The organism is Plantactinospora sp. ZYX-F-223 (assembly GCF_039649625.1).
Lineage (GTDB): Bacteria > Actinomycetota > Actinomycetes > Mycobacteriales > Micromonosporaceae > Plantactinospora.
The window spans coordinates 1-57,671 of sequence record NZ_JBDJAV010000041.1 but is presented as its reverse complement, the minus strand read 5'-3'; the positions used below and the strand labels follow the sequence as shown (position 1 = coordinate 57,671).

Below are 57,671 nucleotides of genomic sequence, written 5' to 3'. Positions count from 1 at the left end.
GTGCCCGCCACCGCAACCACCCCCGCGTCGCGCGGCTCACCGTCGTCGCGAGCCTCACCCACGTCGCAAGGCTCACCCGCGCCACCTGGGCGAGGTCCACCCCGATCTGCACCGCTGAGTTCCCACCCCCGACCGGCACCACTCAGGTCCCACGCGACGGCGACGGCTCCCGACGAACCGTCCCCTCGCCCATGCCGTTTCGGTGGGCGGCGCCAGGTCTGCCTCCGCTGCTTCCGGGCGGTCGGGCGGCCCGGGCGGCCCGGGCGGCCCGGGCGGCCCGGGCGGACAGCTTGCGCGGCCACGCTGACCGTCCTGTGCGGACTCTGGCTATGCTTGCCGCGATCCGACAGCGTCGTTTCCCGCTTGATCGAAGGATGCGCACGTGACAGAGAGTTCGGCCCCCGCCGACAACCAGCAGGAGATCGTCAAGCTGGACACGGCCGTGCCGCAGACGGCTCGGATCTGGAACTACCTGTTGGGTGGCAAGGACAACTTCGCGGCCGACCGTGCGGTGGGCGACCAGATCATCCAGACCCTCCCGCAACTCGCCGAGAACGCGCGACTCTCCCGGGCCTATCTGACCCGGGCGGCGCGCTACCTCGCCGGCGAGGCCGGCGTCCGTCAGTTCCTCGACATCGGCACCGGCCTGCCCACCGCCAACAACACGCACCAGGTCGCCCAGTCGGTAGCACCGGACGCCCGCGTCGTCTACGTCGACAACGACGCCCTCGTGCTGGCGCACGCGCGGGCGCTGCTGACCAGCAGCCCCGAGGGTGCCACCGACTACATCGACGCCGACCTGCGGGACACCGACACCATCGTGCGCGAGGCGGCCAAGACGCTCGACCTGACCAAGCCGGTGGCGCTGTTCCTGATGGGCATCCTCGGTCACATCGAGGGCGACGACGAAGCAAAGTCGATCATCAAGCGAATCATGGACGCCCTGCCGTCCGGTAGCTACCTTGCGATGTACGACGGCAGCGACACCAGCGAGGCGGTCATCGAAGCCGTGCGGATCTGGAACGCCTCGGCAAACCCGAAGTACCACCTGCGCAGCCCCGACCGGATCGCCGGGCTGTTCGACGGCTTGGATCTGGTCGAACCCGGCGTGGTGTCGGTCAACGAGTGGAAGCCCGACCCGTCCACCCCGCCCGACGTCATCGACCAGTACTGCGCTGTCGGCCGCAAGCCGTAGTCGGCTGCAAGGTTGTCCAACCGAGCGTGGCTCGCTGGGTGTCGCCTGCCGGTTGCCGCGTGGTGGTGTGCTGGTCGCTGGCGTGCTCGCGGGTGGTGAGCCGGGCGGCGGAAGGATCCTGCCCAGGCAGGACCTCGCCGGCGACCGTACGCCGCGTCCGGCGGACGGGCCCGGGAGGGACCTGAGCACTCCAGACACCACCCCGGGCCCGGCCGCCTCCGGCCCCGTTCGGAACAGATCCGCACAGATCCGAACGGCCGATCAGGGCTACCGACGTGCCTCGGATGACAACGTGAACGTGGCGGTGACACGACGACGTAGTCCGGGAGGTGAATGCAATGGCGAAGCTCGCTCTGATGGGTCTTGCCCGCCTGGTGCGGCTCGACCGTGGCCGGATGGGCGGACGCTACCCGTGGGTCCCCTGACCCGAGGATGACGGTGGCCGGCCGGTCCGGCGGCCACCGTCGCGGGTACCCGCGCGGCGCACGCCGCACCGCCGCGGCCGGACCGCCGCGGGTCCAGACGACTCATACCAGTCCAGGTGCGAGGGATCACGAACATGTCCACAGTCGAGTACCCAGCGGGGCCGCGCGGGCGGCGCCTGGTCGGCAACCGGTACGACTACGAGCAGGACCGGATCGCGTTCCTCCAGCGGTGCCAGTACGACTACGGCGACGTGTTCGCGTTCAGCCCTCGGACGAGTGTGGTGGCCGACCCCGTCCTCGTCCACGAGATCCTGGTACGCACGAACACCGACTTCGGTATCGAGGTCGCCCTGTTCGACGATGCCCCGCCCGAGGCGACCGCGCGGCAGACCCCGACGGCGATGGCCGGACGTAGGAAGAGCTGGCCAGGGGTCAACCGGGCGGCGGTGGACGCTCACAGCCACCGCCTGGTGGACATCTTCCACGCCCGCCTGGGTCCCATGCTCGGCCGTGAGGTCGACGTGGCGGCGGTGATGAAGTCCTTCGTCATCCACGCGACTACGGACTACTGCCTCGGTGGCAGCGCCGAGAGGGCCGCCGCCGACGAGACCGCCGACGTCGAGGAGGTTGCCGAGGCGGTCGCCGAGGCGGCGGAGCGCTCGACCGCCCTGATGTCGAGCTCGCTGTCCCTGCCGAGCTGGCTGCCGGTACCTGCGGTCCGCTCGGCGAAGGCAGCCAATCGGAGGCTCGCCGACCTGCTCTACAAACGCATCCGGCAGCGGCGTGCCGAACGCTGGGACACGGTCGGCGATCTGCTCGACACCATGCTCGGCGGCGACGCCGAGCCGCTCGACGACGAGGCCGTCTACCGGACGCTGTCGGTGATGCTGCGGGCCTCGCACGGCGTACCGGGCACGACACTCGCCTGGGCGGTGCTGGTCCTCGCGCGGGAACCCGGGATCGCCGCCCGGATCCGGGTTGAGGCGGAGGTGCTGGCACAGCGGGCGCACCGGGCGGTCACCGTCGATGACCTGCCCTACACCGAGGCGGTGGTGAAGGAACTGCTGCGGGCGTACATCCCGACCTGGCTCATGGGCCGCGAGGTGCGTACCCATACGACGCTCGGCCGGTGGAGCTTCCGGCCCGGCCAACAGGTCATGATGCCTGTCTATCTGATGCACCGCGACCCGAGGTGGTGGGACAGGCCGGAAGAGTTCCTGCCCGACCGCTGGCTCGGAACGCGGCAGCCGCACGCCCGGTTCGCGTATCTGCCGTTCGGGGCCGGACCGCGGATCTGCCTGGGCAACCAACTCGGTTTGCTGCAACTGGTGCTCGCCGTCGCCGCGCTGGTACGCGACTACGACGTCACGGTGGTCGACCCGGACACGGTTGTCATGCGGCCGGAGGCGCTGTTGGTCCCGGCCGGGTTGCGCGCCCGGTTCGTCCGCAGGTAGCGCCGTCGTCGGCTCCGGTGTCGTCGCCGGCCGCGGGCGACCGGCCGGCAACCGGATCGATGACCGCGTGTGCCGCGACGCCGCGCTGATCGCCATGCCGGCGGCATCTCGTTTCGTCCGGACGATGTCGTCGGGCTACGCCTTCGCACGGGAGTGGGTCGGTGACCGACATCCACGCCGTCGGCCTGGTCGAGCTTCATTCGCGCCCCCACTGTCACCGGCCCGGTCAACGCCGCCGCGAACGCCGCGCCGAGATCGCCGGTACGCATCGACGGGACGAGCCGCCGCAGCGCGTCGACGGTCATCGGCGTCGGGTTGTTCGCCCGCGGGTACTCCGCCGCGCAGCGCTGGGCGATCCGGTCGTCGGCGTCCTCGCCGATGCTGGAGCTGCTAGCCGCGGGCTTGACGGCGGAGGACAGGGATGCCGGCGCCCAGCAGGGCAACGGCCCCGATGACGAACGCCCAGAACCATCGACTCCGGAGAATGTCGGGCTGACCCCAGGCGCCGTCGGCATAGCGCGACAGCGTGGCGATGATGACCACCTGGGCTATCCGGTCGTTGCGCCCGGCACAGGAAGCGACGGGCCGCGGCCGCTCGACGCCGGCCCTGGTCGTCGTCTCGACGAGGCCGGCAACTCCGCGACCCGCCACTGCCCGTTCCGGCCGCTCATGGCCCTCCTTGAGCGGCCGACGGTCCAGGGTGACAAAGTTCGTGGATTCGTTGGGTCACAGCGAACCCGCGAAACGCGACGATCAGCGTACTTCAGCAAACGGAGCTGGATATCAGCGGTTTGTCCGAGAGGACGCAGTAGATGCGACGAGTCCTGACCCTGCTGGCCTCGCTGGCGGTTATCGCCGGCCTGACGGTGGTCGTGCCAGCTCCCGCCCAGGCAGCCCCCGGCCGTGGCGACACCAAGGACAATCCGATAATTTTCGTTCACGGTTTCGCAGCCTCCGGCGGCCACGACTGCAGCAGTACCTGGTTGAATGCGCGCACGCACCTCCGGAACGAGGGCTGGACCGGGCCGCTGTCGACATTCGGCTACTACGGTGGCAGCACGAACTGCACCTTCCAGCACGACGGCAACCGCGACACGTCGATCCACACCGTCGCACACAGGCTCGCTGACGTCATCTACAACGAGTACTCCAGCAACGGCCTCAAGGTCGACGTGGTGGCGCACTCCATGGGTGGCCTGGTGATCCGCTCGGCGCTGCTGAACGTGCAGCGCAACACTCCGGGCTGGCCGCCCTACCTCTACGTCGAGGACGTGATCACTCTCGCCACCCCACACGAGGGGGCCCAGGATGCCAATTTCTGCGCCTTCTGGCTGCAGTGCCGGCAGATGATACCGGGCAGCGTCTTCTTTGATGAACTCGAGGTTCTTGGTACCGGGACCGGCGGACGCCCGAGATTGCCCGTGTCGGCCATGGGCACAGACTGGACGGTGATGTCGTCGTTCGAGGACGACATCACCCTGGAAAGTTCGGGCGTCAACGTGGATGCGAGCCACCGGCTGCAGTACAACGCCGCGCAGTGCACGGGCGACGAGCCAGGCGTCGAACACGGGGACTTCCCGAGAAGGGTTGCGGGGTCCTTCTGCGTCCGGATCTACACCCGCGTCGAGGGTTGGACTGGCTGGATTCTGCAAACATCCCCGGTCGATCGGGCGTACCGGGGCGCCTACTACAACTCCAGCATGTAACGCAGGACGCCCTTGGCCCGCACGGCTGCCGGCCTCGGTGCGTTACGGCCCGGCCGGCAGCCTGCTCCGCAGGTACCGCGCCAGTGGCGGCCGTTGCACATGTGCGGAACCGGGTGCAGGGTCGCACCCGGTTCCCTGGATCAGCTCTGCTTGGTCTCCCAAAAGATCTTCGAGATCTCCCCGATCTTCGTGAGGAGTTGCTCCGCTACGGCCGGGTCCGCGGAGCCCTTCGCACCGCCGGCGCCGGCCAGCTTGGTGGCCTCGTTGAAGAGCGTGTGCAGCTCCGGGTACTTCTCGAAGTGCGGCGCCTTGAAGTAGTCGGTCCAGAGCACCCAGAGGTGGTGCTTGACCAGCTCGGACCGCTGTTCCTTGATGATCAGCGAGCGGGTCCGGAACTCCGGATCGTCGCTGGCCTGATACTTCTCGCAGATGGCCTTGATCGACTCAGCCTCGATGCGGGCCTGGGCCGGGTCGTAGACGCCGCAGGGGAGGTCGCAGTGAGCGCGCGCGACGAGGCGGGGACGGAGAAGGCGGGGCAGTGGCATCAGATTCCTTCCGGCAAGGGTGCTGAGGTGACGAACGTCCTGTTGTGATCGATCAGCCGCCCGTCGACCCAAGACCTTGAGCACGGCAGCGCCGACGGGCGTCGGGTCGCCGGCCGCTACGGGTTGCGTCGGCCTGACCCGAAGCGCAGCGAGGACGCCGGGCCTTGACCTACGCCGAGACCCTAAAACCTCAACCGCGCTTCATGTCAAACGTCGGCTGACTACAGGTACGCCGTCGAGGGCTGCCTCGTCCCTGAGGCACGGTTCCGGTTCGCGGTGGCGGGGCCCTCTGGTCCCCGGCCCGGCCACTCGATGCCGTAGGCCTGGTAGTCGCAGACGTCCTGCGGCTCGGCGCGGTCCGCTGCCTGCCCTGGTCGCCGATACGTCCGGTGCCAGTGGCCGGCGGCAGACGGGCCACGCCGAGCTCGGCGGGTTCGGCGTGGCCCTCAGCCGTCGATTGCCTGGTAGACCGTGGTCCAGAAGTCGTGGATGAGGTGCGCCGAGTTCGGGACCGACAGCCCGACCTGGGTGAGCAGGATTCCGGTGAGCTGGTTGTCCGGGTCGGCGTAGGTCGAGGTGCCACTTCCGCCGTCCCAGCCGAACTGGCCGATGGACGCGTAGTCGGCACGGTAGGTGCGCACCGCCATCCCGAAGCCCCAGCCGCCGTGCTGCCCTTGACCGAACGACACATGGACGTTGTTGCGGGCCATGGCGTCTCGGGCGGCCTGTTGCTCGGACGTGAGGCGGTTGGTGGTCATCAACTCGACGGCGGACCGGGACAGGATCCGTTCGCCCCCGTGCGTCCCGCCATTGAGCAGCATCCGGAAGTAGGCGTGGTAGTCGTCGGCGGTGGAGACCAGCCCGCCGCCGCCACCCTGGAACGCCGGAGGCTGACTCCAGCGTCCCCCTTCGGGGTCGTCCCACACGGTGAACTCGCCGGTCTGAGGGTTGGGGGCGTAGAGGGTCGGCAGCCGGTCGAGCTTGTCGGCGGGCACGTGGAAACCGGTGTCCTTCATGCCCAGGGGGTCGAAGATGCGCTCGCGCAGGAACGTCTCGAACGACTGGCCCGTGACCCTGGCGACGAGCACGCCAAGGAGATCGTGGCTGATGTGGTACTGCCAGCGCTCTCCCGGCTGGTGCATCAGCGGAAGCGTGCCAAGGCGCCGCATCCACTCGTCCGGCTCGGGCATCGGTTCCGGCAGATCGGGCGTGAGCCCCTGCTCGAAGATGGCGCCCATGATGGGAGTGCCCAGCGACGTCAGGTCCATGCCGAGCCCGAACGTTGAGGTCAGCAGGTCCCGTACGGTGATCGGCCGCCGCGCCGGCACGGTGTCGTCCAGCGGGCCGTCGATCCGCGTCAGCACCCGCCGGTCGGCCAGTTCCGGCAGCCACTGCTCCACCGGCTCGTCCAACCGCAGCCTGCACTCGTCGAGCAGCACCATCGCCGCCGCCATCGCGACCGGCTTCGACGTCGAGGCCATCCGGAAGATCGTGTCTCGGCCCATCGGCGCGCCACCGTCATGGCGCATCGTCCCGATCGCTTTGACGTGCGTCTCACCGCCCCGGCTGACCAGGGCGACAAGCCCGGGAATCCTCCCGGAATCGACGTGCCGTGCCAGCACGTCGCGCATTCTGCGCAGCCCTGTTTCCGCGAAGCCGCTGCGCTGGTCCGTGCGGGTGATGGACATGGTTGTGTGCTCCTTTGGTTGACGGACAGCCGGGTGGAATGCCGTCCTGTTCGCACCCGGGTAACTGGATTGCCCAGGTCAGATCGCCCGAGGGAATCTCCCGCTCGGTGGACCCCGACCTTGCTGGGAGAGCGGATTGTCAGCAGCCGAGCCGATCGGCAATCACACCCAGCACCTGCCGCAGATCGCGTGACATGCGGGCACGCAGGCCGATCTCAGCGATCCCGGCCGCGAACCCCGGATGGTCGGGGTGGACCCGGTGGACACGATGGGTCACCCGGGTACCTGCGGGGCAGGCGGTGGCGGCGTGCACCCCGGCGTACCAGCTCTGCACCGCCACCCTGGACCGGGCCTGGTCCACCTGGATCTCCACCGGCTCCACCAGCCCGGCGAGTTCGGCGCGGTAGACGCCGGCGCCGGCCCCGGCCACGACGGTCATCGCCCCCTGTCGAGCCGCCGAAGCCCTGGCCAGCACCAGCAGGTTGTCATCGCCAACCCGCCCCTCCGCGACGGTGAGCAGGACCGCGGCGACCGCGGCGACGGGCGCGGCGAGCGTCCCCTGCACTTCCCACCGGGTGGGCAGCGCGTCCAGTTCGGCGAGTAGGGAAGGCGTCGTGTGCATGGCGAAGAGCGTCGACGCGGCGGCCTGCCCGGGACAACCCATGCCGCGCCTTGCGGGACGCGGGACATCCCACTGATAGCCGGCTGACCTGCTCTTTCGCTCCAGCGGACGGCTGTTGCCCGGGTGTCCCGGGACGGGACGGGACACCCCGGGCCACCCCTGGGACAGGCTCAGGACAGCCGGGCCAGGCCCGCACGCGCCGCGGGCAGCACGTAGTCGATGTCGTGCGCGGTGGCGATCTCCAGCACCGCCTGGAAGTGCCGCGCCGCAGCGTCCCGATCGCCCGTGGCCAGGCATGCCTCGGCATACGGGACGAGACTGCGCACCACCCGGTGCGGCTCGCCGGCCCGCTCGAGAATCCGCACGGCCTCGGCGTGCTTGGCCACTGCCTCCTCGGCGCGACCGAGGTGGCGCAGGGCGATGGCGGTGTCCGTGAGGCTGGCCGCCTCGAAGATCGGATGGCGCGTCGCCCGGTTGAGCGCGACGGACTGCTCCGCGAAATCGAGGGCGGTCCGGGCGTCACCCAGGCCGAGTGCCGCCCGGCCGAGCACTTCCAGGCACATGCGCTCCGCTTGCCGGTCCAGCCCGCGCGCGATCTCGATCACCTCCGAGACGGCCTCACGGGCCTCGCCGTACTTGCCCAGCTGCACCAGAGCCTGGCCGAGACCGGTGCACACCCGCACGCGGACGGCCGCCTCGCCGGGTGGCACCAGTACGGTCGCCTGGCGCAGGAGTCCGACGGCGCCTTCGGCGTCGGCGGCGTACATCCGGATCTCCGCCAGCTGCAGCAGGGTGATGGCCTCGCTGACGACGTCGCCCTCCGCGGCCATCAGAACGCGGGCCGCCTCAAGCTCCGGCACCGCCTCCTCGAGCCGGCCGACGCGCATCAGCGCGGCGCCCAGCAGGTACCGGTGCGAGGCGAGCACGCGGCGCTCGCCGAGCCTTTCGGCGGCGGGCATGCTGACCTCAAGCCCGCGGCGCAGCTGCGCCATGCCGCCGCGTCGCGCGTGGGCGATCAGGGCAAGCTGTCCGAGCCCGACCGCCGGCGCGTCGATGCGGAGTTCCACGGCGAGCGAGAACGTCGCGGTGAGGTTGGCCCACTCGGTGTCCATCCAGTTCACGGCCGTGTCGTAGCCGGAGAGATCGGGAAGCGCCGGAGGCGGCTGGGACACGGTGACCGGTAGCGGGATGACGATCTCGACCAGCTCTTTCACGGCCAGCATGCCGCTCAGGTAGTAGTCGCCCAGCCGGGCGATCGCCGGTACGGGGTCGACCGCGGCGTCGTCGGCGCGGGCGGCCTGCCGCAGCAGGTCGTGCATCCGGAAGCGACCCGCCGCCGGCTCCTGGACCAGATGGACGTCGACCAGGTCCTCCAGCAGGGAACGGGCGTTGGCCAGTGGGATCCCGGCCAGGGCGGCCGCGCCGTACGCGTCGATGTCCTCGCCCGGCACCAGCCCCAGCAGCCCGAACATCCGCCGCTGGGCCGGATCGAGCTGCCGCAGCGACATCTCGAACACGTCCGACACCGCCAGCTCGCCCTCGCGCAGCCGCTCCACCAGGGTGTCGAGCGTCCACGCGGGCCGATGCCGCAGCCGCGCGGCGGCCACCCGGATGGCCAGCGGCAGGTTTCCGCATCGGCGCAGCACCTCGCCGACGTCACCGGGCCGAGCCCCACCCGCGGATTCGACGAACAGCTCCGCCGCCTCCTGGGTCGGCAGGACGTCCAGCGAGATCGGCTGGACACCGTCCAGCTCCACCATCCGCCGGCGGCTGGTGATCACGACGAAGCTCTGACCGGCGCCGGGCAGCAGCTCGCGCACGTGATCGGCATCGGCGGCGTTGTCCAGCAGCACGATCGCGCGCCGCGTCGCCAGCTCCGACCGCCACAGTGCGGCCCGCTCGGCGACCGCGTCGGGAATCCTGCCGGGTGGCAACCCGAGCGCGGCCAACAGCACACGCAGCGCCTCCGAGGGCTCGACCCGCTCCCGGCCCGGAGTGAACCCGTGCAGGTCCAGGTAGAGCTGGCCACCGGGGAAGTCGGCGGTCAGCAGATGCGCGGCGTGTACGGCCAACGCGGACTTGCCCACCCCGCCCATGCCGTCGATCGCCACCACCGACGTGGTCCGCGCGGCGCCGAGGAGGGCGTCCAACTCCGCCCGGCGCCCGGTGAAGGCGGTGATGTCGTGTGGCAGGTCATTGCGCACCGGCGGAGTGGCGGCCATGCTCGTCTGAGGCCCATCCTTGGCCCGCTCCCACACCTCACGCAGCGGCCTGGGGTCACGACCGGCTGCCTTGCAGAGCGCCACCACCGTCGGCCAGGGTGGAACGGCCTGGCCGGCGAAGTACCGCGACAGCGAGGAGCTGCTGACGTGGACGTCGCGGGCGAGCTCGCGCAGGCTCCGTCCGGTCAGGTCACGCAGCTGCCGTAGCCACCCCGCCAACTCCTCGCGCACTCTTGCCAGCCTTTCTCAGCTTCACCCGCTGATCCTAGGAGCGGGCTGGGCTGAGGCTGGTACCGGGCCATCCCCGCGCAGATCGCGGACACGGACTTTCCCCGGCCCCGTCAGCCGCGAGGCGACCGCCGGCCGCGTGGACACCGACCTCGACTACCCGGCCTGGGACGAGCGTCACCCGCCGCCCCAACCGATCGTCACTCCTCGTTGCCGCCCGGGGCGACGGCCTCGGACCGCATCAAGCTGCCGACGAGGGTGGTGAACTCCTCATCCGGCGCTTCTCCCCGGCGTTCGATCTCTCCGTACCGTCCGAGGGCTTCCATGATGGCCTCCGCGGCCACCAGCCAGTCCCGATCGGCGGCGATACGCACGAGGCCGTACCGGCACAGCGCCAGGCCGAGCCCCGAGTCGTACTCCGTACCGCCGCGTGGCAGCAGCTCCCGGTAGAGTTCAACGCTGCGGGCGGTGTGCGTCAGCGCCAGGTCATGCTGACCGAGCACCGAGGCGAGCAACCCGTGCTGGCCCTCCGCACCGGCCAGCACGGGCAGGGCGTCCGGCTCCCGGTCGGCACAGCGCCGCAGAACCGCCACGGCCCGTTCCGAATAGCTGAACGCGTCCTCGCGCCGGCCGGCGGTGAGGAACCGCTCGGTGACATCGACGAGCAGGGTCGCCAGCTGCGGCTCGTACGTCGTCGGGTCCAGGTCCGCGGCCGCCTGGTAGCCGTCGACCGCCTCGGCGCCGTACGCGCCGGAACGCCGCGCGCCGCCCGGCGCCCCGCCTGTTCGACGCTCTCCCCCGGGCGGGGGAACAGCGCCGCGATGTTCTGCTGGTAGTCGACGATGTCCTGGGCGGTGCTCCGGCAGAGCGCGGCGAAGCTGTCAGCCGCCGCACCGGCGCCGCGCGCCGCGACGTCCCGGGTGGCCCCGGATGCGAGCAGTTGGGCCAACTTCGCCGACTGTCGCCCACCAAAGGCCGCAACGACACCGGCGCAGAACCGGTCCAGTTCGGTCAACGTCTGCCACGCCGACGCGGCGTGGCCGTCCTCGATCAGCAGCAGGGCCAGCTGGTAGCTGAATAGGGCGTACGAGGGCAGGAAGACGGACGGCTTCCGCTCCGCCATCCGGCGTCGGGTCTCCGTCGCGGACCGGGCGGCAGCCAGCGCCTCGGCCAGCCGACCTGCCGAGCGGCGGCTGGCGGCGAGGTTACTGCGCGCGGCGGCGAGGTTCCACGAGTGGCTGAGTGGGTCTACCTGGGCCCACGGCTCGACGAGGTCGGCCAGGGCGGCGAAGTCCCCCGCCGCGGCAACGTCTCGGCCCGCGTACCAGCTTCGTTCGCCGCGCCTGGCCACCAAGGCGGCGCGCCGGGCAGGGTCATCCGTCTCCGGCAGCCGGTGGGTGACGATCCGGTCCGTGATGGCGGCGGCCGCCGACTCGTATCCAAGCTGCCTCCGGTCTGGCAGAACGTGGTCGACCGCCTCCAACACATCGATGGTCACCTCACCGAGCTCGGCGACCGCGCGAACCGTGCTGGGGCCGGCGCGCACGGCGAGATCCGGCCGGCGCTCGAGTACGGCGTTGAGGCACGCGCCGGGCAGGTGTGTCCACCGCTCGGCGGCCGCGACCAGGAAGGTGACCGCGCGGGTGGCGGCGCGAACCTCGTCGGCATCCGCGCCCAGGTCTGCCAGCCGGCTCACCATCCGGGTCGCCCAGGACTGGGCGGGGTAGTCCGCGCCGTGACCGGGGATCGTGAGGGCGAGGAAGTCCTCGGTCAGCCGGTCGGGTACAGCGGCTCCAGCACCGTGCCGGCAGCCGGTGGGTAGCACGCGGCGTGGTCCGCGAGCGCGGAGGCGGTGTCAACCGACAGGTCTGGGCAGAGTGCGTCGACCAACCGGCGCCCGAACACCGGTCACAGTAACCGACCCAAGACCAAGCGTAGCGACACTGTCGACTGTCCGCGTAGACGGGCGCGGCAGTACCTGTGTGGGCTGGTTTCGGGGCCAGGCGCTGGCGCGTGACGGTAATCGACGCCCGCCGCGGCGAGGATCTGCCCCCGGCACCCGCCGCCGGCAGAAGCGCATACGATGGGCGCGGCTTCGACGTAGGTCTGGAGGTGCCGGTGCCCGACCCTAGTTCCCAGTCACCGTCGGTCGAGGGTGTCGCCACCCGGATCGACACCACAGTGCCGCACCCGGCCCGCCGCTACGACTACCTGCTCGGCGGCAAGGACAACTTCGCCGCCGACCGCGAGTCGGCCGAGGCGATGCTGAAGGTCTACCCGAGCGCCCGAACGGCCGTGCAGGAGAACCGCCGGTTCCTCCGTCGGGCGGTGGGCTACCTGGCCCGGGAGGCCGGGATGCGGCAGTTCCTCGACATCGGTACCGGCATCCCCTCGGTGGACAACACTCACGAGGTGGCGCAGTCGATCGCCCCCGAGTCGCGGATCGTCTACGTGGACAACGACCCGATCGTGCTGGCACACGCGCGGGCGCTGCTGACCAGCACCGCGCAGGGGCGTACCGCCTATCTGGACGCCGACCTGCGGCGGCCCCGGGAGATCCTCAACCACCCGGACCTGCGCGCCACGCTCGACCTGGAACGGCCGGTGGCGGTGCTGCTGGTGGCGATCATGCACTTCATCGTCGACGAGGACGACCCGTACGGCCTGGTCGAAGAGCTGCTCGCGCCGCTGCCCTCCGGTAGCGCGCTGGTGATGACGCACTTCACCAACGACTTCCTGCCGCCGGAGCTCGCCGCCAAGATCGAGGCAGCCTGGCGAGAAAACCCGGCGAACGGGCAGGGCCGGGCCCGCAACGCCGAGGAGATCGGCCGGTTCTACACCGACCTGGAGCTGGTGTCGCCAGGGATCGTGCCGCTCGCCGAGTGGCGGGCCGAGTCGGAGCCGCAACCCCGGCCCGCCGCACGCGACGTCACCGCCTACGGCGTGGTCGGCCGCAAGCCCTGACGCCACCGGTCGACCCGGCCGGGCCGGCCCACCGCGCCCCGCCAGGCAGCACCGGCGCAGCAGCAGCTCGGCCAGCTCCCGCCGCTACCGCTGGTCGAGCGGACCCGTGCGGCCCGTGTACCGCACAGCCGGCCACGCCGATCGAGCCGCCCCAGCAACACCCTGATCGGGTCGCCGGTGCCCCCGCCGACGATCGCTGCGTCGTCAGTCGGACCCACCGGTGAGGTGTTCGGGTTGGAAGGCCGCAGTATTCGGCGCGCACCGCCCCGGTTGGAGCCGTCACGCTGCACGACCGGCCTGCCGTGCCCGTCGACCTAGCCTGGCCGGGATGCGGTCGTACCACCACTGGACAAGAAGCCGAGGAGCATGCGTCCTGCCGTCGTGGGCGGGTCGGCACCGGAGAGTGGGTCTCGGGCGGGGCGGTTATCAGGGTTTACCGGAGGCGGTGCGGGTATCGGCGGTGGTCGCTGCCCAGCTGGCCAGCAGGCGGAGGGCTTCGTGCGCCGGGGTGCCGGGCGGGGCGCTGTAGGCGACCATGGTGAGGCCGGGGTCAGCGGGTAGCGGCATGGCTTCGAAGGTGAGGTCGAGCCGGCCGACGGCAGGGTGGTGGAACTGTTTGGCGCCGGTGTGGTGCAGGCGGACGTTGTGCGCGGCCCAGCGGGTGCGGAACTCGTCGCTGCGGGTGGCGAGTTCGCCGACCAGGTCGGTGAAGGCTTTGTCGAAGGGGTCGCGGCCGGCTTCGGTGCGCAGCACTGCGACCGTGGTGTTCGCGGCGTCCTCCCAGTCGGCGTAGAGCTCTTCGGCGCGGGGGTCGAGGAAGCAGAACCTGGCCAGGTTGACCGGCCGGTCCGGGGTGTCGAAGGCCGGTGCGAACAGGGCCTGGCCGAGCTGGTTGGCGGCGAGGATGTCCAGGCAGGCGTTGCGGACGAAGGTGGCGGCCTGGGTCATGGCGTCGAGCAGGTTCTGCACGCCGGGCCGGATCTGCTGTTTGGCCGGGCGTCGCCGGGTCCGGAGGGTGGTGTTGGCCGCGCGGGCGAGGTCGCGCAGGTGGGAGCGTTCGGCGTCGTCGAGCTGCAGGGCGCGGGCGATGGCGTCCAGGACACTGTCGGAGACGCCGGACAGGTTGCCGCGTTCCAGCCGGGTGTAATAGTCGGGGCTCACTCCAGCCAGCAACGCGACCTCGGCGCGGCGTAGCCCGGCGACGCGGCGGGTGCCCCCGAAGGAGGGCAGGCCGGCCTGCTCTGGGGTGATCCTGGCACGCCGGGAGGCCAGGAACTCGCGAACCTCGTCCCGGGTGTCCATGGCAACCACGCTACGACCCCTCGCCTCGTCGAGAGGGGTTCTGCCATTACCTGTCTCGACAAGCCCTCCCGCCGGGTGCCGTCAGCGGGTTTCCTGGAATGCGTCAAGCATGACCCGCGGTCGTAACCGCTGGTCACCCACCTGGCCTGCTACGCCGGATGGCCGAAGGCGATAAGCGCGATGACCCTCGCCGAGCAGGTCTTCACGGCACCTGAACCCGTCCACCACCCGGACGCCCCGGATCCCGGTGCGTTCACACCACTATCGGAAGGAATCAGCTCTCATGCGAGGAGCAGTGCTCTACGCCCCCGGCGACGTGCGCGTCGAGGACCGTCCGGACCCGACCATCGAGCAGCCCACCGACGCCGTCATCCGGCTGGCGGCAACCTGCGTGTGCGGCACTGACCTGTGGCCGTACCGGGGCATTCAGCAGATAACCGAGCCACGGCCGATGGGCCACGAGTACGTCGGCATCGTCGAGGAGGTCGGCAGCGCGGTCCGCACCGTACGGCCCGGGCAGTTCGTGGTCGGCTCGTTCTTCGCCTCGGACAACACCTGCGAGATCTGCCGGGCCGGCTACCACACTCACTGCATCCACCGGCAGCTCGCCAGCCCCACCGGCGCGCAAGCCGAGTACGCGCGGATCACGCTGGCCGACGGCACCCTGGTCGCCACTCCAGATATGCCTACCGAGGACCTGATCCCCAGCCTGCTCGCCGCCTCCGATGTGCTGGGCACCGGCTGGTTCGGCGCCGTCGCCGCCCAGGTCGGCCCCGGAAAGACCGTCGCCGTCGTCGGCGACGGCGCCGTCGGCCTGCTCGGCGTGCTCGCCGCCAAGCAGTTGGGCGCGCAGCGGATCATCGCGATGAGCCGGCACGTGCCCCGGCAGAAGCTAGCGCTGGAGTTCGGTGCGACCGACATCGTCACCGAACGCGGCGACGAGGGCGTGGCCCGGATCAAGGAGCTCACCAATGGGCTCGGCGCGCACTCGGTCATCGAGGCCGTCGGCACCCAGGAATCCATGATGCAGGCGATCCGATCCACCCGTGCCAGCGGGCACCTCGGCTACGTCGGCGTCGCGCACGGTGTCGAACTGCCCGGCGACGCGCTGTTCTTCTCCGGCGTGCACCTGCACGGCGGACCCGCCCCGGTGCGCCGCTTCCTGCCCGAGCTGATCGAGCTGATCTACAACGGGACCATCGACCCCGGAAAGGTCTTTGACCTCACCCTGCCGCTGGAACAGGCCGCCGACGGCTACCGGGCGATGGACGAACGCCGCGCGGTCAAGACGCTGCTACGCCCCTGACCGACCCGACCGACCGAGCAGACGGTCGGATGGTGGTCCGCCCCACCAGGCACGGTTGACGGTGGCGGAGGCACTGTGCCGGTGCGCGCCGCCCCGAAACCAATGGCGACGTGCCGGCCGGTCGGCGTCGGGTACGACGATGACGCGGTCCTCCTCGAACAGCTCGGCGAGGCGGTCGTCATTGTCGGGTACAGCGTCGGCGGCGACGAGGGAGACCCCATCGACACGCCGGCTTCATCCGAAGTCGGCGTGTCGATGGTCGAGTATCTGCTACTCGCCGGCACCGGCGGGGGTCGGGAGTGCTGGGTCTCTGGAGGATTTCTCTCGGTCAGTCCGGAGGGTGGCCGGAAGCACTCCTGTAGCCTGCCGGCCACAGTCCGAGGAGAGCGCGGGCGCTGAATACCGATCCTCCGCTTGCGCGGAGGTACCGAATCGAACGGAATAGCAGGAAGCGCCCGCATGGCCTCGGCTGTCGCCGCTCACAGAGGGATCAGCTCAGTGAGCCGGTCCAGTGTATATGCCTCCGATCCGTCCGGCAGGTCCTCGGGCGCCTCGATGCCGACGAACGTGACGGGTTCGTCCGGCAACCGGCCGTTCCACGTCATCACCTCGGTCCGGTCACGCCAGCGGTCGACGAGGTAGGACACGGTGAGGTACCGCCGCTCCATCAGTGCTCGTACCCGGTCGGCCGTGGTGAACGTGTTCTCCTCCACCCGGTTGAACGACGGCGCACCCCGCAGGTACAGGTGCAGCCACACGGCCTGCCAGCCACGCTCGCCCCTGGCGAACACCATCGGCAGCGCGACCCGGCCCTGGCCACGCAGGTGGGAACGCGCCCGCACGGTCCGTGCGTCGAACGGGAGGCCGCGCTGGTCCGTGCTGCGGGTCTGGTACCCGAACATCGACTCGGCGACCTCATCGAACGACTCGCCCGCATAGATGTAGACCTGCGGAACCACATAGTGCCCGTCGACTGTCAGGGGCACGTCGATGAACTCGGTCGCACCGTTCGTCGCGTCGGTGATGTCGCCGGAGTGCACCGCGCCGGCGTGGCGGTAGTTCGTCCAGGACACCTGGCCCGCGGTGTGGAACTCGTCATCCAGCAGCAGCACCGACAGGTCGTAGTCGGTGCGACGACTGGTCTGGCGCCAGTACGTGAAGAAGCGCAGCAGCTCACCGGATACCGATGCCCGCGAGCCTCTCGGCAGCACCGCGAAGCCGCCTTCGGCCGCCTTGCCGGACAGCGGCAGTGCGACGTCGAGCACCTCCGGGTCCACCACCAGCGGCCGGTCCGATTCCGGCAGCCGGGCGCTGATCTCCGCGTCGAGCAGCGACGACAACTCGGCCACCAACCCGGCCGGCAGCGGTGGTCGCTCGTCCGGCCCGACCCACGCGCGCCGCGAGCGGCTCGCGTACATCCGGGCGGACGCGGGCGTCAGCCGGTTGCCGACATGCTCCCGCAACGAACAGAGCACCCGGCCCGACGCCGAGCCGAGCGCAGCCGTGACCGCTTCGACCACAACGGCTCGCTCCGACGCCGACGCCAACCGCAGCAGCCGGTCCGCGGATCGCAGGAGCAGTCCCGGCGCAGCCGACAGCACCGACGCGGCCGGGCCGATGGCTCCGGCGCGGATCGCCGCCTCCGCGCGGCCGGCGAGGTTGGGTACTCGCCGCTCGCCACGCGCGACCGCGAACACCTCCCGGGCATGCGGCCACTCGTCGTACTCGTGCGGGTGCAGCCGCTCCCCGAGCCGCTTCCACCGCTCCGCGTAGCGCGCGACGTCACCGAGCTTCTCCGGGCTGGCACCGACGACCTCGTTCAGTGCGGCCAGCAGGATCCGCCGCTCCCGGCGCCGGAAGGCACGAAACCGCGTGGGCGTCACGAGCGAGGCGTCCCCGCCGGAGACCTGGCAGGCAAGGCGCAGCACATCGGTCGTGGCGTCCACGGCAACCAGCGGCCGCCCGAGGACGAGCCGGATCCCGTTGAGTACGGCACGGTTCTCCCGCACCGGGATCTCGGTTGGCTGCGCGCCGTCCACGCAGGCGGCTGCGAGCTCGCTGAGGATCGCGAGGTCCGCCTCGCCGTGTGGCGTCGCGCTACCGGCCAGGGCCTGATAGAGCCGCGCTGCCTCCACGTCGGCGGTGTCGCCGAGACGCAGCAAGGTCACCCGGTCACCGGACGCGCTGATCAGCGCGTCGTGCGCGGCCAATAGCTCGGCGTAGGTGTGCTGGTAGGCGCCGTAGGCCGGCAGGTCGAGCAGGTTCACCCCACCCGAGACGACCGCGTCCCGCAACTGTGCGTCTGTCACCGTGCCGCCACCGGTGAGCACGGCCGCCCGCAGCCGCTCCATCCAGAACTCGATGGTGTCCGGCACGTCGTCCGGGAAGCCGATGAAATAGGAGTTGTGCTGGACATGGTCGCCGACCAGCTCGCGCACCGCGGACACGACCGTGGCGGCGAGATCCAGCGCCGGCCCAGGGGCCAGAGCACCGACGTGTTCCAGCAGAGCGCGCGACGCCGAGAACCCGACGTCGAGCAGCGCCGCATCCAGTTGCCGGGCCACCGCCGTGCCATCGCCAACCGCGCCGGTGCTCGCCGGCACGCGCAGTGTCTTCTGGATAATCAGCTTCTCAAGCACGCGGTCCTCCATTCCGCTGGTTGCGACCCCCGACAAAACAGCAGACCGGACGCCAACCCGGACGTCGACTCCGGCAGTTGCCGGCTTGCAGCCGCGGCACAGTGGGTCGCCGGGGACTCGAACCCCGAACCCTTCGGACCAACCAGGAGAAGGAAGCCCGCCCATAACCGCACAGGCGGAAAGCGGACGCGCTACTCAGCCGAATGCTCTGCCAGTTGAGCTAGCGACCCAGGTGTCGATCATCGCACGGGCCGAGTCGGCAGTACCATCGGTTTTCACCTTCCATCGGTTCCCCGGCGACCCGTCCCCGGCTGCGGGGCCGGTCCGGTTGTCCGGGCACTACCGCTCCGGCATCGACTCGCCTAGATTTCCTCCTGGCGGAGCCGACCGTCCTTCTCGGACGGTCGTCCGCACGGGGCCCCGCACGGGGTCGAAACGGACCGGGAGGACGAGTGGCCGAGTACGACACGTTCGCGGACCAGTACGACCAGGCGTTCACGCTCTTCCCGTTTCGTACCCACATCGAGGCGTACTCTCTGCTCAAGCGGGTCGGTGAGGTACGGGACCAGGCTTGGCTGGACGTTGCCTGCGGCAGCGGCCCCTACGCCCGGGCCCTGCGCCGGCGAGGCGCCACCCGGGTGGTCGGTGTCGACATCTCCGGGGAGATGCTCCGCGTCGCCCGGGCCGCCGAGGAGGCCGACCCGCTGGGCATCGAGTACGTCCAGCACGACGTCGGCGACATGCCGGTGCTCGGCAGCTTCGACGGTGCCATCGGCTCCTACCTCCTGCACTACGGCACGACGGAGGAGCACCTGCGGGCCATGTGCCGCAACATCGCGGCCAGCCTGCGTCCGGGCGGCCGCCTCGTCACGTACCAGCTCAACCCGGCCTTCTCCCGCCGGCCGGACTACTACCTGCCGTACGGCTCGGAGATCTTCCTCGACCCGGACGCGCCGCTGGCAGACGGGGACACCGTCCCGTTCCGCATCTCCGTCCCCGGTTTCCGCAGCCCCGAGGTGACCGCCTACTACTGGACCCGGGCAACCCTCGACGACGCGCTGCGGGCGGCCGGCTTCGCGGTGATCCGCTGGATCATGCCGGAGCTCTCGCCGGAGGCGGCCCAGGGACCCGATCCGGAGCAGTGGCACGACTACCTCGCCGAACCGCTCTGCGTCGTCATCGAGTGCGTCAAGGGTCCGGTGGCGCCGGCCTGACCACTCAGCCCGACGACGCGACGGGCAATCGGCCGCAACAGATGCGCTCCGAAGAGCGCATCTGTCACAGAGGCGGTCAGACCGGCAGGGTGCGCAACCGTGGCAGGGCCGCGATGGCCACGCCCCGGCTGGTCAGGGCATCGGTGTTGGCGATCGCCCGCTCGTAGGGAACGCGCGGCTCGGGCCGGCCGGGCAGGTAGCCGATCAGCCGCATGTCGGTGCCGACCTTGCCGGGGTAGGCCTCGCAGGTGATATAGACGGGGTAGATGTGGCGCGGGTTGTCGTCGAACTCCCAGCGGTGCGAACACGACGGGACCAGCTTGACGACCAGCGTCTCGTAGCTGCGGATCTGGTCGCGCACCAGCAGATCGATGCCGTTGACCAGATTCGCCCGGGCCCGGGCGCCGATCGCGATCGCGTAGATCTCGGCGATCGCGAGACCGATCGCGTCGGCGGCCGGCCGGCTCTGCACCGCCTCCAGGTACGCAGTGGCCAACGCGGCGCAACTGGTGGCGTTCTGCGCCCACAGCTGCCGCACGGTGGGACTCATGTTGTCGATGTCGCTGAACTCGATGGTGTGGGTACGGGCGCACGCCTTGACCTCGGCGCTGGCGAGCCCGTCGATGTGGTTGAGGATCTCCTGCTCGGACGCCTCGACCGCGGCGATGATCTGCCGGACCGCCGCATCCAGGTCGCCGGAACCGCCCCCGCTGTTCAGCGCCGCCCCGGCCACCGCGATGATCGCGCCGACCCAGTCGAAGGCCATGATGCTCACGTCGCCGCCGGTCGTCCGCGGGGTCTCCGCAGCCGCCGCCCGGGCCGCCCCGGCGACGCCGACGGCGACCGCAACGGCGCCCGCCACGACTGCCCGCACCAGCTTCGCACGCATGGCGACACCTCCTCTCCGATGCCCGGCGGACGGAGGTCGCCCGCCGCGCAAAGGTTGCCAGGCATGGACGTAGCTGTCTTCGTCATCGGTGACAAGTCCCGCCCGTCCCGGCACCGCCGAGACTGTCACATCTGACAATCACGGCGGGCCGGCGGGATTCAACCCCAGCGGGCCAGCAGGGCGGCGCAGTAGGCGTTGACGTCCTGCGGGGCGACCGGGGTACGCAGGTGCTCCACCTCGGCCACCACGTCGGCCACCGGGTCGGCCCACTGCCGGAGGAAGATCCAGCCCCCGACGTGCGACTGATGCCGGACGTCGCCGGTCGGGCCAATGCCGCTGACATCCCGGCGGAGCTCCGGGCGACCCCAGCGCCGCCGGTAGACGTTCCGGACGAAAGTGCCGGCCAACAGCCGCATGTCGTCGTCGGTGAACACTCGGGGCAGCGCCGGGGTCGCGTGGTAGAGGCGGGCGAAGTCGATGTCGATGAGCGCGTGGGTGACGTCCTCCGGCCGGGGCACCCCCCGGTACCCGGGCCGGTAGCGCGACACGTCGGTCTCCGGATCCCCAGTCGGCTGCCAGCCCCGGTGGACGTGCCCGAACGACGGCCAGTACGGCCAACTGAAGGCGCCGCCCTCGGCCCGCAGTTGCCGGCGCAGCGTCCGGGCCAGGGCGGCGGCCCGGTCGACGTACCCCCGGTCCCCGGTCACGGCCGCGAACTGGATCAGCGCGCGGCCGACCGCGAGGAACTCGTTGGTGGGCAGCTCGGCCCCGGCGAACGACATGGGCTCGTCCGGCAGCCAGGTGTAGTAGCCCTCACCCTCGGCGGAGAGCCGCCACTGCTCGTCGTGCACGGCGAGCGCCTCGTGCACGGCGGCCAGGTAATCGTCGGCTCGGGCGGCGATCCCGGCCGGCACGAGGTCCGGCCGTTCGCGGGCCAGCCGGGCGAGCCCGGCCATCGGGAAGGTGATCATCCCGGTCTGCGCCGCCAGCCCCACCCGGGCCGGCTGGACGCGATAGCTGCCGGGGCGGGGTCGGCGGGCCGGGTCGGCGGCACCGGCCGGTTCCGGTCCGGGCAGCAGCCGCACCGTCGTGCCATCCTGCCAGGTGTACTGCTGGTAGGCGATCCGGTCGGCGCGTCGCGCACCGGCGGGGTCCAGGTCGAGCCCGGTCAGTACGGTCTCCGGGCGGCCCGGCTCAGCCCGGCGTACGGTGAGGGTGAAGGTGCCCTCGACGTCCGGCGTGACGATGACGGTGGCCCGGAACGCGTGCGGCGGGCAGATCCGCACCTCCAGCGCGGGAACGCCCCGCAGATCCGGCACGGTGGCGGTGGCCACGGTGTACCTGCCCGACGATCCCCAGACCGGCAGGACACGCCCACGGAAGTCCGGGACACCCCGGACCGAGTCCCGGACGCCCAGCACGAGGTCGACGGTCCGGGCGAGCCGGTGGACGTACTCGGGGTCGCCGGTGGCCTCGGCCATCACCAGGTAGCTGTGCATCCGCCAGGAGCTGCCCCAGCCCACGGCGCCGGCCTCGTTGTGCGCCGGGCTCGGCCGTCCGGCCAGTTCGGCGTCGATTTCCTCGAACCGCGCCCGGCGCTGATTCGCGGTCGATGGGGTGCCGCGGCGCCGGGCTGTCCAAAGCATCGACGGATGTTATCAGCAACCGGCGCATCCGCGACCGCTGCGCGGGGTTCCTCGCCTTACCGAAGGCGTTGCGCCGCCGCTGGCCCGACCAGCGCCTGTACCTGCTCGTCTCCCCTCGGACACCGGTTCACGTGGGAGACCACCCGGTCTCGACGAGCCGTCCGCCGCGGTCGCGTCAGCGCCCAACGCTGTACGGAGGACGTCCACTTCGGCGTCCAGGAGGCGCGCGGCGACCTTTGCGCTGATCATGTGAGTGCCGGAGGGTAGTGGCAGCACGTTGTGCGGCCGACCGGTGGCCGGTAGCTTCGCGGAGAACCGCTGCATGTGTGCCGGGTGGACGTCGTCGTGCAGCAGGCCGTGGATCAGCAGCAGCGGCCGCCGCAGTTCAGGAGCGTACCGAAGCAGCGAGTCGAGCACACCGCCCGCGGACGGAAGGATCCGGGTAGCGCCGGTAGCCGGGGCGAGCACCACCAGTTCGCCGCCGAGCGTCACCGCGACGATCGACTGGCCAGCATCGCAGGCGTACTCAATGCCCCCGCCGCCGGACTGGCGGGCACGCTCGCGGCGGCGGCGCTCAGCCGCAGGCAGGTCCCCGTCGTCGAGGGCCAGCTCGCGTGGGTCCAACAGCAGCCGCAAGCTCCCCGCAACCACGTCGTAACCCAGAGACATGCGACCGGGTCGTCGCCAGTACGCGTGCGGGTAGACAGCACCGGACTTCCCGGGCTGTGGTGGACTCGTGGGCGGTAGCGGTGGCGTTTGAGCGGTGTGCGGATGCTGCCGCCCGGTACCCACAGGTCAAGCCGGTTGAACGGCTAGTTCTGCTGAGATCGTAGACCCTCAAGCAGGACAGTCGCGTTGTGGCGCACATGGTCAATGGGATCTTGCTTTGCAAGATGCTCCACGAGTCTTACCAGAGCCGGCCAGGGCTTGTAGCCCGTGGCCACGATCACGGCTTGGCGGATGCCAGGGTCGCGATCAGCGGCGAGGGTGCCGAACATTTCCACCATGGCTGGCACCGGTTCGTCGGGGGCGGTGTATGCCGCTGCGTAGGCGGCCGTGAGCCGGGAGTCTCGGGACTTGTTGCCTGGTTTGAGCTGCCGCAGGGTTCCGAGGGCTTCGGTGAAGTCCCACAGCTCGCACCTTCGCCGGAGCAGTTCGGCGACTTCGTGAGACCGTGCGCCGCGGAGGGTCACGAACGCGATCCCGGTCAAGGGGTCCTCGACGTAGCGGACGTCGACACCTTGGGGGGTCGACCATCCGTTGATGAAGACGTCGGCGTTCCGGATCCCCATCGTGTGCATCATCCACCGGTTCGACATCGCTGTGCTCACCACACTGCTCTCGGCCTTCTCCCGCTTGAGCGTCAGGCGAATGTCGTAGTCGGCCACAGGTCCACCCTTCGTCGGGAGTGTCAAGTTGCAGGCTCAACAAGCTTGGGTTCGGTGGAACTTCTACGGTTCGTCGTTGCTGATCGTCATGAAATGGTAGTTGCCGGTCCGACTGGTCTCCTTGCTGTGGGTGGGGTTGTCGTAGGGCCTTGCCGGAGGTGGTGCTTTGATCATGCTCGGTGGGACCGCGTTCCTGACTCATGGATCACGAGTGAACCTTTCCACCGAACCGCGCGGCGCTCACGCACCGCGTCCGACCTTGCGGTTCGTCCGACCGCAAGGGCAGGTTGAAAAGGTTCACTGATGGGTTTGTGGTGTACTCCGGTCAGCCCTCCATCTGGCCGGTCGTTGGGTTCGGACGGTGTATGTGATCAACAGGATCACGAGCGCCACCGTCATGATCGCGAAGATCACCAGATTCACGGGATGCTCGAGGGGCCGGTACCGCCCGCCCGTCGACGCAGTGTCGACGAAGTAGATCAGGAAAGCGGAGGCGAGCGTGGTCCAACTGCCGATCAGGCCGATGCCGAGGGTGGCGGGTCGGACAACGAGCGCGATGGCGGTGATGATGCCGGCGCCCAGCGCGATCGCTGGACCTGGAAAGAAGTAGCTGGGGAAGAAAACCGCCTGCGGCCACCCGTCATAGGCAACGAACGCGAACGCCACCGCTGTGGCCATGCTGGCGGTGACGAGTGACGCGGTGAGCGGGGTCCAGGCGGGTCGGCGTGGGGGCGTGGTGCGGGCGTTTCTGACGATGAGGCCGGCGGCGAGAGCCCCGACGCCCGAGAATGCGACCTTGCCAATGATTGTTGACAACGGCATCTCCCGGTACAGCCACCGGTACGCCGACCCGCCCCATAGCCCTTCGCCAAGCCTTCCGTCGTCTAACCAGAATTGACTGTTGAGCATGGTGAGCGCGTCGAACGCGGCGTACCCGACGATGAGCCCGACACCGGCCCACTGCCATCGGCGGGACAGCATCAGGACACCCGCCGCCATGCACAGCAGTAAGCCAATCACCGGAGTGCTCAGCGGGGGGATGCGTCCGTCCAGCTGCTCGAACCATCCGCCGTGGTAGAACCAGCCAGCCAGCAACGTCAGCCACCCGACCGCGTAGATCGCGCGGCTGCGCTCCGGACGACCGGCCGCAGGGGGCGCCGGGGTGGGCGTGGCCGGCGTCGGTTCGGCGGGCTCCACGCGGTGGGCGGACGTTCCGCGTTCGGCAGCGGGCTCCGCAGACTCGGTAGCGGCCGGCCACGCTTCGTCGGTTCCGGCCGGCGCCTCGCCATCGGCCGGGTCGGTCGGGGTGGTGGTGTGGGCGCCGGTGGCGACGACCAGTTCGGGCTGGTCGAGCACGGTGGGCGCGATACGCAACGTGCGGTGCAGCAGGTTGGCGGCAAGCGGGATACGACTGGCGCCGCCGACGAGGAAGATCCCGGCGATCGACTCGCGGCCAACTCCGGCGGCGCGCAACGTCGCGGTCGTGACCTCGACCGTGCGGTTGAGCAGCGGGCCGGCCAGTGTCTCGAACTCGTCGCGGGTCAGATGCACGGCCGTGTCGGTAAGCGGTACGTGCAGCTCGGCGCGGGTATGCCGGGAAAGTTGCTCCTTGGCGGAACGTACGTCCTGCCACAGCAGCAGGCGGGCCCGCCGGTCGGCGGGTGAATCGGGCCAGTCCAACCGGGCCCAGGCATCCGTGTCGCCGGCAGTCAGCGACCGGACGTGGCCGACGATGGCCGCGTCCAGGTCCAACCCGCCCACGTCGGACAGGCCCTGGGCGGCCAGCACCTCAAACCCGGCGTCGGTCCGCCGCACCGCCGCCACGTCGAAGGTGCCCGCGCCCAGGTCGTAGACGACGACGCAGCGGCCGACGGGCACCCGCTTGCCAAGCTCGGTCACGAAGTACGAGGCAGCCGCGACCGGCTCCGCCACCAACCGCACCTGGTCCAGCCCCGCCTGCCGTGCCGCGTCGGTGAGCACCACCCGGCGCGGGCCGCCCCAACCGGCCGGATGCGTGAGAACCGCTTCGGCAACCGGACGGCCAACCACTCGGCTGGCCTCGTCCACCACCCGCCGCAGCACCGCGGCGATAACGTCGACGACCGACAGCTCCCGATCACCGAGCCACACTGTTCGATCATCGATCCGGCGTTTCGGGTTGGGCTCCAGACGTTCGGGCGCCACACCGGCCGAGCGTTCGGCGTCGCGGCCCACCAGCAGGTCCGCATCGGGCGGCAGGTACACCGCCGAGGGCAGCAACGGTGACCCGTCGAACAACAGCGGTGTGCAACGCCCGGCCAGTCGGACAACTGCCACCGTGTTGGACGTACCGAAGTCAATGGCCAGATGAGGGACATCCACGCCACGCAGTTTAGGAACACCGTCCAGATTGAACTCGATCGGCACCGACCTCGCGCCCGACGGCCCGTCATCCTGACGAGAGCCGGCTGGACGTGGCGCGGCTGCCGTTGGCTGGCTTCGATCCGAAGGTCGATGGTCTTTGGGCGCAGCCGTGCCGGCTGATCGCGACGGTGCACGGGAGCGCATGCCGGCACGTGCCGGACTTCCTGTTCGCCTCGCCTGCGGGTGAGCCGACGGTGGGGAACGTCAAGCCGGGACACCGGCTGACCAGTCCCCGCCATGATCTCGACCCGAGACAGGCGTGTTCGCATTTCATTTCGTGCTCTGGCGAGATCAGGTGGCGGGCTCACCGAACCAGCGGGAGAGGTGGTCGTCCAGGTCGTGGCATTGGCAGCTTGCGCGCCTGGCGTGATCGCGCGCCTAGATCTCCGATCTCGCCTGCTCGATCTGCCGCACGATGGCATGGGCACCGTGCGGCTGAGCGATGGCGTGCGCCTCGTCGAGTGTGGCGAGCGCGTCCGCGCGGCGGTCCTGGGCGGCCGCGATGTAGGCCAGCCCGACCATGTTGGCGGCCACGCCTGGCAGGGCCCCGACCTCTCGGCGCAGCCGGGACGACTCCTCCAGCCGATCGCGCGCTTCATCCAGCCGACCGGCCATGTGTGCCGCGATGCCCAGGTGCCGCAACGCCTCGGACTGGGTTGGCTTGTCACCGACCTGCGCCGCCAACTGGCAGGACCGCTCCAGTTTCGGAACCGCGGTCTCGTTGTCGCGCCGGATGACCTGGTGCAGGCAGCCGATCCAAAACAACGCCTCCGCCTCGCCGCGCACGTCGCCCAGCGCCTGGTACGACTCGATCGCGCGCTGAAACAACGGGAGTTCGGCCGAGTCCTCGACGGGAGACGCGCCAGCGCTGGCGCGCTCGTTGAGAAACCGCGCATGCAGGATTCGCCCACGGGCCAGCGCGGCATCGGCCTCCACCGCGTCCAGGGCCCGTTCGGCGTCGGTCAGCACGCTGGCGTCGCCGCTGAACACCGCCTGTTCATAGAGCGTCTTGGCCCGTTCGATCCGATCTTCGGCGCTCATCGCCGCCCCCGTCCTGGCATCGCCGCTGCGTGCCAGATCGGCAGTCTAGTACTGAGGCCGGGATCGTAATGAACCTCTTTCAACCTCCCCTTGCGGTCCGACGGACCGCAAGGCCGGACGCGGTGCGTAAGCGCCGCGCGGTCCAGGTTGAAGAGGGTTCAATGTAGACGACCGATGATGCGTGGGCTCGTCGACGTGGTTGCCGGGACGCGGACGGCCGCCACGTGATCATGCGTTGCTGGTGAGGACAAACGAAGATCGTTGCCGGCCGCCGGGGACAGCGTCGACGCCGGGGGCTGGTTGGCCGAGTGCGACTCGGCGTTCGCCCGGATCGCGGGCCGGTCCGGGCGGGCAGAGCCGCGCCGGCAGGCGCGCGCCTTCCTGCTGAGGCTGCTGTCCGACGTGGACACCCGCTCGGGTTGGCAGTGGCCGCGCAGGCCGGAGACGTTTCGCCGCACCGGAGGCAGCGCGGTGTCCGCCTGCACGGCCGCCACCCGCTCCTACCACCCCGAGCCGCTGCAAGGATCCAAAAACGGACTCAGGCACAACAGGTCACCACCAGCAACTGTTTCGGGACGGATACGGCTCCGATCCGTCATGCCAGGGGCAAGATGCGGGTTACTGGTTGATTCTCAGGTGTTCATCGAGGGCCGCAACGAGCCTGTCGGTCAGGCTGGGCGCGGTGTTGGTGGTCCACTGCTGTACGAGCGCGAGGAAGGTGCTGAGCTGCTGTTGGGCTGAGATGAGCAGGCTCGGCAGTTCATTGCGGGAGATCTTGATGGGCGGGGAACTGTCCTGGTCGCTCTGCCGGAGCCAGATGACCTGATCATGGTGTTCGAGCTGGGGCGTCGGGTCGTGCCCGAGCCAGAGGTCTTGTCCACGGACCACGTCCCACCAGTCGCGCCAGTTCTCCAGGCCGAAACAGCAACCGGGTACGACCTGGACGTTGGTGGCGGTGTCGCGGAAACACAGCCCGCCCGGAGCGATCAGGGCCTCGGCCTCGGCCAGGTGCTCGTTCAAGAGATCCGCCGTCAGGTCGCGGATAGAGTCGACCGAGATTCGGTTGTAGCTGAAGATGACTGCTATCGCCGTTCCGACTTCGGCCGACGACATCTGGCCAGAGAGCACCAGAAGGCGGTCGCTGGAGGGCTCGGCGATCGGCCAAGCGGTGAACTCCAGCACGTCGCAGGTTTCCAGGACGACATCGACGACCACCATGTCCGCAAGTATCCAGCTATCCAAGGTTCGTGGGCGACCCGCTGGCCGGGGACTGGATCCGCGAGGTCGTGGAGGAGTGCCGGTCATCATCATCGACACACCCGTACGGCGCCGCCGACGACTCCCGGTGGTGATCAACAAGTACCACCGGACACGGTCGGCCGGATCGCCGGCATGGCCGACGCCGGTCAGGTAGCCGACTCGCCCGTCCTGATGTCCTCGCCGCTGCGCCAGAACTGTGTGCATGTCCAGAGGCCGAACGCCATCGCCGGTACGCCGATCGACAGCAGCACGATCGTGGTGACGGTGGCCTCCTGGATGTCGTCGGCATCGCCGAAGTCGTCGGCCGGGAGGTACGCCAGGATCCACCAGATGAGCGCGCCCGCCACGATCATCAGCATCGCGGCCCCGCAGATCCACAGGTCGAGCCGCCAGCGGTAGGAGAACGAGCGCCAAAACGGCTGCGCCTTGGGCCCGACACGACCGTTCGGGTTCTTGGCCGCCTGCCGCCGGTACCAGCGGGCGTAGGAGGTCTTCTTGACCAGCGAGCCGAGAACGGCGCCGTTCACCGGCGCGGTGATCGCGCCCCACAGGAACCAGACGAAGAAGATCTCGAAGTCCCAGTCCAGGGTCCAGGGAAGGCCGAGCAGCGCGACGGTCAGCGCCGAGAGCCCGATGAACCACGCCAGGTGCAACGGCGTGGACAGGAGACGGATCTCCGACTGGAAACTCCCCGCGGGAGCCCTCTTGCCCCGCTGTTGTTTCGACGCCCCGATCGATCCCCGCCGGGTGTACTCCAGCATCCACATCGCGCACATCAGGAGCATCCCGACCCAGGCGAACACGAACGGATTGTTGATCACGCCGAGCAACCCGTCCGAAACGTCGACCTGTTCCTGCTCGGTGTGCCAGGACACCAACGTGAGTCCCCCGGGGAGCAGCGTCGCCACGAAGAAGAGCACGCACAGCACGAAGACGATCCACCAGACGGCGTTGGGCCGCCCCGTACCGCCCCCGAGTTTGCCGCCCTTGCCGAGGACCTTGTACCCGATCATGTTCGTGGGGTGGAGCCTGCCCATGGCGGTCCTTTCTCGTGACTGGATCGCCGTGGCTGCTGGAACCTCGACGGTCACGGTGGTAGGAGTCAGGCGGTGCGTGCGGCTGCGCAGGCACGCCTTCGGAAGCTGTCAAAGACGTCGATCGCGTTGTCGCCGTAGTCTTCCCACGGCCTACCGGACGCGTCGGTGCCCAACTGGGCGAACAGCGGCACGGCCGGGCCGCCGTGGCCAGCATCTGGTCGGTGTTCTCGGTCGGCGAGGCGATGCCGCCCATGCGGACCAGCGTCGGCCAGTCCACGCGCCGCTTGGTGCGCGCTTCCGGCGCCAGCCCGTCCAGCAGCGCCGCGTCGAGCAGCGGCACTGCCGGAGCTCATCTCGGCGACCAGCGGGACGCCGATGAACAGGTGCCGCCGCATGGAGATCAGCCCGAGTAGTCGGGTTTCCTCCATGGCGGCGGCGTTCGCGTCCGCGATCAGGTGGATGTCGTCTGTGGCGCGGTGTCCGCGACCTCGGCGAGCCTGCGGACCAGCGCCCACAGCTCCGGCTGCTCGTGCTCGCGCATCATGATCACCGCACCGGTTGGCCCGTTATGACCGGGACCGCGTCTCGGATGCGGCGGGGTGCGGGTTCACGCGACACCGCGCCGGCCGCTGTCCGGCCGGTCGAGCAGCGCCGCGCCGGTGCCGTCCCAAGCCCGACGACTGCCCTGTGCCGCTTCAGTTGGTCCAGACGACCGGGCCGTCGCGGTACTCGTCGCCTTCGTCGAACTTCGCCCCCGTGACGGGCGTGCCGGTCGTGGCGCTGAGCGAGCAGGTCTCGTACGAGGCACCCTTGGTGGTGAACTCCTTGGGCGCGCTCTCCCGGTCGCACTTGCCCGGGATCGAACCGATCAGCACGACGCCAGTGCCGGCGCCACCGTCCAGCACACCGTCCAGCTTCAGCGACGCGTACGACAGGTCGGTGCCGCCGACGTTCTCCACCTTCATCTTGATGAAGTAGGGCGTCATACCCTTTGCCTTCTCGCCGAAGGCGGCCATGTCGGCCTTGGCGCCCTTCTCGATCGCCGTGACGGTCACGGCGATGGTGCCCTTCTTCTTGCTCGTGTACTCGAACGGCAGGACAGCCCTGCCGCCGATCTTGAGTTTTGTGCCCGGCGCGGTGACGTCACCCTCGACTGGAACGGCACTGTCGTCACCACTGCCGGCGGTCGGGCTCGCGCTGCTCGGCCCGGACGGGACTGGGGCCGACGGCGGCGGGTCCTGCGCCGCTGACCCCTCCCCGTCGCTGCCACAGGCCGAGAGCCCGAGCCCGATGGTGGCCAGAACAGCCGCGATCACGGTACGTCCCTTGTGCACTTTTACCTCACTGGTAACCAGAGCTGTCCGATACGACAGCCGCAAACGTTCGATTGGCTCGAGAAATGACCGGCAACACAGCCAGACACCTCAGTGGCGAATTGGCCCCAGGCGCGTCGCCGAGCAAGCCGACGTGGAGGTCCAACCCGACGGGCGGCAGCAACAAACCGTGCTGCAAGCCGCTCTGGTCCCAGAGTGACGTATGCCGGTATATAACTGGCATACGCCGAGAATATAAGGTTAATACGGACGTTCAACCGCACGGATCAGCGGATCTTGGCGCCCACGGTGGCCGCCTCGCGGGCCAGACGATCGGCGGCGGCGTCGCCTGCGGCGGCGTGCAGCCGGGCGAGTTTGTCCAGCACACCGGCGAGCAGGTACGGGTAGTTGATGCTGCGGGCCACCTCGACGGCGTGTTCTCCCTGGCTGATCGCGGCTGGAAGGTCATTGCCGTGCAGGCTGGTTTCGAGCAGGTCGACGAGAACACGGGTCTCGAACATGGGGTCATGGAGCGCTCGCGCGACCTCCACGCCTTCGAGGAGTCGCTGGCGGGCATCGGCATACTCCCCTCGGGCCAGGTGGAGGCAGCCCCAGGCATGGGCCACATAAAACCCGCCGGAGGGCCCGATGTCGCCGGCACAGGCGGACAGCTCGGTGAAGGCTTCCTCCGCCTCGGCATGGTGGCCGAGTGCGAGCTGCGCCTGGCCGAGCCAGTACGTGTCCCGCGCGATCAAGTTCCGGATACCGTGTTCCCTCGCCCCGGCGAGGATCTTCGCGAGGACCTCCACCGCGACGTCAGGCCTCCCCGCCTGCAGGTGGGCGAGGCCGACCTGCGAGTACGCGTGCAGTGCCGCCGCTGCCTGCCCGCTGGCGTTGAGCCGTTCGTACGCCTCGCCGCCTGCCGCGATCGCCTCCGTCAGACGTCCATTGGGCACGAGGAAGAACGGGGCGTTGCTCAGTGCCTCCAGGTAGCCCCGCTGGTCGCCGATCCGCTCGAACAGGCGCATGGCCTCGGTATTGCTCTCCTCTGCCGGTCCGTACCGGCGCCGGGTGTAACGCAGGCCGGCCATCGAGATCAGTAGCCTGGCCTGGCCTCGCAGGTTTCCCGCAGCCTTGGCCAGGGCCATCGCCGTTTCGTAGCACTCCTGCCAGTCGTCGAAGTACCGCTCCGTCTCGAACAGCGCGTGCGCGCCCACGGCAAGCTCCCAGCAGAGCTCGTCCCTGCCGAGCGCCGCAGCCTGCCGCACGCCGGCTACCAGTGCGACCCGCTCCGAGTCCAGCGACGACATCGGCGGAGCGGAACGCGGCAAGCTAGCCGCCACCCGCTCTGGCCGCCAGCGCGGAGCGTCCCGCTGGAACATGTTCTGGCCCATGTGGTCGCGGTCGGCGATGTCCGTGAGGGCGAGGAGGGCGCTGAGGGCGCGAACGACGGCCGCGTGCCGGGCCGCCGTCGGCTCCTCTTCCTCCGCGCGTTCCCTGGCGTACGCGCGGATCAGGTCGTGGAAGCCGTACCGCGCCTGGCCATTCGGTGTGCCGGTGACGTCGAGCAGGTGGACGTCGACCAGTTCGTCGAGGAGGTCCTGGGCGGCGCGCAGTTCGGTGTCGAGTACGGCCGCCGCCGCCCAGAGTGGGAAGTCGGGTGCCTCCAGGAGCCCGAGGAGCCGGAACAGCCGTCGCGCCTCGGGCCGGAGCCCTTCGTAGCTCAGCCCGAAGCTGGCCCGTACTTCAAGATCGCGGTAGCGGAGTGCGTCCAGCCGATGCTGTTCGTCGGCCAACCGCGACACGAGGTCCGGGGGGCGCCAATGCGGTCGCGACGCCAGTAGCGAGCCGACGATCCGCAGGGCGAGCGGCAGCCGTGCGCAGAGCCGTACCAGGGCGGACAGCTCCGGTTGACCCGCCGAGGCCAGTCGGTCGTCCGTGCTGCGCAGCAGGGCCAGGCTGTCGGTCTCGGACATCTCGCCGAGCGTGATCCGGCGCGCGCCACCGAGGCCGCCCAACCGTACCCGGCCGGTGACGATCACCCCACACATCCCGCTCGCCGGTATCAAGGGCGCCAACTGCGCCTCGTCGAGCGCGTCGTCGAGCACCACCAGGATCCGGCGTTCCGCGAGCAGACTCCGGTAGCGCTCCGCACGCTCCTCCAGAGCATCCGGCACCGCGGTAGCGGGAACACCCAGCGCACGCAGGAAGCGGCCGAGCACGATGGCCGGGTCGACCGGCTCGGCACGCGTGCCGGCGAGCGCCGCGAATAGCTGCCCGTCGACGTAAACGGCCCTGAGGCGATGCGCGGCCTGCACCGCGAGCGCGGTCTTGCCGGTCCCACCCGGGCCCGAAATCGTCACCACCGCGGCCGGCTCATCGCAGGCGCGATCTTCGCGGAGCACCGCACCGATCTCCGCCAGCTCAACCCGCTGCCCGGTGAAGTCGCCAAGCGCCGGCGGCAGCATCCGGGGCCTGGCAGCTTCGGCGCCGTTGGCTTCCTGATACACCCGCAGGCCGGTCGCGGCCGCCGGATCGAGTGCGGGGTCCTCGCCGAGGATGGCCTGGTGCAGGTTCCGCAACTGCTGCCCAGGGTCCAGCCCGGTCTCCTCGACCAGGACGCCACGGGCCTGGTGATAGGCGCCCAGCGCGTCCGCCCGCCTGCCACAGCGATACAGCGCGAGCATGAGCTGGGCCCACATCCGCTCGCGGAACGGGTGTTCCTTCGTCAGCGCGGTCAGCTCGCCGAGAAGTTCGCCGTGCCGGGCGAGCCGAAGGTCGACCTCGATCCGCTCCTCAAGTACGCAGAGCCGCAGTTCGTCCAGGCGGGCAGCCTCCGCGACCAGCGCGGAGACGTCGGCGATCCCGGCGAACGCGGGGCCCCGCCAGAAACGCAGCGCCTCATCGAAGAGGCGGCGCGACTGCTCAAGCTCCCCGGCCACCAGCGCTGTACGGGCCATGACCGCCAGATCCTCGAAACGCGCCGCGTCCAGCTCGTGCCGCCCGGCACGCAACAGATAGCCGGAGCCCTCCCAGGTGATCCGCCCCGGATCCCCTAGGCACTGCCGGAGCCGGTGGACGTACGTCTGCACGTTCTTGGCGGCGCTCTTCGGCTGCTCCTCGCCCCAGATCGCTTCTGCGAGGGCGTCGCCCGCGACCGGCCGGCCCGACCGGCACAGCAACACCGCCAGGAGCACCTGCGCTTTCGGCGTGCCCAGATCCAGCGGTACACCCGCCCGCCACACCGCCAGCGGGCCCAGTACCCCGAAGTCCACAGCCGCCCCTTCCACCCTCGGCGGTAACTGTAACGGCCGGCGGATCGTCACCGGCCCGACCGAGGCTATGCCGGTCGCGATGGCCATCTCGATCTGCCTCACCACCTGTTCGGCGGTACCGTCGGGCAATTCATCGCCGCAGGCCGATGCGTAGGCACGCGGACGGATCCCGATAGCTGACGTCCCACGGCGGCCGCCGGGCCTGCGCCCGCCTCGCCAGCCGGACGTCAGCCCTGGCCACGGCGTACGAACGAATCCATCGATGACCGCGACGTCGCGGCGAAGAGCGGGTGAAGGGACGAGCCGCCATGATCCGCAGGACAGGTCCTAGAGTGGCGGTCTATGGCCACCATCTACGAGGTCGCTGCGCTCGCCGGGGTGTCTCCGGCGACGGTCTCCCGCGTATTCAACGGGCTCCCGGTCTCGGAGGAGAAGACCCGGCGGGTACGCGCCGCGGCGACGAAGCTCAGCTTCACGCCGAACAAGACGGCCCGGCGGCTGCGTAAACAAAGTTCGGAGATTGTGGCGCTGCTCATCCCCGACATCGAGAACCCGTTCTTCACGGCGTTGGCGCGCGGGGTCGAGGATCGGGCCCAGGAGGCCGGCTTCTCGGTCGTGCTCTGCAACACGGACGACGATCCGGCGAAGGAACTGCGCTATCTGCAGATCGTGGCCTCCGAGCACATGGCCGGAGTCATCCTGGCGCCGGCCTCGGACGAGGTCGATCTCGGTGCGATCGCGTCGCTGGGGCGGCCGGTGGTCGCGGTGGACCGCACGACGCCGTACCCGGTGGACGGGGTCAAGATCGACAACCGGGCCGCCGGTATCGCGGCCACCACCGCCCTCTTCGACATCGGTTATCAACGGGTCGCCTGTATCGCCGGACCGGCCGGGATCGAGGCGACCGAGGAGCGCTCGCTCGGCTGGCGGGAGGTGGTCGCCGCGCGCTCGCCGCAGGTCCCGGACGGCTATCTACAGCACGCGAACTTCCGGGTTGACGGCGGCCGGGCCGCGATGCGGGCCCTGCTCGGCGTGCAGCCCCGGCCGGACGCCGTGGTGACCACGAACAACCTGATGGCCGTGGGAGCGCTCCAGGTGCTGGGTGATGCCGGCATCTCGACGCACGAGTTCGGCGTGGCCGTCGTCGGTGACCTGCCCTTCGCACCGTTCATCCCGGCCGCGGTGGCCCAGGTCCGCCTCCCGGCCCGGCACCTCGGCCGGACGGCCGCAAGCATGCTGCTGGAGCGCATCGGCGGTAGCACGCAGCCGCCTCGCACGGTCGTGCTGCGCGGCGAGTTGGAGGTCGTGGCGCCCCCCGCCACCCCCTCGCTCGACGCCTCTATGCAATCGGTACCACGACAGAACTGACTGATCAGCCCCATGTTCTGGGCACCAGTCTGACCTCTTGACGAAACCGATTTCATGCGCTTCACTCTTCTCCACCACTGCCGACGGAGAGGTACGCCGCTCCATGAACATTCCGTTCCGCAAGATCGCGCTGCTCGGCGCGACGATGGCACTGATCGGGACGGCCCTGGTGGGCTGTTCCAGCGACTCGGACTCGTCGTCGGGCGACAACCAGTCGCTCGAGATCGCTTACTGGAACTACGGCCCGGTCGCCGAGGCCAACAACAAGGCGGCGGCGGACGGGTTCGTCGCCAAGCACCCGGGCGTGAAGATCACTCTCACCCCGGTGGCCGGGGAGAACTGGGGCTCCTACTACGCGAACCTCGCCACGCTGATCGCCTCGGGCAACCGCCCGGACCTGATGACCATCTCGGGCGAGGGCGCCCAGTTCGTACACGCCAACAAGCTCGTCCTACCGATCAACTCGTACCTGGACTCCGATCCCGAGGCGAAGGCGCTGGTCGACGACATCGCACCCGGCCTCATCAAGGGCTTCACCGTCGACGGCGACATCGTCACGCTGAGCTATGGCTGGAACGACATGGTGGTCTACTACAACACCGACGTCTTCAAGCAGGCCGGCCTCGAACCTCCCGCGGCCGACTGGACCTGGGACGACTTCAAGGCCACCGCCAAGGCGCTCAGCAAGGACACCAACGGCGACGGCAAGACCGACCAGTACGGCTTCACCTGGGCCAGCAATGAGATCTTCCCGGGCATCATGCCGTGGGTGGCGAACTCCGGCGGCAACCTGACCAGCGACGACGTCTGCCGGGCCACGGTCGACACGCCCCAGGTGAACAAGGCCGTCTCCTTCCTGCAGGGCCTGATCACCGAGGGCATCGCGCCCGCCCCGATGCCGATGAGCGACGTCTTCACCCGGTTCCAGAACGGGCAGGTCGCGATGTTCGGCGCCGGCCGCTGGCCGATCGCCAGCTTCGTCCCGGCCGGCTTCAAGGCCTTCGACATCCAGCTCTACCCGAAGGGCGACACCTACAAGACGGTCTTCGGCGGCGCCGGCTACCCGATCCTCAAGTCGTCGAAGAACCCGGACCTCGCCTGGGAGTTCCAGAAGTTCACCGTCAGCGACGAAAGCGAGAAGGCGTACGTCGGCACGCCCGACAAGCCCGGCGACTCGATCCCGTCCCGCCGCTCGGTCGCACAGACCATCGCCAAGACCGGCGTCCCTCCGGCGAACTCTGACCTCTACTACGACAGCATCGACAAATACAAATCCCTGGTGCCGTACCCCGCGCCCGCCAAGTACAGCGAGTTCGAGTCGACCGTCCTACGGAACCTGCAACTCGTCTTCGCCGGTGAGGTTCCCGTCGCGGAAGGGCTGAAGAACCTCCAGGGCGAACTCGAAAGCATCGTCACGTGCTGACGTACCCGACGATTTCACGCGCATCATGACCACCAGCATCGAGCCCCGGTCCGGGGTGGGCGGCCCTTCGGTCGCCGGCCCCGGGCCCCGGCCCCCGCGCCGGCGCCGCCGTGACGACACCCGGGCGGCCCTGGGCTTCCTCGCCCCGTCGCTGGTCACCTTCCTGCTGTTCGTGCTGGCGCCGACGATCGGCGTGCTGGTGCTGAGCTTCTACGACTGGAACCTGCTCAGCGACGGCACCTTCGTCGGCTTCGACAACTTCGTCCGGCTCGCCCACGACACGCGACTGCTGGCGATCTACGGCTCGACGACGTTCATGGCGGTCGCGATCCTCGTGCTCAACGTCGTGCTCGGACTGTTGCTCGCCGTCCTGCTCGACGCCCGGATGCCGCGGTGGCTGCGCGGGTTCTTCCGGCTCTCGTTCCTGTTCCCGTTCGTCGTCTCGGCCTCGGCGGTCGCGCTCATCTGGCGGTTCCTGCTCAACAAGGACCTCGGGCTGGTCAACTACCTGCTCGGCTTCCTCCAGGTCGACCGGATCGACTGGCTCGGCTCGTCCGGGTGGGCGCCGATAGCGATCGTCATCGTCAACTCCTGGAAGACCATCGGATTCTCGATCCTGGTCTACATCGCCGGCCTGCAGTCGATCCCGAACGAACTGCACGAGGCGGCGGTGGTGGACGGCGCGAACGTCTGGACCCGGTTCTGGCGGATCACCTTCCCGCTGCTCTCGCCGATCGTCTTCTTCCTCGTCGTGATCAACATGATCAATTCATTCCAGATCTTCGCCGAGCCCCGGGTGCTGACCCAGGGCGGTCCGGGGGACTCCAGCCGGACGGTCGTCCAGTACCTCTACGACCGCGCGTTCGGCGACTTCGACCTGGGCTACGCGTCGGCGATCGGCATCACGTTCGCGTTCGTTCTTGTCCTGCTCACCGCCATCCAGTTCCGGCTCTCCCGCAGATGGACGTTCTACGAATGAGCACACCGACCACCACCGGCCGGGCCCCGGTACGGTCCACGGCCGTACCCGCCCGGGTCATCTCCCGCGTCCTCACGTTCCTCGTCCTGGCGATCGCGGCACTGGCCATCACCGCGCCGTTCCTCTGGATCTTCCGCGGCGCGTTCTCCGGCTCCGACGCCGAGCTGTACCGGCTGCCGCCGAGCCTCAGCACCGAGAACCTCACCCTCGGCAACTTCGGCAAGGTCACCGAGCAGGTGCCGTACCACCGGTTCTTCCTCAACTCCGTCATCGTGGCGACGACGATCACGGTGGCACAACTGATCACCTGCTCGACCGCCGGGTACGCCTTCGCCCGGCTGAGCTTCCGCGGCAAGAACGCCATGTTCGCGGTCGTCATCGGGTCGCTGATGATCCCGATCCAGGTGACCATCGTCCCGCTCTTCCTGGTGATGTCGGAGCTCCAGCTGACCAACACCCTGTGGGCGCTCATCTTCCCGGGCATCTTCAGCGCGTTCGGCATCTTCCTGCTCCGGCAGCAGTTCCGCACCCTGCCGCCGCAACTGGAGGAGGCGGCCCGGATCGACGGCGCCGGACACCTCCGTACCTTCTTCCAGATCATCCTGCCGCTGAGCGGGCCGTCGCTGGCGACGCTGGGCATCCTCTGCTTCACGTACTGGTGGAACGATCTGCTGCTGCCGCTCGTGATGATCAGCGACACCGAACGGCAGACCCTCCCGGTCGGCCTGGTGCTGCTCGCCGGCCGGTTCTCGACGGGGTCGCTGGGCACCATCGCGGCGGGCATCGCGATGGCGGTCGTCCCGGTGCTGATCGTCTTCGTCGCGGCGCAGCGCTACATCGTGCAGTCGATCGCGTCGAGCGGGTTGAAGCTCTGATGGCCGCCACGTACACCGCCGCCGCGACCCTGCCCTGGCTGGCCAAGCGGGGCCTGCTCGCGCTCTGGCGGGAACTGCCCGTCGCGCTGGTCGCCGGGACACTCACCCTGGCGGCCGCGGTCCCGCTCGCGGTCGCGGCCGGCACCGCGGCGCCGGGCTGGCTGCTCGCCGGCACCACCGTGCCGGCCGCCCTCGGGTTGACCGGACTCGCGCACTTCGCGGCGGGGGTGGCCGACGGCGACGCGACCCGGATGCGGGCGCTTCGGCTCGATCCGGTCCTCGCCCTGGTGCTGGCCGGCGGCGGCACACTCGCCGGGCTCGGGCTCTCCGTCGGCGGGGTCGCCGGGCTCGCCGGCGCCGCCGGGGCGGCCGTCCTGCTCGTCGTCGCCCCACTCGCCCTCGCCTACGGCGGCGTACGTGGCCGGACCGGCCTTGCCGCGCTGCGTGGCGGGGCGATCCTCGCCGCGGTCCGGCCGAGTTGGGCGCTGACCCTGGTCGCCCTCGGCGTGCTCGGCGGCTTCGCCGCCGTGGCGTCGCTGGGCATCCTGGCCATCGCCGTCCTGCCGCTGCTCGCCACCGTGGCGAGCTCGGTCGTCGCCGGGCTCGTCGAGGAGATCAACCGTTCGGCCGGACAGCCGTGACCGCACTGATCCGCTCCCTGGCCCCGACCCACAGATCCCTCACGGGAAGGGCAAGAACGGCAGCCCCACGGCCACCGGCCGACCCCTCGCCCCGGTCGATCCGCAGCCAGCGACCGGTCCCGCCCTCCCCCGCAACCACACCCGACGAACCGCCGAAGGACGCCCCGCACGTGACCTCACGACTCGACCCGATCACCGGACCCGACCAGGCCTGGTGGCGTACCTCCCGGCGACGCGTCTTCTACGACGCCCACACCCCCGACTGGACCGACCCACACCAGCGCGGCAACGTCCCCGACACCGCCTTCCCGGTGCTCAGCCAGGCACGCCCCGAGCACGACCTCGCCGTGCTCGCCGACGCCGGCGCCGACTCGGTCGTTCTCTTCGCCAAATGCCAGTACGGCAACGCCTACTACCCGACCGAGGTCGGTCGGCCGCACGCCGCACTCGCCGGCCGCGACCTGTTCGGGGAGCAGCTTGCCGCGGCGCACGCCAACGGCCTGCGGGTCATCGCCTACTTCTCGAACATGTGGGACGTCGCGGCGGCCGGTGAGCACCCCGACTGGGCATTGCGGCCGCTCGCCTCCCGGGGCAGCACCGGCCGCTGGCCAGCCCTCTGCCTGCTCAGCGGATACCGGCAGCGGGCCCTCGACCAGGTCCGCGAGATCGCCCGCCGCTACCCGGTCGACGGTCTGTGGAGCGACATCCTCACCGCCGGTCCCTGCGTCTGCCCCCGCTGCCAGGCCGCCTTCCAGGCGGAGTACGGCCGGGACCTGCCGGCCGACCGCGACGACGAAGCCTGGCCCGACCTGGTCCACTTCTGGCAGCGGATCCTGCGCGACTACCTCGCCGAGCAGCGTGCGGTGCTGCGCGCGGAACGGCCGCACGCCGCGCTCGTCCCCAACTTCTACGCCACCACCTTCGTCGACGCGGTGCTCGGGCTGAGCACGGCCCACCTCGACGCCGCCGACCTCGGGTCGAGCGAGGGCTACACCGACTGGCACGGCCTCGGCTTTCCGAGCTTCGCCGCCGAGTACATCCGGGCCGGTGTCCTCGACCGGCCGGCGGAGGTCCTGGTCAGCCGGTTCGTGCACACCTGGGACTTCACCCTGCGCTCTCCGGCGCAGCTGCGCTTCGAGGCGTTCACGGTGGCCGCCCACGGCACCGCCGTGACCGTCGACGACCAGCCGTACGCGACAGGGGCGATCGAACCCGAGGTCTACCGCCGGCTCGCCGAGGTCTTCGACCGGATCGCGCAGCGGTCGCCGTGGCTCGACGACGCCGAGCCGGTCCGGTACGCCGCGGTCTGGGCCGGCCAGCGGTCCCGGGAGTTGGAGAGCCGGCTCGGCGGCCCGGAAAGCCCGAGCATCGGGGAACAGTCGGCCCAGTTCCCGCCCGGCGAGCGGCGCGACGCGCCGAGCGACCTCGCCGCGGCGGTCACCGGCAGCTACCGCGCGCTCGTCGAGTCGCACCTGCCGGTCGGCTTCGTCGACGAACGCCCGGGCAGCCTCGCCCGACTGGCCGGCTATCGGGTACTGGTGCTGCCCGACGTCCTGGCCCTGGACGAGCCGGAGATCGACGCGATCGACGGCTTCGTCCGGGCCGGCGGCGGGCTGGTCGTCACCGGACCGGTCGCGGTACGCGACCCACGTGGCCGACCCCGCCCCGGCTCCGCCCTCGCCGACCTGCTCGGCGTCGACTTCGGCGCACCGAGCCCGGCGACCTACCCGTACCTGCGGTTCACCGACGACGAACTGCGCGCCGAACTCGGCGACCGGCCGCTGCCGCACTACGGCCGGATCGCCGAACTGACCCGGCTCGCCCCCGACGTACGGGTGCTGGCCCGGCGCACCGATCCGGTCCTGGAGACGGACAAGGTCACCTACTGGCACAACAACCAGCCGGCGCCGGGACCGACGAGCGACCGGCCGGTGATCGTCGAACGGGCCGTCGGCGCCGGCCGGATCGTCGTCTCGGCCGCCCGCCTCGGCAACAACCACGCGCGGCTGGGCCACGGCGACTACCGCGACCTGCTCGGCGCGCTGGTCCGCCGGGCGGCCGGCGACGCACCGCCGGTCGAGGTGCTCGGCACCCACCGGGCGACCGAGTTGGTGCTCGCCCGCCGCGGCATGCACCTGGTCGCCCACCTGGTCACCGGCAATCCGGTGACCAGGCTGGACGTGTACGGGGCACAGCAGCCCGCGGCGATCGAGGACATCGCGTCGGTCGCCGCCCTGCGGCTCGCCCTGCCGGCGGACACCACCGCCGCGGCCCGGGTCGTCGACGGGCACACCGTCCCGCTGGAGCTGCACCGGGACGGGCAGGGGCGGGTACAGGTCGAACTGCGCGACCTGGACGACTGGGAGACCGTCGTCGTCACCGGCGAGGGTCGCTAGGTACCGGTCACCATGGCAACGATCTATCAGGTCGCCGCCCGGGCCGGCGTCTCGCCCGCCACGGTCAGCCGGGTGATGAACGGCGGCCGGGTGTCGGCGGAGTCGGAACGGCTCGTCCGGGCGGCCGCCGAGGAACTCTCCTTCACGCCCAACCGGACCGCCCGGACCCTGCGTACCCGGCATTCCGACGTCATCGCGCTGATCATCCCGGACATCGAGAACCCGTTCTTCACCGCGCTGGCCCGGGGCGTCGAGGACCGGGCCCGGGCCGCGGGCTACTCGGTCGTGCTCTGCAACACCGACGACGACTCCGCCCGCGAGTCGACGTACGTCGACATCGTGCTCGCCGAGCAGATGGCTGGCGTCATCCTCGCGCCGGCCGACGGAGACGGCGACGTCGGGCGGCTGATCGCCGGCGGGCGGCCGGTCGTCGCCGTCGACCGCAGCCCGCACGGGGTGCACATCGACGCGGTCACCGTCGACAACCGCGCCGGCGGGCGGTTCGCCGCGGAGTCGCTCTTCGCGGCCGGCTTCGCACGGGTCGCCTGCATCACCGGGCCGAGCCGGGTCGAGACTGCCCAACTGCGGCTGCAGGGCTGGCAGGAGGCCGCCCGGGCGCGCGGCGCCGACCATCAGGAACTGCTGCGGTACGCCAACTACCGGGTCGACGGCGGGCGGGCCGCGATGACGGACCTGCTCGCCCTGCCACAGCCGCCCGACGCGGCGGTGGTGGCCAACAACCTGATGGCGGTCGGGGCGCTCGACGCGCTGCGCGAGGCGGGACTGGACCCGCCCGGGTTCGGCCTCGCGGTCTTCGGCGACCTGCCGTACGCCTCGCTGCGGCGGACCGGCGTCAGCGTGGTCCCGCTGCCCGCCCGGGAACTCGGCGACACGGCGGCCGGCCTGCTGCTCGACCGGATCGCCGGGGACGCCGGTCCGGCCCGGACCGTGGTCCTGCGTACCGACGGTCCGGCCGGCGGCGGCCAGGTTACGGAGGGGAAGCGGTGACGCGAAGGGCATTCCTCGGGGTCGACATCGGTACGTCCAGCAGCAAGGGCGTGCTGGTCGACGAGACCGGCCGGGTGCTGGCCTCGGCGATCCGCGAACACGAGGTCAGCCGGCCGCGGCCCGGGCACGTCGAGATGGACGGCGAACTCTGGTGGACCGAGTTCCGCGAGCTGGCGCAGGAGTTGACCGGGGTCACCGGCGTCGAGGTCGCCGCCGTCGGGGTCAGCGGCATGGGGCCGTGTGTGCTGGTCACCGATGAGACCGGCCGGCCGCTGCGGCCCGCGATCCTGTACGGCGTCGACACCCGGGCGGTGGCGCAGATCGAGCGGCTCACCGAGGAACTCGGCGGGCCGGAGGCGATCCTCGACCGCTGCGGATCGGTGCTGACCACGCAGGCCGTCGGGCCGAAGCTGCGTTGGCTCGCCGAACACGAACCGGAGACCTGGGCGCGGGCCCGCCGCCTGTTCATGCCGGCGTCCTGGCTCGCCTACCGGCTCACCGGCGCGTACACGCTCGACCACCACTCGGCCAGCCAGTGCACGCCGCTGTTCGACATCCACGGCCTCAGCTGGCACCGGCCCTGGGCGGAACTCGTCGCGCCGTCGCTCGAACTGCCCCGGCTGGCCTGGGCCGACGAGGTGGCCGGAGTGACCCGCGAACCGGTCGCCGGTATCCCGGCCGGCGTGCCGGTCGTCACCGGCTCGATCGACGCCTGGACCGAGGCGGTCAGCGTCGACGCGCAGCACCCCGGCGACCTGATGCTGATGTACGGCAGCACGATGTTCCTCGTCGCCACCGTCGACCGGCCACTCACGACACCGTCGATGTGGGGCACGGTCGGCGCGTTCCGCGGCACCCGCAGTCTCGCCGGCGGCATGGCGACCTCCGGCGCGGTCACCGGCTGGCTCCGGGAACTCGTCGGAGCGCCCGACTACCCCACGCTGCTCGCCGAGGCGGCGGCGTCCGGACCGGGCGCCCGGGGGCTACTCATGCTGCCGTACTTCGCCGGGGAACGGACGCCGATCATGGACCCGGACGCCCGCGGCATCGTCGCCGGCCTCACCCTCAGCCACACCAGGGGAGACCTGTACCGCGCCGCGCTGGAGGCGACGGCGCTCGGGGTCCGGCACAACGTCGAGACGCTGCGCGCCGCCGGGGCCGACGTCACGAACGTGGTCGCGGTCGGCGGCGGCACCCAGGGCGGGCTGTGGACTCGCATCGTCAGCGACGTCACCGGACTGGCGCAGGTGATCCCCACGACGACGATCGGAGCGAGCTACGGCGCCGGCTACCTGGCGGCCCGGACCGTGGTCGCCGCCGACATCGCCGAGTGGAACCCGCCCACCGAGAGGATCGAACCGGACCCCGCACCCCGGGCGAACTACGACGAGCTGTACGCGCTGTACCGCGAGCTCTACACCGCGACCCGCCCGGTCGCCCACACGCTCGCCGCCCGGCAACGGCACCTGCCGTGAGTCGCGCCGCGCCAGCCGGGCGACGGGCGGACCCCCGTCACCGGCGACCCCGTACCGAACATCGATCTCCCGGAGGGCCACGATGAGCCGCTACGTACTGCCCACTCCCCCGAGCCGCCCGGCGGCCGAGCCGAAGACCGCGTACCTCATCGCGAGCGGCGACCTGCGTCCCGCGGCGAACCTCGCGGGGTGGCCGACCCAGGAGCGGATGGAGGCCGATCTCACCGCGGCCTTCGCCGAGCTCGGCTGGACGGTGCGGCGGGCCAACCCGGTGGACCCGGCGACCGGCCACGGGTTCATTTCCAGCCAGCGGATGGGTCTGGAGGTGTTCAAGACGATCCCGACCGACGCGCCGCTGATCGTCGCCGAGGCCGTCTGGCAGTACAGCCACCACGTGCTCGCCGGGCTGCGGACGCACCGGGGGCCGGTCCTGACCGTGGCGAACTTCGCCGGTGACTGGCCGGGCCTGGTCGGGCTGCTCGGCCTCAATGCCGGGATGACGAAGATGGGCAGGGCCTACTCGACAATCTGGAGCGTCGACTTCACCGACGACTGGTTCAAGGCCGGCATCAGGAGCTGGACCGAGACCGGCGGTATCGCGCACGACACCAGCCACGTACGCGACCTGCCGGCCCTGCCGGACAGCCCGGAGCGGGACCTCGGCACCGCCCTGGCCCGGCAGCTCCTCGTCGACAAGGCGATCATCGGCGTGTTCGACGAGGGCTGCATGGGGATGTACAACGCGATCATCGACGACGAACTGCTCAACCCGATCGGCATCTACAAGGAGCGCCTCTCGCAGAGCGCACTCTGGGCCGAGATGCAGACCGTCTCCGACGCCGAGGCCGACGCCGTCGGCCGCTGGCTCGCCGCGAAGGGCATGACCTTCCGGCTGGGCACCGACGAGGCGACCGAGTTGACCGAGGCGCAGCTGCGCTGGCAGTACAAGATGTACGTGGCCGCGCTGCGGATCAGCGACGACTTCGGTCTCGACGCGGTCGGGATCCAGTACCAGCAGGGGCTCAAGGACCTCTCGCCGGCCTCGGACCTCGCCGAAGGGCTGCTGAACAACGCCGACCGGCCGCCGGTCACCTCCCGCGACGGTGCCCGGATCCTCTGGGAGGGTACGCCCCTGCCGCACTTCAACGAGGCGGACGAGGGCGCCGCCGTCGACCTGCTGGCAACCAACCGGATCTGGACGGCGATGGGCCTGGACCCGGCGACGACCCTGCACGACGTGCGCTGGGGCGAGGAGTACGCGGGACAGTTCGTCTGGGTCTTCGAGATCTCCGGTTCGGTGCCGCCGTCGCACTTCGCCGACGGGTACGCCGGCGCGGTCGGCTGGCGGCAGGACCCGGTCTACTTCCCGCTCGGCGGGTCGACGATCAAGGGTGTCTGCAGGCCGGGCGAGATCGTCTGGAGCCGCGTGTTCGTACAGGGCGGCGCGCTCCACGTCGACCTGGGGCGGGCCTCGGCGATCGCCCTGCCTGAGGAGGAGACCGAGCGGCGGTGGCAGGCGACCACACCGGCCTGGCCGATCATGCACGCGGTCCTGCACGGGGTGAGCCGGGACCAGTTCATGGCCCGGCACAAGGCGAACCACCTCAACGTGGCATACGCGCCGGACGCCGACGCGGCCGACCGGGCGCTCGTGGCGAAGGCGGCGTTCTTCGCGGAACTCGGCGTCCAGGTGCACCTCTGCGGCGAGACCGGCGTCGCCTGAACCGTCCGTCGACGGCCGAGCCCGGCGTGCTTCGACCGCGCCGGCCCGGCACGTCGGCGGCCGCCGGGCCGGCGCACCCACGAACCGGAACTCCAGCTCAACCTCGCACGCGAGTTTGGCGCCGTACCGGCCGAAGCTGGTCCGCTGTCACCGCCTTCGGCCTGCCGGCTGGCGTATTCGGCGCGAGATCGATAGATTTCGACCTGACATCTACTGATGGAGGTCAATGTGTTGGTCGGACGTCTGCGTTCCTCCCTCTTCGTGGCGGGTCTGTCGGTGGCGGCCCTGCTCGGCACGGCCGGTGCCGGGTCGGCCGGCCCGCCGTCCACACTCGACGCCACCTGCCCGTCGAATGCCCTCTGCCTCTACTCCGGCACCGGGTACACCGGTGACATGCTGCCCCTGGTCTCGCTCAACCCCGGCGGCACGTGTGTGAGCCTGGTGGCCGAGGGCTGGGGTGATCGGGCACGCTCCGTCGTCAACACGCACAGCCGCAGCGCGGCCCTTTTCCAGAACGACGACTGCCTCGGCGACCCGTACCAGGTTGCCGGCAATTCCAGCATTCCCAACCTCGGCTCCTTCAGCCCCGAAAGTGCCTGGGTGAACTAGCCTCGGTCACCAGCGGGAGCGATGGTCAGGGTTGCCGGTGATCCTGCAAGGTCAGCACTAGCTGCTGGCGCTGTTGTATCGGACGAGCCCGTGCCGCCACACCAGTGCGGTGAGCGAGCAGGACACGATCACGACGATCGGGGCGAGCAGGAGCGCCGCGGTCGGGTCCAGCAGTTGCTCGGTGGGATACGAGCCGCTGAGCGCGGCCGGGGCGAACGAAACGAGGATGACCTGCACCGTACGCGGGAAGAACTGGCGCGGGTATTGCCCGGAGCCACGCCAGGCGGCGGCCAGTTCGTTGACCGGCTCGATCGAGCGGACCCAGAAGGCGAGCAGGGTCAGGTCGGCCCAGAACGTGCAGTAGGCAACGGCTCCCGCGAAGGCCCAGACGATCATGGCGAGGACGGCGGTCGGTCGGAGATCGAGATCGAAGGCGCGGCCGGCGACGACGAGGATCATGGTTCCGGTCAGGCATCGGCCGAGTTCGGTGGGTTGGATCCAGCGCAGCACCGCGTAGAAGAACGTCGGGACGGGCCGGATGATGGCGAGGTCGAGCTCGCCCTTCCGGCTGGCCGAGTCGAACCGGCGCAGGCCGGGCGTGACGAAGCAGTCCATCAGGCCGGTGGTGATTGCGAAGACGCCGACGGTGAGCACGGACGCCCGGGAGATCGCCGGGTCGGATCCGGTGTAGCTGGTCAGGATCAGCACCGGGAGAAGGCCGATGGCCAGCTCTGCCACGCTCGCCAGCAGGTGCAGCCAGGCCTGCGAGCGGAACTGCAGATCGCGCAGGACCGCCTGGCGGATCAGCTTGATCCACACTACGACGGTGACCCGTACGGTTCGCCAGGTCATGCGCCGGCTCCGCTGTAGTGGCGCAGGCCCCGGACCCAGACGAAGCGGGCGGTGGCCAGCGCGAGGAGTACCCAGGCCGCCTGCACCGCCAGACCACCCCGCAGCTCGGCGGCCTGCGGTGCTAGCAGCGTCTGGATCGGAAAGGCGACGGCATACCCGAAGGGCTGTGCGCGCAGGAACGGGCCCCAAGCCGCGGGCATGACCGACAGGGGGATGAGCGCACCCGACAGGAACAACGTGGTCAACTGCCGGAAGCGGTCCACGGCCGTGACGTCGTCCCACCAGAAGGCCAGCGAGCCGACGACGACGTCGAAGCTGAACATCATCGTGGCGCCCATGGTGAGGGCCCACAGGAACAGCAACCAGCGCCCCGGATGGGTGGGCAGTTCGAGGTCACGGTGGAACGGGACCGCGAGCACGACGACCAGCGGTAGCAGGGTGGCGAGCTTGGCGACCTTCTCGGAGACGTTGTTGGCCGCTGCGGCGAGGTGGGTGGAGCACGGCCGGACGAGCCAGGCGTTCAGGTGTCCCTGCCGGATGCTCTCGGCGAGGAACGTGGCCGTCCAGCTCGACGTCAGCGTGGTGACCACGCTGACCAGGACAAGGTACGTGGTCAGATAGTCCCGGGTGACGGGCGGCTCGGCGCCGTGCGCGATGGCCCCCCGCCAGACCAGCAGCGAGATCAGTGGGACCACGATGACGCTCGCCTGCATGGCCAGCAGCCACCACCGGTACTGTGCGATCATCTGGATCTCCTGGCGCAGCAGGCTGAGGAACACCCACCCGTTACGCCGTAGGGTGTGCGCGCGCACGGTCGCCCCCGCTCTCGCTGAACATCTTCGACATGACCTCATCGAGGCCGGGTTCGACGATCCGGAGGTCGACGAGTTCGCCCCACCGCGTCGCGGTCTGGACCAGCTCGCCGATCGGCTCATCACCGAGGCGCAGCCGTACGCTGTGCGGATCGGCCTCGACGGACGCCAGGGCCACCTCCGGCGGAAGCTGTGGCCGCTCCCGGTAGTTGAGCACCACCTCTGTGGGGATGCCGGCGCGAGCCCGCAGATCGGTGAGGTTGCCGTCGAACGTCGCCCGGCCGCCGGTGACGATGACGACGCGCTCGGTCAGCGCCTCGACGTCGCTCATGTCGTGACTGGTCAGCACGATCGTGGTGCCGAAGGTCCGGTTGATGTCCCGGAAGAGGCGACGCACGACCAGCTTGGCCTCGACGTCCAGGCCGATGGTCGGTTCGTCGGCGAACAACAGCGCCGGCCGGTGCAGCAGGGCCAGGGCGAGTTCGCAGCGCATCCGCTGGCCGAGGGAGAGGTTGCGCACCGGCGTGTCCAGGATCTCGGTGATGCCGAGCAGTTCGCCGAGTCGCTCCACCGTCGCGGCGAAGTCGCCTGGCGAGATCTCGTACATGCTTCGGTGGATCTTCAGCGACTCCCGGGTGGACACGTCCCACCAGAGCATCGCCTTCTGGCCGAAGATCACGGAGATCTGCGACAGGAACCGGTACGAGCGATCCGCCGGCCGGTGCCCGCACACGTTGAGCTTGCCGCCGGTCGGCACCAGGAGGCCGCTCATCATCTTGACGATGGTGGTCTTGCCCGCCCCGTTGGGCCCGAGCAGGCCGATGATCTCGCCGCGCGCGACGGTCAGATCCAGCCTGGCGACGGCCTGCACGCTGGTGAGCTCGCGGCGGACGAGACTGCGAAGGGCGCCTCTAAGCCCCTGCGGCTGCCGATAGAAGTCGTATCTCTTGCTGAGGTCGCTCGCCGATATGACCGACTCGGACCCCGAACCGGGCGAACCCACTCCTGACTCCTCACCGACCACGCAGGGCAAGGGGTCGGTAGACAGTCAAGCCGTGGGCGCTCCAGCCCTGTAGGAGCTTCCCAAGGCTAACCACGCCCCCGGACACCGGCAAACCGCGATAGCGGATCGCGGCGTTCGAGGCCCTCGGGGCCGTCAACGGCCGCACGCCCCTTCCATCAGGCGAGAGTCGCCGCCTCGTGCCTGGGTGGTCGTGCCGCGACCGCCCCGACCACCCGGTGCGTCCAATTCTCCCAGTCGTCGAAGCCCAGGAACCGACCCAGCCGCCCGAGTTGCGCCGGCGGATCGTCGACGAGATCCTCGTACGTCATCCTCAGCAGTTCCTGCGGCCGGGCATCGGCGATGGCCTGCTCGGCCTCGCTGGCGAGGAACGCACACAAGCCCCGGTAACGCTCGACGTCTCGGCCGCGTTCGCTAAGCGTCTGCGCCGTCAGGCGGTCCGGCAGGTACCGCTCCAGTTCCTGCGGCACGGGCTCGCCGGCGGCGATCTGGAACGGGTCGAGCCCGTACCGGCCGAGTGACTCCAACCTGAGCTGAAGGTACTGGAAGGACGGGTGGCGGCTCATCGACTGGGCAGTGTCCGCCCAGTCGCGGGTCAGGTAGACGATCTTCGCGGTGGGAAAGGTCTTCAGCAGGTACGGCGCCAGGTGGCTGGAGCCACCGGATCGCTCGACCCAGCGCCGCCGGTCAGTGAGCACGGTGAGCATGTCCAGGAACATCTGGTGGTGCCGGGCCACCGGCTGGTCCGGAAACCCGGGCACCAGTTCGGCGAGTGTGTCGTACAGGTGGTCAGGGTCGGACGAGATCTTCGGCAACGTGGTCGCGAGGATTCGGGGCAGCTCGACGAGGTTACCGGCCCACCGGCCGTCCTCCGGGTAGCACACCTCGACCGGCGCCAGACCGATCCGGAAGAGGGTGGCGAGTTCCGGCCTGGGACTGCTCAACCTCGACCAGTACGCGGCGCCGCTGAGCTTGTCCCTGACGTCGGTCCAGGGCTCCACCGCCATGAAGAACTCCTGGACCGACAGGGTGTCGGGCTGCTCGGCGATCAGGTCGGACAGCAGCGTCGACCCGCACCGACCGGTGCTGATGATGATCGCCTGGACAGGAACCGGTGACTCCATCGGAGGTCCTCCTGAACTGTGCGGATCAGCGGATGCTCTCAGGTGCAGACCGCTGATCCTGACCGTCACGCTCGGCGGGCCCTGCGGTGTCCGGGCGGCTCGGTTGGACACCACATTCCTGGCGTAGCCAGGACAGGACGATGTCGCGGACGGTGCTCGGTTGATCGACGAGGATGGTGTGTTTCTGGCCGGACACGGTGACAATCCGCGCTTTCGGTAACAGCCGCCGTACCTCGGGGGCCAGTTCGACCACGGTCGAATCGCCGCCGTACACCCACAGCACCGGACACCCGATCGCGGCGATCCGCTCCTCGGCGGGCAGCCGACTGGCCGGCAGGTCACGCACGAGGCTCGTGGCGGCGAGCACCTCGCGAGCCATCCTTGCCCGGCGGCTGGCCCGCTCCCCGCGTTCGGCTCTGATCTCGGCCAGCGCGTGTTCGCGCGGCAGGTACGTGGCGGCGTTGTTGAGCTGCCGCACCACCCGTGCGAACCACGCGGCGGTGGGCGGGGAGGACTCGACGGCGGCGATGGCGGCGACCCGCTCCGGGTGGCGTGCCGCGTAGCCGAACGCGATCGTACCGCCGAAGGAGTTGCCGAGCAGGTGGACCGGGCCGGTGACGTCGAGCGCTGCCAGCAACGCCGCCAGGTCGTCGACGAAGTCGTCCAGCGTGTATCCCTCCGGCGGGCGTTCGCTGTGTCCATGCCCACGCAGGTCGTACATGATTACCCGGAGGCCGGTGGCGGCGAGCGGGTGGGCCAGGGTGAGGTACCAGCTGGCCAGGGTGTCCGAGGCCATGCCGTGGATCAGCACGGCGGTCGGGGCCCCGCCGTGCGCTCCGCAGACCGTGCCGGCCACCGCGTCGGGTGGGATGACCTGCTCCACGTGGACGGACAAGCCGTTGGCCCGGACCATGCTCATGCCGGCGTACTCGCCTTGCCGGGGCTGGCGTCGGCCCTGCCGAGTGCGGCGGCGATGTGTTCGACGAGCTGGCCGACCCGCAGCTGCCGTACCGACTCCAGGTCGAGGCCGGCGATGAGCTGGGCGAAGTTGACTCTGTCGCCGTACCGGACCTGCAGGCGACCGGCGAGGGAGATGATGTCGATGCTTTCCATCTCCAGGTCGTCCTGGAACCGGGTCGCCATGGTGATCTCACCGTCGACTCCGGCGTCGCCGAGAATCGCGCGCAGCATCTCGGCAATGTCGGCGAGAATGCTCGCCTGGTCCACATGCATGTGATGTCCTTTCTCGTGATTGCGTACCGCTACGGGCAGCCGGTTCAGTGGCCGGCCTCCGGTCCCCACGTCCAGCCGACGACGTACCGTGCGGTCGGGTCTTCGGGGTTGGACACCTCTCGATGTGCGACCTGGTAGACACGGTCGCCGACCACGACGGTCAGCGCGGCTGGGGTGGCGGCGACCACCGCGAACCGTTGCGGGTCGCCGGCCAGGCCGGTGCCCTCTGCCTTGGCGGCGGCCTCCTTGGCGACCCAGAAGCGGGCGAACCACAGGCGCCGGTCTTCGGGGGTGGCCAGCGAGTCGAGCAGCCACCGCTCCGGTGCGGACAGCGCGGCCGTGACAGTGCTCTCCGGATGGTCCACGATCTCGGCGACGTCGATGCCGACGCCGGGGGCGTCGGGCGCGGCGTGTGGCGCGCGGGGCTTGGCGATCGCCACTCCGATCTGCGTGGCGTGCGCGAGTGAGACGTCACAGTCGCGGAAGCCGCGGCCGGGTCGCGGGCGTACCCGGGGTCTCCCGTTCGGCTCGTTCGTGACGGTCAGTTCGATCGGATAGACGTCGGTGTGGCCGTCGTCCCACAACTGGAACCGGACGGCGTCCTTGACCGCGATCCGGCCGAGCAGCCACTGCTGGCGTGCCTTTGGCGGCTGCCGCTCGTAGTCGGCATAGCCGCTGGCGCCGAGGATGCCGCGAGCCGCCAGGCCACGGGTGACCAGGTCCGTCCAGTAGTCGAAGGCCATGGTCCAGCCCTCCGGCTGCCGCAGCGACATCGGATGGCGCTCCGGGAAGCGCTCCGCCAGTCGGGCGGTGCGATGGCTGTCGAACCGCCGGTCCACACAGCCGTCGACCTGTGCCCACACCCGGCCGTCGATGGAGAGCTGGGTGTCGGCGACGAGCCGCGCGTCGTCGATCGCGCGCACCCGGGCGACACAGTCGAACGCCGTACCGGGAGCCGGCGGCGGTCCGAAGAACCGTACGTGTCCGAGCTCCACCGGCAGCGCCACGGTCCGCGACGGTTGCGTCGTGATGAGCCAGTTGCCGATCAACTGCAGCGCGTTGTCGAGTAGCGCGCCGGGCGGCACCGGGGCGGTCACCACGCCGCGGACGTGCATGTCACCGAGGGCGTGCACCTTGGTCACGCCGTGGAACAGGGGGCCGTGGAACATCAGGCGTTCGGCGTACATCTGCTCGGCGCTGATCCGTGGCGGCCGTTCGGTGGCCGGGTCGTGCCGCCAGACCGCCGGAGGGTCGGCCGGGTAGTCCGGCGCCACCTCGAGCGTCGAGCGGGCGTAGCCGCCGAAGGTCACCGCGAGTCGGCCGGGCCCGACCGGCCTGACGGTGATCTCGACGTCCTGCGGCGGCGCGGCGATCAACCAGCGGTTGAACCGCGCGTCGCGCACGCCGACCACCCGGAAACCCGGAATGGCCTGCTCGGCCGCGTCCATCATGTGCTGTACGACGGTGGTGGCCGGCACCACGGGCCACCGGTCTGCCGGGTCGGGCCAGTCGTCGGGTTGGGCGAAGAAGCAGTGGTCGCGCAGGTACGGCATCGTGTCGAGGGCGACCCGCAGAACCGTACGGTGCACCTGCGGCGGCGGCAATCGCGGGTGCCTGGTCCCACCGTCGGTGACCCCGACCTCCGTTGCGTCACACAGCAGCGAGGCGAGTTCCGCGGCAGCGCTGGAGTGCTCGGCGAGGGTGTCCAGCGTGGCCAGTGCCGGCGATCTCGGCAGGGCCACGGGACCCTGCGTCGCCCCGGCAGCCGTCCCTTTCCCGGCGACCGGGCCGGATCCACCGGCCATAGCGTTCGGGCCGTTCGTGGCGCTTGGCCTGCCGGTGCCGTCCGGGAGGCCCGTCGACTCGGCGGGCACGGAGACGCCGAGCAGTTTGTCGGCTCCCTCGCCGAGGCGGACCAGCGGGCCACCGAGGTCGAGCCGCATCATCGGGACTCGACGGGGCGGTTTGTCGGCAGCCGGCGCCCCGGCTCGGGTCTGATCCGCGATCGCCGGGTCGAGGACGGAGAGGTCCGGTGCGGCGCCCTCGACCCACAGCGCGGTGGCGACCCGGCGCAGTTGGTCCAGCCCGCTGCGGTGAGCGACGTTGACCGGCATGGCGAGGTGGTCGCGGCCGCGCAGGTTGTCGGCGATGACCGAGGCGAGCTGCCCGGCACCGACCTGCAAGAACACCCGGAAGCCGGCGTCATACATGGCCTGGATGGTCTGCCGGAACCAGACCGGTTCGAGCATGTGTCGGACGAAGATCTCCAGCACCCGGGCCGGCTCGGTGGGGAACGGTGCTCTGAGGGTGGTGGACCAGACGGGTACCCGGGTGGGATGGACCTGCCAGCGGCGTAGCGCGACGCCGATCGACTCCAGCCCGGAGGCGGACATCGGGGTGTGGAAGGCGGAGCGGAACGGCAGCTTCTGACACAGGATGCCGTCGCCGCGCAGTGCCTCCACAAGGGAATCGAGTTCGCTCTCGGGTCCGTTGACGATGCACTGGGCGGGCGCGTTGTCGTGGGAGAGCACCACTCCCGGGAACCGGGCGAGCCGTGGGGTGACCTGTGGCGCGGCCGCGCCGATGACGGCGAATGCGCGGCCGGGCACCTCGGCCGACGCCGAGTCGAACGCCGCGAGGAATTCGTCCATGGACGCCGAGCTGACCTGCCCGGTGGTGGCCGCGGCGGTCCACTCGCCGATGCTGTACCCGGCGACCGCGTCCGGGGTGATTCCGATGCGGTGCAGGGCGGCGGTGAGCAGCTTGCCGACCTCGATCACGCCGGCGCCGTGCCGACCGAGGTCGTGGGCGGACCACTGCCGATCGGGCAGGTCGAAGTGCGCGGCGATGTCCGAGGTGCGCGGGTTGAGTTCCGCCTCCAGCCCCGGGTACACGAAGGCGAGCTGGCCAGGGGATTCCCCGGCGAGCAGCGGGGCCGGGCTGAACCAGATGTCGCGGGCGCCGCGCCAGGGCTGCCCCTTGGCGACGGCGCGCCGGGCGTTGCCGAGGCGTCTGGTGTCGGGGTTGACGATGCCGAGCCGGCAGTGTTCGTCCGCTGTCCGAGGGTGGGCGCCGGCGGGACCGGCCAGTCGGGCCCGGTTGGCGCCGCGGGCGCGTACGGTGTGGTCGTCGGTGTCGAGCAGGCGGGCCAGCGCGGTCGGGTCGGGGGCGGCCAGCCACAGCACCTCGTCGGGCTGCTCGACGGTGACCGGCGTCGTGGCTCGGACAGCCGCCTGCGCTGCGGGCACAGTGTTGGTCACCGGCCTGGTCGTGCCCGTAGGGCTCCGACGGGCCGCCCGCGCCTCCTCCAGGATGACGTGGGCGTTGATGCCGCCGAAGCCGAACGCGTTGACGCCGGCGCGGCGTGGCTGGTCGCTCTCCCACGGCTGGGCGGTCGTGATCGGCGTGAACCGGGCGCGCGCCAGCTCCGGCCGCGGAGTATCGCAGTGCAGCGTCGGCAGCAGCACGCCGCGGTGCACGGCCAGGGCCGCCTTGATCAGGCCGGCGATGCCGGCCGCCGGCATGGTGTGACCGATCATCGACTTCACCGAGCCGATCACCGGTCGTGGCCCGCCCTGGTGCGGGCCGAACCCCTCGGCGATGGTGGCCAGTTCGGCGGCGTCGCCGGTCGGCGTCGCGGTGCCGTGTGCCTCCAGCAGACCCAGCGCGTCCGGGGCGGTCGGGTCCAGCCCGGCCGCCGTCCAGGCCCGCCGGATGGCCAACACCTGACCGGCGCTGGCCGGGTTGACCATGCTCGCGGCGCGCCCGTCGCTGGACACCCCGATACCGCGGATCACCGCGTAGATCCGGTCGCCGTCGCGCAGCGCGTCGGCCATCCGCTTGAGTACGACGATTCCGGTGCCCTCGCCGATGAGCAACCCGTCCGCCCCGCTGTCGAACGGCCGGATCTCGCCGCGTCGGGAGATCGCGCCGAGCTGGCTGAACACGGACCAGAAGCTGATGTCGTGCACGTGGTGTACGCCACCGGCGAGGACCGCGTCGAGCCGGCCGCTGTTCAGCTCGGTGATCGCCTGATCCACCGCGATCAGCGACGAGGCGCAGGCGGCGTCCAGGGTGTACGCGGGACCGCGCAGGTTGAGCCGGTTGGCTACCCGGGAGGCGGCCAGGTTCGGCACCAGCCCGATGGTCCCCTCCGGCCGGTGCTTGCCGAGCCGCTCGTCGAACCTCGCCCGCACCGCGTCCAGCCGGCTCTCCGGCAGGTCCGGGATCAGCTCCCGGAGCACCTGGATCACCTGGCTGGACATCCGCACCCGCTGGGCGTACCGGGCCTGGGCGGGGCTGAGGATGCCACCCCGGCCGATGATCACGCCGATCCGGTCGCCGTCGGGCAGCCGGTCGGCGCCGCCCGCGTCGTCGATGGCCGCCGCGGCCACCTGCAGCGCGATGAGCTGGTCCGGCTCGATGTCGGCGATGGACGCCGGCATGATGCCGAACCTGAGCGGGTCGAAGGTGGCCAGGTCGTCGACGAAGCCGCCCCGGCGGCAGTACAGCCGGTCCGGCCGGTGGGCCTGCGCCGGGTCGTAGAACTCCGGATCCCACCGGTGCGGCGGCACCTCGGTGATTGCGTCGACACCCTCGACCAGGTTGCGCCAGTAGGTGTCCAGGTCACCGGCGCCCGGCATCAGCGCCGCCATCCCCACGATCCCGATCTGGGCGCCGTCCATGCCGCTTACCAGCCTGACGCGGTGTAGATGACGGAGGTGACCGCCGGGTCACCCCAGGCCAACTCGCCCAGTAGGCTCAGCGCGCCTTCCTCGGGGTCGATCAGACCGATGCCGCGGCGGGCGAACTCCCGGCCCAGTTCCGCAGTGACCATGCCGCCGTGACCCTCGGACGGCGCCCACGGCCCCCAGTGGACGGTCAGGCAGCGGTTGCCGGTACCGGCCGCCCAACGGGTGCCGATCGCCTCCAAGGCGTCGTTGGCTGCGGCGTAGTCGCCCTGACCCCGGCTGCCGTACGCCGCCGCGATGCTGCCGAACAGCACCACGAACCTCGGTTGGCTACCCAGGCTGTCCAGCGCAGACAGCACCGCCTGCGCACCCCCCACCTTGGCGTCGAAGACGCGGGCGAACGACCGGGGATCCTTGTCGGCGATCAACTTGTCCTCGATCACCCCGACGCCGTACACCAGTCCGTCGATGCGGCCGTACTGGCCGTGGATCGCGGTGAGCAGCCGTCTGGTCGCCTGCGGGTCGCGTACGTCGAGGTTGTGGTAGCGCGCCTTGGCGCCCAGCTCCCCCAGTTCCCGCAGGGTGCCCTCGACCTCCCGGCCGGCCAGGATCGCCGCAGCCGTGCGGCCGATCGTCGCCGCGGAACCGATGCGCTGGCGCGCGAGCGCCGCCCGCAACGCCGCAGGGTCCGTGGCCGCCGCCAACACCGGATCCTGCGGGCCCTCCGGCAGCGGCGTGCGGCCAACCAACTCGATGCGGCACCGGGCGGCCGCGGCGAGGGCACGAGCGACCCAGGAGGTGATGCCCCGCGCGCCGCCGACCAGCACCACCACCGAGTCACGGTCCAGACCGATCGCCCGGGCCTCGGCCACACCATCGCCGGCCGGGCCGGCACCGCCGGCCGCCAGCGCGCCGAGGCTCACCGGAGCCAGCTCGCACCCGCACCGCTGGCCCGCGATACGGTGCACCACCGCCGCATCACCCCCGACGAGCAACTCGTCGACGATCTGCTGGGCGACCCGCTCCGCGCGTTCCGCACCATCGACGATGACGAGCCGCGAGATGGTCGACGGATACTCCCGGGCGATGGTGCGGAACAGGCCACCCAGCCCGTCCGCGCCCGTCCCGGCGCTCGGGTCGGCGACGGCCAGCACCCAGCGCGGCCCGCCCGCCAGAACCTGCTTGATCAACCCGAAAGCGCCGGGCAGCAGCGGCGCCTGCCCACCAACCAGCCCGTCGAGCAGGACCAGCCCGTCCACGCCGTCGACGGTGCCGGGCTCGGCGGCCGTGCCGGTGCGTACGGTCGCCCCGTTCTGGCGCAGCAACTCAACCACCCGTACGGCCGTCGGACCGGAACCGGTGACCAGCAGCGTGGCACCCGCGAGCGCCGTCGCCGGTTGGATCAGCGCGTCCGCGACCGGAACCAACCTGGGGAGCATCCGCGTCGGCGCGACACCCAGCCGGACATCGGCGTCCACGGGTACCGCTGGGCCACCCGGAGCCGTCGCGGTACCCGGCGGTGCGGGGCCGGCGGGGATCGCTGTGGACGACGCCGTGTGCGTCTGCGTCGACGTCCCGGACGACGCCGGGGCCTGTGCCGGCCGGGCGGGTGCGGTCAGTGCCGGGACCGTTGCGGCCATGGCGTCGTTCACCCGGGAGGTGAGCAGGTCGACCATCCT

Annotated in this window: 45 protein-coding genes and 1 tRNA gene (1 of these 46 running past the window's edge); 17 read left to right on the top strand and 29 right to left on the bottom strand. The window is 70.5% G+C overall.

Annotated features, from left to right (window positions below; translation table 11 throughout):
- Positions 1-112, bottom strand: the 5' portion of a protein-coding gene (locus tag AAH979_RS32475; RefSeq protein WP_346261958.1) for a hypothetical protein. The gene continues 143 nt to the left of window position 1, outside the view; the window shows 112 of its 255 coding nt (coding positions 1-112); its start codon is at positions 110-112; the stop codon falls past the left edge of the window.
- Between the two features lie 270 nt (positions 113-382).
- Between AAH979_RS32475 and AAH979_RS32470 the strand changes: the two genes are divergently transcribed.
- Complete coding sequence (locus AAH979_RS32470) at positions 383-1,195, top strand: SAM-dependent methyltransferase (protein ID WP_346261957.1); 813 nt, start codon at positions 383-385, stop codon at positions 1,193-1,195.
- A 559-nt stretch (positions 1,196-1,754) separates the two neighbouring features.
- Complete coding sequence (locus AAH979_RS32465; protein WP_346261956.1) at positions 1,755-3,074, top strand: cytochrome P450; 1,320 nt, start codon at positions 1,755-1,757, stop codon at positions 3,072-3,074.
- Positions 3,075-3,464: 390 nt separating this feature from the next.
- Here AAH979_RS32465 and AAH979_RS32460 read toward each other — a convergent pair whose 3' ends face one another.
- Entirely contained in the window at positions 3,465-3,617 is a 153-nt protein-coding gene (locus AAH979_RS32460) for a hypothetical protein (RefSeq protein ID WP_346261955.1), read from the bottom strand.
- Positions 3,618-3,886: 269 nt separating this feature from the next.
- Here AAH979_RS32460 and AAH979_RS32455 point away from each other — a divergent pair, with 269 nt between their 5' ends.
- On the top strand, positions 3,887-4,780 hold the full coding sequence (locus tag AAH979_RS32455; protein WP_346261954.1) for a hypothetical protein: 894 nt from the start codon (positions 3,887-3,889) through the stop codon (positions 4,778-4,780).
- Positions 4,781-4,920: 140 nt separating this feature from the next.
- On the opposite strand, the gene sodN is transcribed toward AAH979_RS32455, so the two are convergent.
- From sodN to AAH979_RS32425, 6 genes are all read right to left on the bottom strand, one after another.
- The gene (gene sodN, locus AAH979_RS32450; RefSeq protein ID WP_346261953.1) at positions 4,921-5,325 is read right to left on the bottom strand and encodes a superoxide dismutase, Ni; all 405 of its coding nucleotides are present in this window, start codon (positions 5,323-5,325) and stop codon (positions 4,921-4,923) included.
- A gap of 446 nt (positions 5,326-5,771) precedes the next feature.
- Positions 5,772-7,013, bottom strand: coding sequence for a serine hydrolase domain-containing protein (locus AAH979_RS32445; RefSeq protein WP_346261952.1), 1,242 nt, complete (start codon positions 7,011-7,013; stop codon positions 5,772-5,774).
- 139 nt (positions 7,014-7,152) lie between these two features.
- Positions 7,153-7,635 (bottom strand): hypothetical protein, encoded by a 483-nt coding sequence (locus AAH979_RS32440; protein WP_346261951.1) that lies wholly within the window; start codon positions 7,633-7,635, stop codon positions 7,153-7,155.
- 170 nt (positions 7,636-7,805) lie between these two features.
- Entirely contained in the window at positions 7,806-10,088 is a 2,283-nt protein-coding gene (locus tag AAH979_RS32435) for a tetratricopeptide repeat protein (protein ID WP_346261950.1), read from the bottom strand.
- A 197-nt stretch (positions 10,089-10,285) separates the two neighbouring features.
- Entirely contained in the window at positions 10,286-10,600 is a 315-nt protein-coding gene (locus tag AAH979_RS32430) for a hypothetical protein (RefSeq protein ID WP_346261949.1), read from the bottom strand.
- Positions 10,561-11,910: a hypothetical protein gene (locus tag AAH979_RS32425; protein WP_346261948.1), complete on the bottom strand. Its 1,350-nt coding sequence runs from the start codon at positions 11,908-11,910 to the stop codon at positions 10,561-10,563. Before AAH979_RS32425 ends, AAH979_RS32430 begins: the two co-directional genes overlap by 40 nt.
- Positions 11,911-12,203: 293 nt before the next feature.
- On the opposite strand from AAH979_RS32425, the gene AAH979_RS32420 reads away from it, so the two are divergent.
- Positions 12,204-13,049, top strand: coding sequence for an SAM-dependent methyltransferase (locus AAH979_RS32420; protein ID WP_346261947.1), 846 nt, complete (start codon positions 12,204-12,206; stop codon positions 13,047-13,049).
- A 426-nt stretch (positions 13,050-13,475) separates the two neighbouring features.
- Here AAH979_RS32420 and AAH979_RS32415 read toward each other — a convergent pair whose 3' ends face one another.
- Complete coding sequence (locus AAH979_RS32415) at positions 13,476-14,351, bottom strand: helix-turn-helix transcriptional regulator (protein ID WP_346261946.1); 876 nt, start codon at positions 14,349-14,351, stop codon at positions 13,476-13,478.
- Between the two features lie 283 nt (positions 14,352-14,634).
- Between AAH979_RS32415 and AAH979_RS32410 the strand changes: the two genes are divergently transcribed.
- Together AAH979_RS32410 and AAH979_RS32405 are read left to right on the top strand one after the other, a co-directional pair.
- Complete coding sequence (locus AAH979_RS32410; RefSeq protein WP_346261945.1) at positions 14,635-15,657, top strand: zinc-dependent alcohol dehydrogenase family protein; 1,023 nt, start codon at positions 14,635-14,637, stop codon at positions 15,655-15,657.
- A 75-nt stretch (positions 15,658-15,732) separates the two neighbouring features.
- Positions 15,733-16,056, top strand: coding sequence for a hypothetical protein (locus AAH979_RS32405; protein WP_346261944.1), 324 nt, complete (start codon positions 15,733-15,735; stop codon positions 16,054-16,056).
- Positions 16,057-16,136: 80 nt separating this feature from the next.
- Here AAH979_RS32405 and AAH979_RS32400 read toward each other — a convergent pair whose 3' ends face one another.
- Positions 16,137-18,296 (bottom strand): hypothetical protein, encoded by a 2,160-nt coding sequence (locus tag AAH979_RS32400; RefSeq protein WP_346261943.1) that lies wholly within the window; start codon positions 18,294-18,296, stop codon positions 16,137-16,139.
- Between the two features lie 102 nt (positions 18,297-18,398).
- A tRNA-OTHER gene (locus AAH979_RS32395) sits at positions 18,399-18,526 on the bottom strand.
- 222 nt (positions 18,527-18,748) lie between these two features.
- Here AAH979_RS32395 and AAH979_RS32390 point away from each other — a divergent pair.
- On the top strand, positions 18,749-19,510 hold the full coding sequence (locus tag AAH979_RS32390) for a class I SAM-dependent methyltransferase (protein WP_346261942.1): 762 nt from the start codon (positions 18,749-18,751) through the stop codon (positions 19,508-19,510).
- A gap of 76 nt (positions 19,511-19,586) precedes the next feature.
- Here the strand turns inward: AAH979_RS32390 and AAH979_RS32385 are convergent, their stop codons facing one another.
- The 10 genes from AAH979_RS32385 to AAH979_RS32340 all read right to left on the bottom strand — a co-directional run bounded on the left by AAH979_RS32385 (position 19,587) and on the right by AAH979_RS32340 (position 33,849).
- On the bottom strand, positions 19,587-20,399 hold the full coding sequence (locus AAH979_RS32385) for a hypothetical protein (RefSeq protein ID WP_346261941.1): 813 nt from the start codon (positions 20,397-20,399) through the stop codon (positions 19,587-19,589).
- A gap of 158 nt (positions 20,400-20,557) precedes the next feature.
- Complete coding sequence (locus AAH979_RS32380; RefSeq protein WP_346261940.1) at positions 20,558-22,045, bottom strand: hypothetical protein; 1,488 nt, start codon at positions 22,043-22,045, stop codon at positions 20,558-20,560.
- Between the two features lie 12 nt (positions 22,046-22,057).
- Positions 22,058-22,681 (bottom strand): hypothetical protein, encoded by a 624-nt coding sequence (locus AAH979_RS32375; RefSeq protein ID WP_346261939.1) that lies wholly within the window; start codon positions 22,679-22,681, stop codon positions 22,058-22,060.
- Between the two features lie 176 nt (positions 22,682-22,857).
- Positions 22,858-23,433 carry a hypothetical protein gene (locus AAH979_RS32370; RefSeq protein ID WP_346261938.1) on the bottom strand — a complete coding sequence of 192 codons (576 nt, stop codon included), beginning with the start codon at positions 23,431-23,433 and terminating at the stop codon, positions 22,858-22,860.
- Positions 23,434-23,730: 297 nt separating this feature from the next.
- Positions 23,731-25,839: an Hsp70 family protein gene (locus tag AAH979_RS32365; RefSeq protein WP_346261937.1), complete on the bottom strand. Its 2,109-nt coding sequence runs from the start codon at positions 25,837-25,839 to the stop codon at positions 23,731-23,733.
- Between the two features lie 375 nt (positions 25,840-26,214).
- Positions 26,215-26,877: a tetratricopeptide repeat protein gene (locus AAH979_RS32360; protein WP_346261936.1), complete on the bottom strand. Its 663-nt coding sequence runs from the start codon at positions 26,875-26,877 to the stop codon at positions 26,215-26,217.
- A gap of 618 nt (positions 26,878-27,495) precedes the next feature.
- Positions 27,496-28,095 carry a hypothetical protein gene (locus AAH979_RS32355; protein WP_346261935.1) on the bottom strand — a complete coding sequence of 200 codons (600 nt, stop codon included), beginning with the start codon at positions 28,093-28,095 and terminating at the stop codon, positions 27,496-27,498.
- 188 nt (positions 28,096-28,283) lie between these two features.
- Positions 28,284-29,174, bottom strand: a complete 891-nt coding sequence (locus tag AAH979_RS32350; RefSeq protein WP_346261934.1) for a hypothetical protein — start codon at positions 29,172-29,174, stop codon at positions 28,284-28,286.
- Between the two features lie 695 nt (positions 29,175-29,869).
- The gene (locus AAH979_RS32345; protein ID WP_346261933.1) at positions 29,870-30,553 is read right to left on the bottom strand and encodes a hypothetical protein; all 684 of its coding nucleotides are present in this window, start codon (positions 30,551-30,553) and stop codon (positions 29,870-29,872) included.
- A 221-nt stretch (positions 30,554-30,774) separates the two neighbouring features.
- The gene (locus AAH979_RS32340) at positions 30,775-33,849 is read right to left on the bottom strand and encodes a BTAD domain-containing putative transcriptional regulator (protein WP_346261932.1); all 3,075 of its coding nucleotides are present in this window, start codon (positions 33,847-33,849) and stop codon (positions 30,775-30,777) included.
- Between the two features lie 255 nt (positions 33,850-34,104).
- Here AAH979_RS32340 and AAH979_RS32335 point away from each other — a divergent pair, with 255 nt between their 5' ends.
- The 10 genes from AAH979_RS32335 to AAH979_RS32290 all read left to right on the top strand — a co-directional run bounded on the left by AAH979_RS32335 (position 34,105) and on the right by AAH979_RS32290 (position 46,259).
- On the top strand, positions 34,105-35,130 hold the full coding sequence (locus AAH979_RS32335; RefSeq protein ID WP_346261931.1) for a LacI family DNA-binding transcriptional regulator: 1,026 nt from the start codon (positions 34,105-34,107) through the stop codon (positions 35,128-35,130).
- 103 nt (positions 35,131-35,233) lie between these two features.
- On the top strand, positions 35,234-36,553 hold the full coding sequence (locus AAH979_RS32330) for a sugar ABC transporter substrate-binding protein (RefSeq protein ID WP_346261930.1): 1,320 nt from the start codon (positions 35,234-35,236) through the stop codon (positions 36,551-36,553).
- Between the two features lie 25 nt (positions 36,554-36,578).
- Entirely contained in the window at positions 36,579-37,532 is a 954-nt protein-coding gene (locus tag AAH979_RS32325; protein WP_346261929.1) for a sugar ABC transporter permease, read from the top strand.
- Entirely contained in the window at positions 37,529-38,407 is an 879-nt protein-coding gene (locus tag AAH979_RS32320; protein WP_346261928.1) for a carbohydrate ABC transporter permease, read from the top strand. Before AAH979_RS32325 ends, AAH979_RS32320 begins: the two co-directional genes overlap by 4 nt.
- Positions 38,407-39,048 (top strand): hypothetical protein, encoded by a 642-nt coding sequence (locus AAH979_RS32315; RefSeq protein WP_346261927.1) that lies wholly within the window; start codon positions 38,407-38,409, stop codon positions 39,046-39,048. Before AAH979_RS32320 ends, AAH979_RS32315 begins: the two co-directional genes overlap by 1 nt.
- Before the next feature lie 170 nt (positions 39,049-39,218).
- Positions 39,219-41,444 (top strand): beta-galactosidase trimerization domain-containing protein, encoded by a 2,226-nt coding sequence (locus AAH979_RS32310; protein WP_346261926.1) that lies wholly within the window; start codon positions 39,219-39,221, stop codon positions 41,442-41,444.
- Positions 41,445-41,456: 12 nt separating this feature from the next.
- Positions 41,457-42,452, top strand: coding sequence for a LacI family DNA-binding transcriptional regulator (locus AAH979_RS32305; RefSeq protein WP_346261925.1), 996 nt, complete (start codon positions 41,457-41,459; stop codon positions 42,450-42,452).
- Positions 42,449-43,927 carry an FGGY-family carbohydrate kinase gene (locus tag AAH979_RS32300; protein WP_346261924.1) on the top strand — a complete coding sequence of 493 codons (1,479 nt, stop codon included), beginning with the start codon at positions 42,449-42,451 and terminating at the stop codon, positions 43,925-43,927. The genes AAH979_RS32305 and AAH979_RS32300 overlap by 4 nt, the downstream gene beginning before the upstream one ends.
- Positions 43,928-44,009: 82 nt before the next feature.
- A complete protein-coding gene (locus AAH979_RS32295; RefSeq protein ID WP_346261923.1) occupies positions 44,010-45,650 on the top strand; it encodes a fucose isomerase in 1,641 nt (546 codons plus the stop codon).
- A gap of 228 nt (positions 45,651-45,878) precedes the next feature.
- The gene (locus AAH979_RS32290; protein ID WP_346261922.1) at positions 45,879-46,259 is read left to right on the top strand and encodes a peptidase inhibitor family I36 protein; all 381 of its coding nucleotides are present in this window, start codon (positions 45,879-45,881) and stop codon (positions 46,257-46,259) included.
- 57 nt (positions 46,260-46,316) lie between these two features.
- On the opposite strand, the gene AAH979_RS32285 is transcribed toward AAH979_RS32290, so the two are convergent.
- From AAH979_RS32285 to AAH979_RS32250, 8 genes are all read right to left on the bottom strand, one after another.
- Positions 46,317-47,111, bottom strand: coding sequence for an ABC-2 family transporter protein (locus AAH979_RS32285; RefSeq protein WP_346261921.1), 795 nt, complete (start codon positions 47,109-47,111; stop codon positions 46,317-46,319).
- Positions 47,108-47,857: an ABC-2 family transporter protein gene (locus tag AAH979_RS32280; protein WP_346261920.1), complete on the bottom strand. Its 750-nt coding sequence runs from the start codon at positions 47,855-47,857 to the stop codon at positions 47,108-47,110. The genes AAH979_RS32285 and AAH979_RS32280 overlap by 4 nt, the downstream gene beginning before the upstream one ends.
- A 40-nt stretch (positions 47,858-47,897) precedes the next feature.
- Positions 47,898-48,926, bottom strand: a complete 1,029-nt coding sequence (locus AAH979_RS32275; protein ID WP_346261919.1) for an ATP-binding cassette domain-containing protein — start codon at positions 48,924-48,926, stop codon at positions 47,898-47,900.
- A gap of 176 nt (positions 48,927-49,102) precedes the next feature.
- Positions 49,103-50,068: a sulfotransferase gene (locus AAH979_RS32270; protein WP_346261918.1), complete on the bottom strand. Its 966-nt coding sequence runs from the start codon at positions 50,066-50,068 to the stop codon at positions 49,103-49,105.
- A gap of 25 nt (positions 50,069-50,093) precedes the next feature.
- Positions 50,094-50,987, bottom strand: coding sequence for an alpha/beta hydrolase (locus AAH979_RS32265; protein ID WP_346261917.1), 894 nt, complete (start codon positions 50,985-50,987; stop codon positions 50,094-50,096).
- Positions 50,984-51,301, bottom strand: coding sequence for a hypothetical protein (locus AAH979_RS32260; RefSeq protein WP_346261916.1), 318 nt, complete (start codon positions 51,299-51,301; stop codon positions 50,984-50,986). Before AAH979_RS32260 ends, AAH979_RS32265 begins: the two co-directional genes overlap by 4 nt.
- 44 nt (positions 51,302-51,345) lie before the next feature.
- Entirely contained in the window at positions 51,346-55,986 is a 4,641-nt protein-coding gene (locus AAH979_RS32255; protein ID WP_346261915.1) for a beta-ketoacyl synthase N-terminal-like domain-containing protein, read from the bottom strand.
- A 5-nt stretch (positions 55,987-55,991) separates the two neighbouring features.
- On the bottom strand, positions 55,992-57,671 hold a 1,680-nt coding region (locus AAH979_RS32250; protein WP_346261914.1), incomplete at its 5' end, for an SDR family NAD(P)-dependent oxidoreductase.

What these genes read in the sequence shown, in the direction of transcription:
- AAH979_RS32335 (WP_346261931.1), top strand. Translation starts at nt 34,105, where the DNA reads ATGGCCACCATCTACGAGGTCGCTGCGCTCGCCGGGGTGTCTCCGGCG.
- AAH979_RS32410 (WP_346261945.1), top strand. Translation starts at nt 14,635, where the DNA reads ATGCGAGGAGCAGTGCTCTACGCCCCCGGCGACGTGCGCGTCGAGGAC.
- AAH979_RS32465 (WP_346261956.1), top strand. Translation starts at nt 1,755, where the DNA reads ATGTCCACAGTCGAGTACCCAGCGGGGCCGCGCGGGCGGCGCCTGGTC.
- AAH979_RS32305 (WP_346261925.1), top strand. Translation starts at nt 41,457, where the DNA reads ATGGCAACGATCTATCAGGTCGCCGCCCGGGCCGGCGTCTCGCCCGCC.
- AAH979_RS32340 (WP_346261932.1), bottom strand. Translation starts at nt 33,849, where the DNA reads ATGGCCATCGCGACCGGCATAGCCTCGGTCGGGCCGGTGACGATCCGC.
- AAH979_RS32315 (WP_346261927.1), top strand. Translation starts at nt 38,407, where the DNA reads ATGGCCGCCACGTACACCGCCGCCGCGACCCTGCCCTGGCTGGCCAAG.
- AAH979_RS32325 (WP_346261929.1), top strand. Translation starts at nt 36,579, where the DNA reads ATGACCACCAGCATCGAGCCCCGGTCCGGGGTGGGCGGCCCTTCGGTC.
- AAH979_RS32265 (WP_346261917.1), bottom strand. Translation starts at nt 50,987, where the DNA reads ATGAGCATGGTCCGGGCCAACGGCTTGTCCGTCCACGTGGAGCAGGTC.
- AAH979_RS32355 (WP_346261935.1), bottom strand. Translation starts at nt 28,095, where the DNA reads ATGGTGGTCGTCGATGTCGTCCTGGAAACCTGCGACGTGCTGGAGTTC.
- AAH979_RS32320 (WP_346261928.1), top strand. Translation starts at nt 37,529, where the DNA reads ATGAGCACACCGACCACCACCGGCCGGGCCCCGGTACGGTCCACGGCC.
- AAH979_RS32440 (WP_346261951.1), bottom strand. Translation starts at nt 7,635, where the DNA reads ATGCACACGACGCCTTCCCTACTCGCCGAACTGGACGCGCTGCCCACC.
- sodN (WP_346261953.1), bottom strand. Translation starts at nt 5,325, where the DNA reads ATGCCACTGCCCCGCCTTCTCCGTCCCCGCCTCGTCGCGCGCGCTCAC.
- AAH979_RS32415 (WP_346261946.1), bottom strand. Translation starts at nt 14,351, where the DNA reads ATGGACACCCGGGACGAGGTTCGCGAGTTCCTGGCCTCCCGGCGTGCC.
- AAH979_RS32260 (WP_346261916.1), bottom strand. Translation starts at nt 51,301, where the DNA reads ATGCATGTGGACCAGGCGAGCATTCTCGCCGACATTGCCGAGATGCTG.
- AAH979_RS32455 (WP_346261954.1), top strand. Translation starts at nt 3,887, where the DNA reads ATGCGACGAGTCCTGACCCTGCTGGCCTCGCTGGCGGTTATCGCCGGC.
- AAH979_RS32380 (WP_346261940.1), bottom strand. Translation starts at nt 22,045, where the DNA reads ATGCTTTGGACAGCCCGGCGCCGCGGCACCCCATCGACCGCGAATCAG.
- AAH979_RS32360 (WP_346261936.1), bottom strand. Translation starts at nt 26,877, where the DNA reads ATGAGCGCCGAAGATCGGATCGAACGGGCCAAGACGCTCTATGAACAG.
- AAH979_RS32350 (WP_346261934.1), bottom strand. Translation starts at nt 29,174, where the DNA reads ATGGGCAGGCTCCACCCCACGAACATGATCGGGTACAAGGTCCTCGGC.
- AAH979_RS32295 (WP_346261923.1), top strand. Translation starts at nt 44,010, where the DNA reads ATGAGCCGCTACGTACTGCCCACTCCCCCGAGCCGCCCGGCGGCCGAG.
- AAH979_RS32270 (WP_346261918.1), bottom strand. Translation starts at nt 50,068, where the DNA reads ATGGAGTCACCGGTTCCTGTCCAGGCGATCATCATCAGCACCGGTCGG.
- AAH979_RS32255 (WP_346261915.1), bottom strand. Translation starts at nt 55,986, where the DNA reads ATGGACGGCGCCCAGATCGGGATCGTGGGGATGGCGGCGCTGATGCCG.
- AAH979_RS32280 (WP_346261920.1), bottom strand. Translation starts at nt 47,857, where the DNA reads ATGATCGCACAGTACCGGTGGTGGCTGCTGGCCATGCAGGCGAGCGTC.
- AAH979_RS32330 (WP_346261930.1), top strand. Translation starts at nt 35,234, where the DNA reads ATGAACATTCCGTTCCGCAAGATCGCGCTGCTCGGCGCGACGATGGCA.
- AAH979_RS32285 (WP_346261921.1), bottom strand. Translation starts at nt 47,111, where the DNA reads ATGACCTGGCGAACCGTACGGGTCACCGTCGTAGTGTGGATCAAGCTG.
- AAH979_RS32445 (WP_346261952.1), bottom strand. Translation starts at nt 7,013, where the DNA reads ATGTCCATCACCCGCACGGACCAGCGCAGCGGCTTCGCGGAAACAGGG.
- AAH979_RS32385 (WP_346261941.1), bottom strand. Translation starts at nt 20,399, where the DNA reads ATGCGTGCGAAGCTGGTGCGGGCAGTCGTGGCGGGCGCCGTTGCGGTC.